The 51,018-nt window shown below is 67.3% G+C and carries 46 protein-coding genes; 22 read left to right on the top strand and 24 right to left on the bottom strand.

Going from position 1 to position 51,018, the window contains the following annotated elements; translation table 11 throughout:
* Window positions 1-226: 226 nt before the first annotated feature.
* The 6 genes from EKL94_RS14015 to EKL94_RS13990 all read right to left on the bottom strand — a co-directional run bounded on the left by EKL94_RS14015 (window position 227) and on the right by EKL94_RS13990 (window position 4,076).
* Entirely contained in the window at window positions 227-1,153 is a 927-nt protein-coding gene (locus EKL94_RS14015; protein ID WP_099553186.1) for a FecR family protein, read from the bottom strand.
* Window positions 1,150-1,659: an RNA polymerase sigma factor gene (locus EKL94_RS14010; RefSeq protein WP_126929540.1), complete on the bottom strand. Its 510-nt coding sequence runs from the start codon at window positions 1,657-1,659 to the stop codon at window positions 1,150-1,152. Before EKL94_RS14010 ends, EKL94_RS14015 begins: the two co-directional genes overlap by 4 nt.
* Before the next feature lie 124 nt (window positions 1,660-1,783).
* The gene (locus EKL94_RS14005; RefSeq protein WP_126929539.1) at window positions 1,784-2,290 is read right to left on the bottom strand and encodes a hypothetical protein; all 507 of its coding nucleotides are present in this window, start codon (window positions 2,288-2,290) and stop codon (window positions 1,784-1,786) included.
* A gap of 93 nt (window positions 2,291-2,383) precedes the next feature.
* Window positions 2,384-2,608, bottom strand: a complete 225-nt coding sequence (locus tag EKL94_RS14000) for a hypothetical protein (protein ID WP_005410058.1) — start codon at window positions 2,606-2,608, stop codon at window positions 2,384-2,386.
* Window positions 2,605-3,306: a glutamine amidotransferase gene (locus EKL94_RS13995; protein WP_126929538.1), complete on the bottom strand. Its 702-nt coding sequence runs from the start codon at window positions 3,304-3,306 to the stop codon at window positions 2,605-2,607. Before EKL94_RS13995 ends, EKL94_RS14000 begins: the two co-directional genes overlap by 4 nt.
* The gene (locus EKL94_RS13990; RefSeq protein WP_126929537.1) at window positions 3,303-4,076 is read right to left on the bottom strand and encodes a YggS family pyridoxal phosphate-dependent enzyme; all 774 of its coding nucleotides are present in this window, start codon (window positions 4,074-4,076) and stop codon (window positions 3,303-3,305) included. The genes EKL94_RS13995 and EKL94_RS13990 overlap by 4 nt, the downstream gene beginning before the upstream one ends.
* Before the next feature lie 76 nt (window positions 4,077-4,152).
* Here EKL94_RS13990 and ptsJ point away from each other — a divergent pair, with 76 nt between their 5' ends.
* Complete coding sequence (ptsJ, locus tag EKL94_RS13985) at window positions 4,153-5,439, top strand: MocR-like B6 salvage transcription factor PtsJ (RefSeq protein WP_126929536.1); 1,287 nt, start codon at window positions 4,153-4,155, stop codon at window positions 5,437-5,439.
* Between the two features lie 102 nt (window positions 5,440-5,541).
* On the opposite strand, the gene EKL94_RS13980 is transcribed toward ptsJ, so the two are convergent.
* From EKL94_RS13980 to EKL94_RS13950, 7 genes are all read right to left on the bottom strand, one after another.
* Window positions 5,542-6,048 (bottom strand): hypothetical protein, encoded by a 507-nt coding sequence (locus EKL94_RS13980; RefSeq protein ID WP_126929535.1) that lies wholly within the window; start codon window positions 6,046-6,048, stop codon window positions 5,542-5,544.
* 81 nt (window positions 6,049-6,129) lie between these two features.
* Window positions 6,130-9,240 carry an error-prone DNA polymerase gene (locus EKL94_RS13975; protein WP_126929534.1) on the bottom strand — a complete coding sequence of 1,037 codons (3,111 nt, stop codon included), beginning with the start codon at window positions 9,238-9,240 and terminating at the stop codon, window positions 6,130-6,132.
* Between the two features lie 6 nt (window positions 9,241-9,246).
* Window positions 9,247-10,656, bottom strand: coding sequence for a Y-family DNA polymerase (locus EKL94_RS13970; RefSeq protein WP_126929533.1), 1,410 nt, complete (start codon window positions 10,654-10,656; stop codon window positions 9,247-9,249).
* A gap of 9 nt (window positions 10,657-10,665) precedes the next feature.
* Window positions 10,666-11,280, bottom strand: a complete 615-nt coding sequence (imuA, locus tag EKL94_RS13965) for a translesion DNA synthesis-associated protein ImuA (protein WP_088436417.1) — start codon at window positions 11,278-11,280, stop codon at window positions 10,666-10,668.
* Window positions 11,281-11,632: 352 nt separating this feature from the next.
* Entirely contained in the window at window positions 11,633-12,640 is a 1,008-nt protein-coding gene (locus tag EKL94_RS13960; protein WP_005410050.1) for a cyclase family protein, read from the bottom strand.
* A 36-nt stretch (window positions 12,641-12,676) separates the two neighbouring features.
* Window positions 12,677-13,327, bottom strand: coding sequence for a DsbA family oxidoreductase (locus EKL94_RS13955; RefSeq protein WP_126929532.1), 651 nt, complete (start codon window positions 13,325-13,327; stop codon window positions 12,677-12,679).
* Between the two features lie 92 nt (window positions 13,328-13,419).
* Complete coding sequence (locus EKL94_RS13950; protein WP_221767986.1) at window positions 13,420-14,370, bottom strand: LysR family transcriptional regulator; 951 nt, start codon at window positions 14,368-14,370, stop codon at window positions 13,420-13,422.
* A 142-nt stretch (window positions 14,371-14,512) separates the two neighbouring features.
* Between EKL94_RS13950 and EKL94_RS13945 the strand changes: the two genes are divergently transcribed.
* Window positions 14,513-15,400, top strand: a complete 888-nt coding sequence (locus EKL94_RS13945; RefSeq protein ID WP_260473430.1) for a sterol desaturase family protein — start codon at window positions 14,513-14,515, stop codon at window positions 15,398-15,400.
* Window positions 15,401-15,409: 9 nt separating this feature from the next.
* On the opposite strand, the gene EKL94_RS13940 is transcribed toward EKL94_RS13945, so the two are convergent.
* Window positions 15,410-16,114: an AraC family transcriptional regulator gene (locus tag EKL94_RS13940; protein WP_126929529.1), complete on the bottom strand. Its 705-nt coding sequence runs from the start codon at window positions 16,112-16,114 to the stop codon at window positions 15,410-15,412.
* 290 nt (window positions 16,115-16,404) lie between these two features.
* Window positions 16,405-16,839, bottom strand: coding sequence for a VOC family protein (locus tag EKL94_RS13930; RefSeq protein WP_126929528.1), 435 nt, complete (start codon window positions 16,837-16,839; stop codon window positions 16,405-16,407).
* Window positions 16,840-17,176: 337 nt separating this feature from the next.
* On the opposite strand from EKL94_RS13930, the gene EKL94_RS13925 reads away from it, so the two are divergent.
* Window positions 17,177-19,972, top strand: a complete 2,796-nt coding sequence (locus EKL94_RS13925; protein ID WP_126929527.1) for a beta-glucosidase — start codon at window positions 17,177-17,179, stop codon at window positions 19,970-19,972.
* A 99-nt stretch (window positions 19,973-20,071) separates the two neighbouring features.
* Here the strand turns inward: EKL94_RS13925 and EKL94_RS13920 are convergent, their stop codons facing one another.
* Window positions 20,072-20,968, bottom strand: a complete 897-nt coding sequence (locus tag EKL94_RS13920) for a LysR family transcriptional regulator (protein ID WP_126929526.1) — start codon at window positions 20,966-20,968, stop codon at window positions 20,072-20,074.
* Window positions 20,969-21,073: 105 nt separating this feature from the next.
* On the opposite strand from EKL94_RS13920, the gene EKL94_RS13915 reads away from it, so the two are divergent.
* From EKL94_RS13915 to EKL94_RS13905, 3 genes are all read left to right on the top strand, one after another.
* Window positions 21,074-22,432, top strand: coding sequence for an MFS transporter (locus tag EKL94_RS13915; protein ID WP_126929525.1), 1,359 nt, complete (start codon window positions 21,074-21,076; stop codon window positions 22,430-22,432).
* The gene (locus tag EKL94_RS13910) at window positions 22,432-22,818 is read left to right on the top strand and encodes a DUF4440 domain-containing protein (RefSeq protein ID WP_126929524.1); all 387 of its coding nucleotides are present in this window, start codon (window positions 22,432-22,434) and stop codon (window positions 22,816-22,818) included. Before EKL94_RS13915 ends, EKL94_RS13910 begins: the two co-directional genes overlap by 1 nt.
* A 200-nt stretch (window positions 22,819-23,018) precedes the next feature.
* Window positions 23,019-24,929: a CocE/NonD family hydrolase gene (locus tag EKL94_RS13905; protein ID WP_121503538.1), complete on the top strand. Its 1,911-nt coding sequence runs from the start codon at window positions 23,019-23,021 to the stop codon at window positions 24,927-24,929.
* Window positions 24,930-25,304: 375 nt separating this feature from the next.
* Here EKL94_RS13905 and EKL94_RS13900 read toward each other — a convergent pair whose 3' ends face one another.
* Window positions 25,305-26,258, bottom strand: coding sequence for a helix-turn-helix transcriptional regulator (locus EKL94_RS13900; protein WP_126929523.1), 954 nt, complete (start codon window positions 26,256-26,258; stop codon window positions 25,305-25,307).
* Between the two features lie 447 nt (window positions 26,259-26,705).
* Here EKL94_RS13900 and EKL94_RS13895 point away from each other — a divergent pair, with 447 nt between their 5' ends.
* The 8 genes from EKL94_RS13895 (at window position 26,706) to EKL94_RS22435 (ending at window position 35,294) form a co-directional block, all read left to right on the top strand.
* A complete protein-coding gene (locus EKL94_RS13895) occupies window positions 26,706-27,464 on the top strand; it encodes an SDR family NAD(P)-dependent oxidoreductase (RefSeq protein WP_126929522.1) in 759 nt (252 codons plus the stop codon).
* 126 nt (window positions 27,465-27,590) lie between these two features.
* Window positions 27,591-28,043 carry an MgtC/SapB family protein gene (locus tag EKL94_RS13890; protein ID WP_005410036.1) on the top strand — a complete coding sequence of 151 codons (453 nt, stop codon included), beginning with the start codon at window positions 27,591-27,593 and terminating at the stop codon, window positions 28,041-28,043.
* A 224-nt stretch (window positions 28,044-28,267) separates the two neighbouring features.
* Window positions 28,268-29,926, top strand: coding sequence for an L-lactate permease (gene lldP / locus EKL94_RS13885; RefSeq protein WP_126929542.1), 1,659 nt, complete (start codon window positions 28,268-28,270; stop codon window positions 29,924-29,926).
* A gap of 53 nt (window positions 29,927-29,979) precedes the next feature.
* Window positions 29,980-30,744, top strand: a complete 765-nt coding sequence (lldR, locus tag EKL94_RS13880) for a transcriptional regulator LldR (protein WP_012480578.1) — start codon at window positions 29,980-29,982, stop codon at window positions 30,742-30,744.
* 4 nt (window positions 30,745-30,748) lie between these two features.
* Window positions 30,749-31,888, top strand: a complete 1,140-nt coding sequence (gene lldD, locus EKL94_RS13875; protein ID WP_126929521.1) for an FMN-dependent L-lactate dehydrogenase LldD — start codon at window positions 30,749-30,751, stop codon at window positions 31,886-31,888.
* Window positions 31,885-33,591 carry a D-lactate dehydrogenase gene (dld, locus tag EKL94_RS13870; protein WP_126929520.1) on the top strand — a complete coding sequence of 569 codons (1,707 nt, stop codon included), beginning with the start codon at window positions 31,885-31,887 and terminating at the stop codon, window positions 33,589-33,591. The genes lldD and dld overlap by 4 nt, the downstream gene beginning before the upstream one ends.
* A gap of 92 nt (window positions 33,592-33,683) precedes the next feature.
* Window positions 33,684-34,292 (top strand): SMI1/KNR4 family protein, encoded by a 609-nt coding sequence (locus EKL94_RS13865; protein WP_126929519.1) that lies wholly within the window; start codon window positions 33,684-33,686, stop codon window positions 34,290-34,292.
* Window positions 34,293-34,409: 117 nt separating this feature from the next.
* Complete coding sequence (locus EKL94_RS22435) at window positions 34,410-35,294, top strand: hypothetical protein (RefSeq protein WP_185830035.1); 885 nt, start codon at window positions 34,410-34,412, stop codon at window positions 35,292-35,294.
* A gap of 94 nt (window positions 35,295-35,388) precedes the next feature.
* Here the strand turns inward: EKL94_RS22435 and EKL94_RS13855 are convergent, their stop codons facing one another.
* A complete protein-coding gene (locus tag EKL94_RS13855; RefSeq protein WP_005413768.1) occupies window positions 35,389-35,685 on the bottom strand; it encodes a hypothetical protein in 297 nt (98 codons plus the stop codon).
* 171 nt (window positions 35,686-35,856) lie between these two features.
* On the opposite strand from EKL94_RS13855, the gene EKL94_RS13850 reads away from it, so the two are divergent.
* A complete protein-coding gene (locus EKL94_RS13850; protein WP_111150824.1) occupies window positions 35,857-36,513 on the top strand; it encodes a decarboxylase in 657 nt (218 codons plus the stop codon).
* A gap of 68 nt (window positions 36,514-36,581) precedes the next feature.
* A complete protein-coding gene (locus EKL94_RS13845) occupies window positions 36,582-37,361 on the top strand; it encodes a CDP-diacylglycerol diphosphatase (protein ID WP_126929518.1) in 780 nt (259 codons plus the stop codon).
* Here EKL94_RS13845 and EKL94_RS13840 read toward each other — a convergent pair.
* Window positions 37,358-37,957 (bottom strand): GNAT family N-acetyltransferase, encoded by a 600-nt coding sequence (locus EKL94_RS13840; RefSeq protein ID WP_126929517.1) that lies wholly within the window; start codon window positions 37,955-37,957, stop codon window positions 37,358-37,360. The two genes, EKL94_RS13845 and EKL94_RS13840, sit on opposite strands and share 4 nt — an antisense overlap.
* Before the next feature lie 218 nt (window positions 37,958-38,175).
* Here EKL94_RS13840 and EKL94_RS13835 point away from each other — a divergent pair, with 218 nt between their 5' ends.
* Both EKL94_RS13835 and EKL94_RS13830 read left to right on the top strand, forming a co-directional pair.
* Entirely contained in the window at window positions 38,176-40,902 is a 2,727-nt protein-coding gene (locus EKL94_RS13835; protein WP_126929516.1) for a TonB-dependent receptor plug domain-containing protein, read from the top strand.
* Window positions 40,903-41,012: 110 nt separating this feature from the next.
* Entirely contained in the window at window positions 41,013-41,654 is a 642-nt protein-coding gene (locus tag EKL94_RS13830) for a hypothetical protein (RefSeq protein WP_126929515.1), read from the top strand.
* A gap of 9 nt (window positions 41,655-41,663) precedes the next feature.
* Here EKL94_RS13830 and EKL94_RS13825 read toward each other — a convergent pair whose 3' ends face one another.
* Window positions 41,664-42,305 carry a hypothetical protein gene (locus tag EKL94_RS13825; RefSeq protein ID WP_126929514.1) on the bottom strand — a complete coding sequence of 214 codons (642 nt, stop codon included), beginning with the start codon at window positions 42,303-42,305 and terminating at the stop codon, window positions 41,664-41,666.
* Window positions 42,306-42,488: 183 nt separating this feature from the next.
* Between EKL94_RS13825 and EKL94_RS13820 the strand changes: the two genes are divergently transcribed.
* Window positions 42,489-43,649, top strand: a complete 1,161-nt coding sequence (locus EKL94_RS13820; protein ID WP_126929513.1) for an amidohydrolase family protein — start codon at window positions 42,489-42,491, stop codon at window positions 43,647-43,649.
* Window positions 43,650-43,726: 77 nt separating this feature from the next.
* On the opposite strand, the gene EKL94_RS13815 is transcribed toward EKL94_RS13820, so the two are convergent.
* The 3 genes from EKL94_RS13815 to EKL94_RS13805 all read right to left on the bottom strand — a co-directional run bounded on the left by EKL94_RS13815 (window position 43,727) and on the right by EKL94_RS13805 (window position 45,858).
* Window positions 43,727-44,164, bottom strand: coding sequence for a DUF3806 domain-containing protein (locus EKL94_RS13815; RefSeq protein ID WP_126929512.1), 438 nt, complete (start codon window positions 44,162-44,164; stop codon window positions 43,727-43,729).
* A gap of 176 nt (window positions 44,165-44,340) precedes the next feature.
* Window positions 44,341-44,814: a DUF3806 domain-containing protein gene (locus tag EKL94_RS13810; protein ID WP_126929511.1), complete on the bottom strand. Its 474-nt coding sequence runs from the start codon at window positions 44,812-44,814 to the stop codon at window positions 44,341-44,343.
* Window positions 44,815-44,976: 162 nt separating this feature from the next.
* Window positions 44,977-45,858, bottom strand: a complete 882-nt coding sequence (locus EKL94_RS13805) for a LysR substrate-binding domain-containing protein (protein WP_033833894.1) — start codon at window positions 45,856-45,858, stop codon at window positions 44,977-44,979.
* Window positions 45,859-45,980: 122 nt separating this feature from the next.
* On the opposite strand from EKL94_RS13805, the gene EKL94_RS13800 reads away from it, so the two are divergent.
* Together EKL94_RS13800 and EKL94_RS13795 are read left to right on the top strand one after the other, a co-directional pair.
* A complete protein-coding gene (locus tag EKL94_RS13800) occupies window positions 45,981-46,682 on the top strand; it encodes an ankyrin repeat domain-containing protein (RefSeq protein ID WP_057501978.1) in 702 nt (233 codons plus the stop codon).
* Window positions 46,683-46,733: 51 nt separating this feature from the next.
* Window positions 46,734-48,191 (top strand): amidohydrolase family protein, encoded by a 1,458-nt coding sequence (locus tag EKL94_RS13795; RefSeq protein WP_126929510.1) that lies wholly within the window; start codon window positions 46,734-46,736, stop codon window positions 48,189-48,191.
* An 89-nt stretch (window positions 48,192-48,280) separates the two neighbouring features.
* Here EKL94_RS13795 and EKL94_RS13790 read toward each other — a convergent pair whose 3' ends face one another.
* A complete protein-coding gene (locus EKL94_RS13790; protein ID WP_126929509.1) occupies window positions 48,281-49,210 on the bottom strand; it encodes a LysR family transcriptional regulator in 930 nt (309 codons plus the stop codon).
* Between the two features lie 93 nt (window positions 49,211-49,303).
* Here EKL94_RS13790 and EKL94_RS13785 point away from each other — a divergent pair, with 93 nt between their 5' ends.
* A complete protein-coding gene (locus EKL94_RS13785) occupies window positions 49,304-50,497 on the top strand; it encodes an MFS transporter (RefSeq protein WP_126929508.1) in 1,194 nt (397 codons plus the stop codon).
* The last annotated feature ends 521 nt before the right edge of the window (window positions 50,498-51,018 follow it).

The raw sequence follows: 51,018 nt of genomic DNA, 5'->3' as shown, positions 1-51,018 counted from the left end.
TCAGTACATGAGCGCACACACATCGTAGGTACATTGCACCACCTGCGGTCAGCCAGCCCGTCATCGCTTCCTGAGCTTGTTAGTTAACTCAGAATTTGTGTGTCCACTACGGAGCCGCATCACGGGTCATGAGGTCGGTCCGTGGGCTCGGAGAGTTGGAAACGAGACAGCCAGGGGCTGACGCAGAGCGTCGTCATCCTGGGTAGACGCAGCCGCAGGCCGGATGTCAGGGTCCATCACGCTGTTCCCTGCGTGGCGGCAGCCACACCTGTATGCCCGCGCCGAGGCGCAGCACGCGTACCTGCAACTGAGTGGCCAACTGGTCGCGGTTGCTGGCTGCGCCGTCGGCACTGCCAAGCAGGGTGACCGGCTGCTGGCGCAGCTGCTCGCCGACGACCCACGTGTGCCCGCCGTGCCAGCGGTCCAGGCCCTGCGTGACGTCGGCCAGCGGGGCCGACACCCAGTGCAGGCGCCGCTCGCGCCAGGCCAGTGTTCCGGGGGCGGCGGTTGTTGCATGGGCTGTTGCCTGCCCATCGAAGCGCAGCTGCTCGCCGTCGTCGGCCAGCATGCTGACGTTGCCGCTGTCCACGCGCACGCGATGCTCGGTAACGGTGACCACGCTGCTGTTGCCCTGCACGGCAAGATCGAATGCGGTCCCCAGTGCAGTGACGGTGCCCTGTGGGGTATGCACCTGGAAGGGCCGGTCGGCATCGGCAGCGACCTGGAACCAGGCCTGGCCGCGCTGCAGCTGGAGCTGGCGGCGCTGCCCATCGATGCGCACCTTCACTTCGCTGCCGGGTGACAGCAGGACATGCGAACCATCCGGAAGGGTTTCTTCGCGGATCTCGCCAGCGGCCGTACGCAGTACCTGCGCCACGGGCGGCGAGGCATGGCGGCTGTAGAGACCCAGCGCGCACAGCAACAGAACCGCAATGCCGGCTTCGCGCAGGCGACGGCGTTGCCTGCGCTGCTGTTGCCGCTGCAGGCTGGGCAGCGTCGCGCCTGCCTGCCACAGGTGCTGCAGATGCTGGTACTGCGCGGCATGGCGGGGGTCGGCCTGGTACCACTGGTCGAACGCGTTCTCGTCGCGGTCACCGTCGTGCCCGTCCAGCCACCAGCGTGCGGCTTCGCGCGCGATCGCGTCCTGGCTCATGCGCCGGGCACCTGCTGCAGGGCGACGAGGGCGCGCAGCAGATGGCCGTGCGCGGTCTGCCGGCTGATGCCGAGCTGGCGTCCGATCTCGGCCAGAGCCAATTGTTCAACCCGCGCCAGCAGGAACACCTGGCGCGAGCGCGGTGGCAGCGCGGCGATGATCGCGTCGAGGTGGCGCAGCTGTTCGGCGTCGAGCAGTCGCTGCTCGGGCAGTGGTGCAGGATCGGTGATGGCCTGCAACTGCGTGTCATCCAGTGCCTCTTCGCGACGGCGCTGGCGCTGCCGGTAGTGATCCGCGATCAGGTTGTGGGCGACGCGGTACAGATAGGCGCGGCCATTGCTCAGCAGGCCGCTGGCGGCGACTTTGACGACACGCAGCCAGGTTTCCTGGACGACGTCATCGGCGTCGCTGCGTTGCGGGAGTTTGCGGCGGACATGGGCGTGCAGCGGCCGGTAATGGGCCGCGCACAGCTGCGCGACATCCGTCGGTTCGACAGGCGTGGACACGGGGCGGGCGACAACTGGGAAAGGGAACAGCCCGCGGCGGCAAGGGCAGCGGCTGCACCTTACAGCAAAAGAGAATCATTTGCATCTATGGCGCGAGGCACAGCACGCATGGGCCACCGCGGCGTCAGCGCGGGCGATAGTCGCAGTGGATCTGCAGGGCTTCGGTGGGGTTGTGATGCAGCTCGAAGCCGCAGTGCTGCAGGCTGCGCTTCACCCGCGCGACCGCTTCGGCATGGTGGGCGACGCGACGATCCTGCCAGCGCGGTGGGGTGAACACGCCCAGGGGCAGCAGCCGCAGCCGCTTGCCGTGCAGTACCAGTGAAACATCGATATGACGGCCATCGATGTCGTGGCCGTTGGCACCGAAGATGGCATCGATTTCATCGCGGCGCTGTGGATAGCAGGTGCGGAATACTGCAATACCGAGCCATCGCACCGCGCGGCGGAAACCACCGAGGCGGCTGTGGCTGGGTTCGAAGCCACGGGTAAGCAGCAGGCGCAGCCCGGCAGGCAGCATTGCCTGCGCGTCGAGCAGGCGTTGCAGTACCTCTTCTTCCAGTTGGATGCGGGTGGAGGGCCAGCGCGGGGCGATGAGCAGTCCGTGGTGGTTGCCGCGTTGCAGGGTCAGCATGGTGGAAGATTGGCATGCTGGAATGCCGTCGGGTAGTGCCGGCCGCTGGCCGGCAGATCCGGATGCCGGCCAGCGGCCGGCACTACCATCGGGTCAGATGTCGCGGTACTGGATCTGCGAAGCCAGTACCCGCAGGCCATCGGCATTGCTGGACAGGATGCGCTCTTCGCCGACACCTTTCTGCCGTTTCAGCTGGAAGCCCTGATCGGCAGGCAGCTGTGCGGCGATGGCGTCCATGCGTTGCAGGGCATCGGGGCCGCTGCAGTCGAAGTGGCCCCAGTGGGCGCCATCGCGGTGGATCTGCAGTCGGTAGTTCATCGCGGTGTCTCCGGGAGGTCCTGCAGCCAATGGTCGAACATCGCGGTGGCGGCCGCAGCCAGTGGTGCGCCATAGCGACGCGCCTGCGCGCGCAGGTCGTTGGGATCGATGCCGGCCTGGGCCAGCTCCAGCGTGTGGCCGATCAGCCAGCGCTCGAACTGGCGGGCATCCAGTTCCGGGTGGCATTGCAGGGCCAGTGCGTGGCTGCCGATGGCGAACGCCTGGTGACGGCAGGCCGGCGTACTGGCCAGGCGGCGTGCACCGGCCGGAAGTTCGAACGCCTCACCATGCCAATGCAGTACCGGAATGCCCTGCAGGGACTGCAGCGGAGAACGCTGGCCTTCATCGGTCAGCAGCAGTGGCGCAAAGCCGATTTCCTTGCCACCACTGGGAGCGACACTGGCACCGAGTGCCCGCGCCATCAGCTGTGCACCCAGGCAGATGCCCAGGGTCGGCCGCTGCCGCTGCAGCCGGCGCTGCAGCAGGGCAATGCTGTCGTTGACGAAGGGATAGGTCCCTGTGTCATTGACACTGATGGGACCGCCCAGCACGATCAGCAGGTCGGCGGTTTCGCCGTCATCGAGCACATCGACGCCGGCCTGCAGCAGCTGCAGCTGCCAGCCTTGCGCCAACAGCAGTGGCTGCAGGGTGCCGAGGTCTTCAAAGCCAACGTGTTGCAGGACAACCGCGTGCTTCATGCCGGGGCTCCGCTGTTCGGCCAGTAGAAGCTGTCCGGGGTGGCGCGGGCGCCGAAAATGGCCTGGCCGACGCGGACCACGGTGGCACCTTCCTCGATGGCCACTTCGAAATCACCGGACATGCCCATCGACAGCTGCGACAGGTCCAGGCCGGGCGGGGCGGTGCGTTGCAGCTGGTCGCGCAGTTCGCGCAGGCGCACGAAGCAGGCGCGCACGCGCTCGACGTCGGGGGTGAAGATGGCCAGGGTCATCAGGCCGCGCACGCGCAGGCGATCGAACGCCGGCAGCTGCTGCACGAAGGCCTCGACCGCATCGGGTTCCAGCCCGTACTTGCTCGGTTCGGCCGAGGTGTTGACCTGCACGAACACATCCAGCGTGCGCTCTTCCAGTTGCAGGCGCTGCTGCAGGGCCTCGGCTACGCGCAGGCTGTCCAGTGCCTGGAACTCGCTGGCAAAGCGCGCCACGTAGCGCGCCTTGTTGGTCTGCAGATGACCGATCACCGACCAGTGCACGCCCAGGTCGGCCATCGTTTCGGCCTTGCGTTGTGCCTCCTGCACCTTGTTCTCGCCCAGTTCGTGGCAGCCTGCGGCCACCGCCATGCGGATGCGAGCGTCATCGACGGTCTTGCTGACCGGCAGCAGGCGCACGCTGGCCGGATCCCGGCCGACGCGGGCGCAGGCATCGGCGATGCGTTGGCGCACCGTGACCAGGTTGGCGGCGATCTGTTCAACGGACTGGGCGATGGGCCAGTCGGCAGCGGCAAGGGGCATGCGGGCACCTCCAATGCAGGGCGGCCAGGGTGGGATACACTGGCACAGGACAAGAGATATTTTGGCATAGGACAAAATGAAAATCACCGGGCACAGCGCCGAGTCGATCTTCGACAGCATCCGCGACGGCATCGGCAAGGGCCGCCTGCCGGCCGGCAGCGTGCTGCCGCCGGTGCGTGAACTGGCCGAGCAGCTGGGAGTGAACCGCAACACCGTGGCCGCTGCCTACAAGCGCCTGGATGCGGCGGGCCTGGCCAGCACGGCGGGTCGCCGCGGCACGGTGGTGCGTGGCCTGCCGCCGCCGCTGGCGCGCGAAGGCAGTACGCCCGGGCTGGCCCTGCAGGACCTTGCCGGTGGCAATCCGGATCCGCGCCTGCTGCCGAACCTGCGCCTGGCCCCGGCCGCACCACGGTTGTATGGCGTGGGTACGGTCGATCCGAGGTTGCAGGCGCTGGCGCGCGCCTCGCTGGATGCGGACTGCCCGGAGGGCTATGCGCTGGAGCTGACCCATGGCGCGGTCGATGGCATTGAACGCCTGCTGGCGGCGTGGCTGCTGCCGGGGGATCGCATCGCGGTGGAGGATCCGTGCTTCCTCGGCAGCCTCAATGTGCTCAACGCTGTGGGTCACGTGCCGTTGCCGGTGGCGGTGGATGCACATGGCATGCAGGTCGAGTCGCTGCGGCAGGCACTGGAGGCCGGCGCACGTGCGGTGTTGCTGACGCCGCGGGCGCACAACCCGACCGGGGCCAGTCTGGATGCGAAGCGGGCGCGGGCGTTGCGGCAGTTGCTGGCGGCCTACCCGCAGGTGGCAGTGTTGATCGACGATCACTATGCGCTGCTCTCGCAGCAGGGCTATCACTCGGTGCTGCCGCTGGATGGTCGTCGCTGGGCGCTGCTGCGCTCGTTGTCCAAACCGCTTGGCCCGGACCTGCGGCTGGCCTGGCTGGCCTGCGATGAAGAAACCGCGATGCGGTTGCGGCTGCGATTGGCGTCCGGCACCGGCTGGGTCAGCCACCTGCTGCAGGATGCGGCGACCTCGGTGCTGGCGTCGGCAATGCAGCGGGCTAAGATCGCCTCGGCAGGTGAGCGTTATCAGCAGCGCCTGCAGTCGCTGCAGGAGCTGCTGCGCGCGCGTGGCATGCTGACGCCGCTGCCGATGGAAGGATTGAACCTGTGGCTGCCGTTGCAGGCCGACAGCCATCCGCAGGTGCTGGCGCTGGCTTCGCGCGGGTGGCATGTGCGCGCTGGTGAAGTGTTCGCGGTGGCGGCGCCGGGGCATGGCCTGCGCATCACCTGCGCGGCGCTGGGGACGGCGCAGCTGCGGCAGCTGGCGGATGACCTGACGGCGGTGTGCGGTCTGTAGCGTCGAGCCATGCTCGACTTTGCTTCGTCTTTGTAGAACCGAGCCATGCTCGGCTGCTGTTGGTAGAGGCAGTCGAGCACGGCTCGACGCTACAGAAGCAGATCAGGGCGCGGCGTTGGCGCCGGGGCGCACGTAGTAGGACTGGCCGCTGTCATCGACGAACATCAGCTCCGGCTTGCCCTGCCAGGAGGTGAGCATGGCGCCGGTGTTGTTCTGGTGCTTGACCATCAGGCTGGCGCCGCGGTCCGGGTTGGCGACGACCTTGAATACTTCGGTGGTGCCGGTGGCATCGTCGAGGGTGAGCAGGGCTTCGCCACCACGGTCGCTGGTAGCGTAACCGCCGCGTTCGGTGCCATCCGGGCCGAGCAGGATCAGGCCGGACAGGGCGGTGGCACGCGGCCCCTGGGGGCGGCCCTGGCTGAGCGGATCGGGAACCGGTGCGCCGAGGATCACCCGCGGCTGGCCGCTTGCATCGTGGATGACCAGCCCGCGTGCCTCGATGATGCGTTGTGGCGATTGGCTGCGATGCAGGCTCCAGGCGGTCCAGCCGGAAACAAGCAGGGCGAGGGTCGAGACCACCAGGGTGGTCAGCAGCAGCGCGCGGGGCATCGGGTCGTCCTTCCTTGGATGTGCCGACGATAGCGGATGCGGACCGGCAATGGCCAGTTCGTTGTGTGACGTTGTGTATCGTCAGTGGAAATCGCGGCTGTGGCTGCGCAGTCCCTGCAGCAGTTCATCCAGGCAGTGCATGCGCTGCACGATGACGTGCTGCACGCCATCGACGCGTTCCAGGCGGCCATCGATCTGCATCAGCTGGGTATCGACCAGCACCCGGTGCTGGCGATCGGCCAGGTGCCGCCAGACCACGGCGTTGACCATGCCGGTCTCGTCTTCCAGGGTAAGGAAGGTGACGCCACTGGCGGTCTGCGGGCGCTGGCGCATGCGTACCAGGCCGGCGATGCGTACGCGTCGGCCATGGCCGTGGTCTGCCAGCTGTGCGGCATCCAGGCAACCGCGACTGCGCAGTTGCGCACGCAGGAACGAGATCGGGTGCCGGCCGAGGGTGGTGCCGGTGCTGCGGTAGTCGGCCTGCATGTCTTCCCAGGCGCTGGGCAGGGGCAACGGCACGCGGGCTTCGGCGGTGGCACGGGCCTGGTCGAACAGTGGCAGCCGGTTTTCCACACCGGAGATATCCCAGCGTGCACGATGGCGATGGCCGCTGAGCCCACGCAGTGCACCGGCATCGGCCAGCAGGCCCTGCTGGCGGCGGTCCAGTGCGGTGCGCTGGCACAGGTCGCCCACATCGTCGAACGGGCGCCGCGCACGTTCGCGCATGATGGCCTGCACGGCGGGCTCGTTGCAGCCATCGACCAGACGCAGGCCGAGCCGGATCGCGGCCGCGCCCTTGCTGAAATCCAGGGTGCAGTCCCAGTCACTGTGGCGCACGTCCACCGGCAGCACGCGGATGCCATGCCGGCGCGCGTCCTGAAGGAGCTGGTCGGGGCTGTAGAAGCCCAGTGGCTGGCTGTTGATCAGGCTGGCGGTGAACGCGGCCGGGTGATGGCACTTCAGCCAGCAGCTGGCATAGGTCAGCAGGGCGAAACTGGCAGCATGGCTTTCCGGGAAGCCGTAATCGCCGAATCCCTTGATCTGCTCGAACAGGTGCTCGCCGTATTCGCGGCTGAAGTTGTTTCTCAGCATGCCGGACAGCAGCTTCTCGCGGTGCGGCTCCAGGCCGCCACGGCGTTTCCACGCCGCCATCGAGCGGCGCAGGGCATCGGCCTGGCCCGGGGTGTAGCCGGCCGCTTCCACCGCCAACTGCATGACCTGTTCCTGGAACAGTGGCACGCCGAGGGTGCGCGCGAACACGCGCTTCAGCTGTGGCGGGTAGAGCGGGTTGTCCGGGTCGTTCAACGCGTCCGGTCCCTGTTCACGCAGGATCCGCCGCCGCTCAAGGTAAGGATGGACCATGTCACCCTGGATCGGTCCGGGGCGCACGATCGCGACTTCGATCACCAGGTCATAGAACTCGCGTGGCTGCAGGCGTGGCAGCATCGCCATCTGCGCGCGCGACTCGATCTGGAACACGCCGATGGTGTCGGCGGCGCAGATCATGTCGTAGGTCGGGGTGTCCTCGTCGGGGATCGCATCCATGCGCCCGCTGTGCAGGCCATGTTGCTGCAGCATTGCCAGGCACTTGCGGATGGCGGTGAGCATGCCCAGCGCCAGGCAGTCGACCTTCATCAGGCCGGTGGCATCCAGATCGTCCTTGTCCCATTGGATGACGGTGCGATCGGCCATCGCCGCGTTTTCCACCGGCACCAGGGTCGACAGCGGGTGCTCGGAAATCACGAAGCCGCCCGGGTGCTGCGACAGGTGGCGCGGGAAGTCGATCAGCTCGGCGGTCAACGCCAGCAGCCGCCGCATCAGCGGTGTTTCCGGATCGAAGCCGCGCTCGCGCAGTGTCTCTGGCAGTGGTACGTGGCCGCCCCAGTGGTCCATTGCCGCGCCCAGTTCGTTGACCTGGTCCATCGGCAGGCCGAGTGCACGGGCCACATCGCGGATCGCGCTGCGGCCGCGGTAGCTGATTGCCACCGCAGTCAGTGCGGCGCGTTCGCGGCCATAGCGCTTGAACACGTACTGCAGCACTTCCTCGCGGCGCTCGTGTTCGAAGTCGATGTCGATATCCGGTGGTTCGTCGCGCTCGGCGGAGATGAAGCGCTCGAACAGCAGGTTGCTGCGCGCCGGGTCGATCTCGGTCACGCCCAGCACGAAGCACACCGCGGAATTGGCCGCCGAGCCACGGCCCTGGCAGAGGATGTCCTGGCTGCGTGCGAAGCGCACGATGTCCTGCACGGTGAGGAAGTAGGAGGCGTAGTTCTTCTGCCTGATCAACGCCAGTTCGTGCTCGATCTGCGTGCGTTGCGCTGGTTCGATGCCGCCTTTCCAGCGCCACGGGATGCCGCGCTCGACCAGCACGCGCAGCCAGCTGTCCGGATCGTGGCCCTCCGGCACCAGCTCGCGCGGATAGGTGTACTGCAGCTGCTCCAGGGTGAAGTGGCAGCGCTCGGCGATGCGCAGGGTCTCGGCCAGCAGGGCCGGCGGATAGAGCTGGGCCAGCGCGGTACGCGGGCGCAGGTGGCGCTCACCGTTGGGGAACAGGCGCCAGCCGGCTTCGGCCACGCTGCAGCGGTGGCGGATCGCAGTCAGCGTGTCCTGCAGGGCGCGGCGGCGTCGCACGTGCATGTGCACATCGCCACTGGCGACCAGCGGCAGGCGGTGGCGTTCGCCGAAGGCCTGCAGCTGCTGCAGGCGGCGTACGTCGTCGTGTTCGTGGTGCAGTTCCACTGCCAGCCACAGCCGATCATCGAAGCCGGCGCGCAGCAGTTCCAGGTCGGTGGCGGCCGGTTGCCGGTCCAGCCACAGGCACAGCAGGCCGTCGGGCAGGCCGAGCAGGTCCTCGCGCAGGCAGCGGTACTCGCCCTTGGCCGCGCGCCGCCGGCAGGTGGTGATCAACTGGCAGAGCCCTGCATAGGCGGCCTGGTCGGTGCACAGCAGGGCCAGCTTGGGTCCGTCCTCGATCTGGAATTCGGCGCCGACGATCAGCGCCACGCCATGCGTCTTCGCCGCCTGCCAGGCACGCACGATGCCGGCCAGCGAGCATTCGTCGGTGATCGCCAACGCGCGATAGCCTTGGCCGGCGGCGCGCGCGAACAACTCTTCGGCGATCGAAGCACCGCGCTGGAAACTGAAGGCCGACAGGCAGTGCAGTTCGGCGTAGCCGGGCAGTTCGCTGTGCATGGCGGCTCAGCCGAACCAGCCGTGCAGCATCCACGGCGCCTGCGGATCGTTGCGCTCGCGGAAAGCCCAGCCGCGCTGGCCGTGTGTGGTTTCCACCACGTAGTAGTCGCGGCGCGCGTCGGCCTGGTCCCACCAGCCCGATTCGATCCGCTCCGGTCCAGTGACGATGCGCAGCCGCGGATCACGCAGCGGTTGCGGGGTGTCCAGCAACCAGCCGGGGCGCAGCGGCCAGTACGACGGAGGCTTGGCCGGCGGCTGGGTGCCACTGGCGCGTTCGGGGCGATGGTCGGCCTGCACCGCCAGCGGCTGCACGGCGTGATCGCCCAGCCGCGCGCGCAGGCGCTCGCGCAGCTGGTTCCAGGGCATCGCCTGCGCCGGCCGGGTATCGAACAGGTCACGCGCGGCGGGCACGAACGGTGGCAGCTGCTCGGCCTGCAGGCGCAGTGCACGGCTGCCAGCCGGCAGGGCGAACGCTTCCATGCGGTTGCGTGCGATCTCGAACAGCAGCGCGGGATCGCGCTCGGGCGCCAGCAGGCCGATGGTCAGCACGCTGGCCGGCAGCAGGTCGTGCTCGAAATGCAGGTCGAAACGCTGCACGCCACCATCGCGCGAACACAGGAACGCGGCCAGGTCCAGCAGCAGGCGACGCAGCGGGAACAACAGGGCCTGGCTGGATTCGATCTCGTACTCGAATTCGATGCGTGCATCGAAACGGTCCGGTGGCTGGTAGTAGCGCAGTGGCGCGGTGGGTAGCCCACGCAGCGCATCCAGCTGCTGCAGTACCTCCGGTGCGAAGCGCCGGGCCAGGCTGTCGCGAGGGAGTTCGAGCACCGCACCCAGCGTGCGCAGGCCGGAACGGCCGAGCACGGTCACCGCGTCGCTGGGCAGGCCACAGCGTGGCAACGGCAGCTGCGCCAGTGCCGCTGGCAGCTGCTGCGCATCGATGCCAAGGCCGTCGTGGACGTTGGCCAGCACGCGCGCGGCATGCGCGGTGGGCGCGGCCACCAGGCGATGGCGGAAACCGAGCTCATGCAGTTCGTTGCGCAGGCGCTTTTCGATCGTCAGCCAGTCGCCGAACAGGGCGCGGCTGGCACCGATTTCCATGACCAGCGCGTGCGGAAAATCGAGGCTGACCTGCGAACTGTAGGCGTAGGCCCAGCTGGCCAGCAGCTGCCGGGTCTGCTGTTCGGCGTTCGGGTCGTAGTCGTGCAGGTGCAGGTCCTGCACCAGTACCTGCGCAGCCGACAGCAGCATGCCCGGGCGCAGCCCCGCTGCGCGTGCCGACGGGCTGACCGCACGCAGTACGCGACGCTGTGCTGGCCCCTGCAGCAGCACCAGTGGCCGCTGCGGATCCGGCTGCAGGCGCAGCACGCTGTCCAGCGCCAGCTGAGGCAACAACAGGCAGGCCCAGTGCATGGCGCGGCCTCAGTGGGCGATGGCCAGCGGCAACGGCTGCGCCGGCGGCAGGCCGCCACGGCACTTCAGCACCCGCACCTGGCCGTGGTCGAGCTGCAGGCGCAGGCTGGCCGGGGAGGGATTGCGCGCCGCCTGCGCCTCGCGGAACACGAAGCCCAGGCACTGGCCGCTGTCGGCGGCCACCTGCAGGCGGCGCAGGGCGCGGTCGTCGGCCTGGTGTGGCCAGCACAGCACTGCGGCACAGGCCGCAGAACGAAGGCATTGTTCGGTGGCCCACAGCGCCTGCTTCGGCGCGGCGTGGATGATCTGCAGCTGGGCCAGGTCCAGCCCGGCTGCTGCCCAGGCCGGGGCATGCGGGCGATAGGGCGGGGCGACCAGCACGATCGGGCGGTCGCGCAGGCTCAGCTTGGCCAGCGCCGGCCAGACCAGTGCCAGCTCACCCACCCCGGGCGCCGCCTGCAGTACCTCGCACAGCCCGCTGGCCGGCCAGCCACCGCCGGGCAGGCGCGCGTCCAATGCCGGGTGGCCGCTGGCCAGGTGGTCGCTGGCCGGCCCCTGACGGGCCGGGCCGCGCCACAGCTGGCGCCCGTCCAGCAGCCGGTCGAGGGCGACGACGGCACCCATCAGCCGGTCCTCCTGGGGAGGCGCCGGGCGAGCTGGAAACGGCAGGAATGGGCGGAAACAGCGGGCATGGCGCGAGTATCGACGGGCCGGTATCAGGGGCTGAGACCGGACATGCTACTCGCCTTGTGAGTAGAATTACTAATGAAATCGGAGGGTCGGGTTTCAGGTTGCTGAAGGGGTAAAGCATCCACGCATGGCGTGGATCTACTGAAGAGAGCCCCGGCAAATCCATGCCGCAGCCTGGTAGATCCACGCCATGCGTGGATAGCGGTAAAGCGCGGTGCCGACCAAGGTCGGCACCCACCCGGCATGGGACGGAGTGCCGACCAAGGTCGGCACCCACAGGCCCCGGTTAGGGGCGGACCGGCAACGCCACCGGGCGCAGCGGCGCGGCATCGCCACCGCGGATCTTCAGCGGGCCGCCGATGAAGGCGAACTCGTAGACCTTGTCGCGGGCCAGTTCGTCCAGCGCCACCAGCTCGATGATCGGCGCGCCCTGCTGGGCCAGCAGGTAGGTGTGCAGCGGCACGTAGTCGTCGGACACCTCCGAGGGGAAGGTCTCGAAGCTGAGGTTGTCGGCGCCGACGATCATCGCGCCGCTGTCTTCAACCAGGAAGCGCGCCGCGTCCAGGCCCATGCCCGGCGGGTTGGCCATGTAGGCCTTGGGCTGTTCGAACAGGCGCATGCGGCCGGTGCGGATCAGCACCACGTCGCCCTGCTGCAGTTTCACCTTCTGGCGTGCCAGCGCATCCTTCAGGTCCTGGCGGGTGACGCGGTAGCTGTCCGGCAGCATGTCCACGCCCTTGGCGGCGGCCACGTCGATCAGCACGCCACGCGCGATCAGCGGCGGGAACTTCTCGATGCCGGTGACATTCCAGCCACGATCGCCGAGGTGCTTGTCGGCCTCGAAGCCGTTCCAGATCTTTCCATGGATGCCGAAGTGGTTCAGCGCATCGATGTGGGTGCCGGTGTGGCTGTACATCGAGAACGCGGTGCCGGTGTAGCTTCGGGTGAGGTTCATGGTTTCACCCACGCCCATCGGATCATCCATCACCGTGCCGCGCGGGGTGTGGGTCATCCAGAACTGGTAGTGCGGGTCGCCGGCATCCTGCCAGCTGGGCATGCCGACGTAGTATTCGGTGGCCAGGTCATAGGCCTTGCCGCCGCTGACCCGCGACAGGATCGCCGCACGCGAGGCCTCGGTGATCAGGTTGAGGCGGCCGATCTCGTCCTTCGGCCCCCAGGGGCTGGTGCCGACCTGCTGGCCGGAGGGAACGCGTTCGTGCGCGGACACGGTGGTGGAAGCGGCGGTGCCGGCCAGCAGCAGGGCCAGCGCGGTGGCCAGGGTACGTGGGGTCATGGGGAATCTCCTTGCAGGGTGGGGGGATGGTGCGGCTCAGGCCGCGACCAGGTGCGCCAGGGCCTGGCGCAGGTGTGGCAGCGGCAGGGTCTGCAGGCGCAGGCCGTTGCCGCCGATCACGGTGGGAATGGAACGGATGCCGAGGGCAGCGGCTTCGGCACGATCGGCCTGCACGCGCTGGCGTACTGCGTCGCTGCGCATGTGGTCAGCGAAGGCGCCACGCGGGTGGCCCAGTGATTCGGCGATATCCAGCAGTACTTCGGCGTCGCCGATGTTGCGGTGCTGGTGCAGGTGCGCCCACTGCACGGCATCGAACATCGCGCCATGGGCGTCGTTGCCACCGAGCATGCCGGCGGCCTGGCAGGCCAGTGCGCCGAGCCAGCCGGACGGATACTCGAAGTCCTGTGCGCGCATGCCTTCGATATCGATGCGCGCGGTGTCTTCATGCGCGGCGCAGTCGGTCCAGTGGCGCAGGATGATCGCCTTGGCGCGCTCCATCGAGCCGAACACCTCGACCATCTGCGCGCGCGAGTCCTGCAGCACGAAGCTGCGGTGGCGCACCTGGATGCCGAGTTCGGTCGAGACATGCTGCAGGCGCGGGGCCAGCACGAAGCACCAGCCGCAGACCACGTCGTGGAAGAAATCGACCACCGGCGCTGCGGTGGCGGGGGAAGGAACGGAAGACATCTGCCTGCCATCGGTGAGAGGGGAGGCGGCAGATTAGGCAGCGCGGCGTGGCCGAAACAGCACGCCGCGGGCAGCTCAGTTTTCGCTGGCGGTTACGAATCCAAGCCAGCGCAGCCGGGCAGCTCGGCGTGCAGGAAATCGATGAAGGCACGCACCTTGGGCTGCAGGTGGCGCGACGTGGGGTAGACCGCATGCACGAAGCGTGGCGGATAGCGGTGGTCGGGCAGCACCTGCTGCAGTTCGCTACGGGCCAGCGCCGGTGCGGCCAGGAACGAGGGCAGGGCGCCGATGCCCATGCCGGCCACCAGCAGGTCGCGCAGCAGCAGGCTGTTGTTGACGGTGACGCGCGCTGGCAGGGTGATCGTCACCTGGCCATCGGGGCCGAGCAGCGGCCAGCTGCCGGGCGAGTCGGACAGGCTGTAGGCCAGCACGCTGTGCGCCTGCAGATCGTCCACCGCCTGCGGTGCCGGATGCTGCCGCAGGTAGGACGGGGCCGCGCACAGCACCTGCTGCAGCGACGCCAGCCGACGCGCCACCAGGCGTGAATCATCCAGTTCGGCACGCAGCCGCAGTGACACATCGAACCCCTCACCGACTGCATCGAGCAGGCGGTCTTCCATCACCAGATCCAACGACAGCTGCGGATGCTGCTGCAGGAAGCGTGGCAGCAGCGGCGACAGCGTGCTCAGCGCGAACGACTGCGGCGCGTTCACGCGCAGGCGCCCGGCCACGTCGCCGCGCTGTTCGGCGATGCCGCGTTCCAGCGTCTCCAGTTCGTCGAGCAGGCGGCAGCATTCGCGGTAATAGGCGTGGCCGGTCTCGGTCAGGCTCATGCGCCGCGTGGTCCGCTGCAGCAGTACCACGCCCAGATGCGCTTCCAGTGTGCGCAGCTGCTTGCTCAGGCCGGCGGGCGACATGCCCAGGTCTTCGGCAGCGCGGGCCAGCCCGCCGCGTTCGACGATGCGGCGGAAGGCACGCATCAGGTTGAAGGAATCCATGCCGGCCCCGGGTGCGATGAGGGCGCCATTGTAGATCCACGCCATGCGCGGATGTGGGAAACGCGGCGCCGACCAAGGTCGGCGTCTACCAGGTGCGCGCGGGTTGCGCCGTTTGTTCAAGCCAGCACCCCATGCGCGGCGCCAGCATGCAGGCCCCTCACTTCCCGGGTTGCCCATGAAGCACTGGATGCTCCGCCTGTATGCCCCGCTGTTCCTGCTGGGCTTCGTTGCCGCCGCCGTCGTATGGGTCGGCCACTGCCACGGTGATCCGTTGTGGCTGCTGGCCTTGCTGGCCTTGCTGGCGGCCGCCATCGCGGTCTCGTTCGCCGCCGAGCGTGCCTGGCCGTACGATCCCGCGTTCAACCACGACCACGGCGACAGCCTGCGTGACACCCTGCATGCACTGGTCAACGAAAGCCTGAACCTGCTGTCGATCGCGGCGGTGCCGCTGCTGGCGGCAATCATTCCGTGGCAGTTGTGGCCGGTGCAGTGGTCATTCGCGCTGCAGGTGCTGCTGGCCATCGTCTGCGCCGATCTCGGCATCACCCTGGTGCACTACGCCAGCCATCGCATCGGCTGGTTGTGGCGGCTGCATGCGGTACATCACAGCGTCACCCGCATGTACGGTTTCAACGGCCTGATGAAACATCCGTTGCACCAGGCGGCCGAAGCAGTGGGCGGCGTACTGCCGCTGCTGCTGCTGGGCCTGCCGATGCCGGTGGCTGCGGTGCTGGCCTTCGCCATTGCCATCCAGCTGCTGCTGCAGCACTCCAACGTGGACATGCGTCCCGGCGTGCTGGGCCGGGTGATGGCCTGGGCGCCGCTGCACCGCTTCCACCACATGCGTTACGGCACCGCCGGCGACGTCAACTTCGGCCTGTTCCTGACCGTTTGGGATCACCTGCTGGGGACCGCCTTCGATGCGCCGGGCTATCGGCTGCAGCAACGCGACCTCGGTATTGGCAGCCAACCGGACTATCCGCGCGATTATCCGGGCCAGCTGCTGGCGCCGTTCCGCGAACTGCCGCATGGTGAGGTGCCGGAGCTGCCGGAAGGCCTGCGCAGGCGCGAATGATCGAACATGTCAGGCCGCGTGCAGCTGCAGGCCCTGCAGCTGCGCGGCACCGATGCCGAACATGCGGCGCAGGCTGCGCGACAGATGAGCCAGATCGGCGAATCCAGCGGCATGCGCACTGTCGGTCAGGCTGTGCCCGCGCAGATGATGCATGAGCGCGTTGCGCAGCCGTTGCCACAGCACCCAGCCGCGCAGGGTCACCGCCAGCTCGGACTGGAAACGCCGGTGCAGCTGGCTGGTCGACAGATGCGCCGCCTCGGCGATGTCGGCGGCCGGCACCGGGCCGGGCAGGTGCTGGGCGATACGGGCCAACGCCGCCTGCACGCGGCGATCCAGCGGCTGCGGGCGGCTCAGCCGTGGCAGCCAGTCGTGCAGTTCCCGCACGTTGCCCGGCAGCACGTGCAGGTGCTGCTGGATCTGTGCGGGATCGGCATGCGCCGGCTCGAGGAATACCGTGCAACCCGCTTCCGGCGCCGACAGGATCGCGTGCGTCTGGAAGGAGGGCAGCCACAGCCGCTGGCCCTGCTGCCGTACGCCATCGATCTCGACGTGCCAGGGCGTACCGTCGCTCAACAGCAGTTGATGGGCGTAGTGCGCATGCGAGGCGCTGTCACCGGCATGGCCGTGAAGCACGGCGGCGTGCGCATCCAGCAGCAACGTGCCATTCCAGGGCAGGGCGGGGGAGGACATGGAGGGATTGTAGATCCACGCCATGCGTGGATGAATCTCCATCGAAATCGATTAATTCGACGATTGATCGAAGATCATCCATGCATGGCGTGGATCTACTGCAGATTGCGGCGAATTGTCGAAGGCGGGGTGGGTCCGGTTGCGGGGGCGTGAGCGCCATGGATGGCGCGACCGAGCCTCCAGGGACGGATTCACAGCGTCCCCCGCAACCGGACCCACCCCGCCATCCCACAGGAAGCCCGCTTTTGCTTCGGCTGTTGCTTCTGAGGTTGCCGGCCAGCGGCCGGCACTACCACGGGGGGCCGGGCGCACCCTCACCGCCCGTGCGGATCCGGCCGGTGATGCACGTACTCGACCACCGTGCCATCGGGATGCACCGCGTTGAACGCCGCCCCGGTCGGTACCACCTGCAACGGGAAGATGATCTCGGCGCCAGCCGCGATCAGTTTGTCGTGATAAGGCCGAACGTCATCGACCAGCAGTGTCCCCGTGGTCGAAGTGAACGGCGCCAGCGCCGCCTCGCTGCCCTCGATCAACAGGAACGCCCCGACCATCGCCAGACGCAGCCCGGCCTCCGGAAACGGGAACCCCGCATCGGCCACCACGCCCTGCAGCTGCTCGTAGAACGCCACGCTGCGCTCCAGCTCACCGGGGGCCACGAACACCCGGATCAGCACGCGCGGCGCGCGCTGGCTGGACGTATCGCAGCGGTCACGCCAGAGATGGTCGAAGTCGCGGTGGACGGTCATGGGCTCGGTTCGTGGCCAGGGATCTCCATTATCGGCAGCCCCGCGCGGCGCACTGATGACCGCCGGTGATGGCCTGATAACCGCTGGCCGGGTTGCCCCTGTGACTTAGGTCCTGTTGACAGGTGTGAACGCCCTCGCACAATCTTCACATGATTGGGCCGCCCTGCGCGGCCCGGACAGGCAGGTTGTCACGCCGGGAGGAGGGTCCCAGGCGCAGACCGGCCCGTCCTTCGGCCTGCGGGACGTTGCCTGGCAACCCCTGCGCGGCATGAACGCTGCACCCTTCGGCGGCACTTTCCCTGGACCGATTGCCTTGGCAACGGAATTACGCCTGCCGATGAAAACGTTTACAAAGCCGCTTGCACTGTCCCTGGCCCTGTCTGCCGCACTGGCCGCCCCGGCCTGGGCCGACCCCGCTGCGTTCACTGTGCTGACCCTGGAACAGGCCCCGACCGCCGAGGCGATGCCGGCCCTGGCCGCCCAGCTGAAGGCCCTGCAGGTGGACGCGGTGAGCGTGCGCCAGGTGCAGCGCGGCATCGGCCAGGTCGATCCGCTGCAGGTGCTGGCCGATGGCCTGGGCTACGAGTACCGCTTCATTGCTGCCGGCAAGGACGATGGCCAGAGCCAGCGCGGCCAGGCCGTGCTGACCCGGCTGCCGATCGCCGCTGAATCCGGCCCCGATCAGCCGGGCCTGAACTACCTGCGCCTGGACGACGGCCGCCACACCGTGGCGGTCTATACCGATGCCGGTGCAGGTGCCGCGCAGCTGCCGGCGCTGGTCACCCGTTCGCGGCTGGGTGCACCGGCGGTGCTGCTCGGCGCGGTGGCCGGTGAATCGGCCAAGGCCGCAGGCTTCGATCCGGCGCGTGTCGCGCTGGAAGCGGATGCCAGCTATTTCAGCGACGGCTTCCAGGCCGCCAGCAGTGCGCCGTTCAAGGTGGAAGGCAGCACGCTGCGCGCCACCTTGCTGACCCTGGCCTATGCCGCCGACAAGCACGGCGACGCGCCGTGGATGGACACCACCCTCAACGCCGATGCACGCGCTGCGCTGCTGCTGAAGGCGATGACCGAGGATGAGAAGTTCCAGATGCTGCACAGCTACTTCGGGCTGGGCAAGGACGGTGGCCCGTTGCCGGAAGGCGCGGTCGGTTCGGCCGGTTTCGTGCCGGGCGTGGCGCGGCTGGGCATTCCGTCGCAGCAGTCGGCCGATGCCGGCGTCGGCGTGACCAATCCGGGTGGCATCCGCCCGGGCGATTTCGCCACGGCGATGCCATCGGGTCCGTCCACCGCCTCCAGCTGGAACCGCAAAGTCGCCTTTGCCGGTGGCGCGACAATGGGCCGCGAGGCGTGGCAGCAGCGCTTCAACATCCTGCTGTCGGGCAGCGTCAACCTGCAGCGCGACCCGCGCAACGGCCGCAACTTCGAATATGCCGGTGAAGATCCGCTGCTGGCCGGCTCGATGGTTGGCGCGCTGATCCAGGGCGTGCAGAGCCAGCACGTGATCTCCTCGATGAAGCACTTCGCGCTGAACGACATGGAGACCCGCCGCAACTTCCACGACGTGCGCATCGGCGAACAGGCCATGCACGAGTCGGACCTGCTGGCCTTCGAGATCGCGCTGGAAGCCGGCCGCCCGGGCGTGGCGATGTGCTCGTACAACAAGATCAACGGCACCTACGGCTGCGAGAACGGCTACCTGATGAACCAGGTGCTGAAGCAGGAATGGAAGTTCCCCGGTTTCGTGATGTCCGACTGGGGTGGCGTGCACAGTGGCTCGAAGGCGGCGCTGGCCGGCCTCGATCAGCAGTCGGCCGGTGAAGTGTTCGACGCGGCGGTGTTCTTCGACGAACCGCTGCGCCTGGCCGTGCATGGCGGCGTGGTGCCGCAGGCGCGCCTGAACGACATGGTGGCGCGCATCCTGCGCACGATGTTCCTGCATGGCAATTTCGACAACCCGCCGCAACACCAGAAGGTCGATGCCGAGGCCGGCTTCGCCGTTGCCCAGCGCACGGTGGAAGAGGGCAGCGTGCTGCTGCGCAATGAAGGCAACCTGCTGCCGCTGGCCGACAGCGTGAAGCGCATCGTCATCATCGGCGGCCATGCCGACAAGGGCGTGATCGGTGGTGGTGGTTCGTCGATGGTGGGCGTGACCGCCAAGGGCACCAACGCGGTGCCGGGCGTGATGCCGACCACCTGGCCGGGCCCGGTGATCTTCCACCCGTCCTCGCCGCTGGAATCGCTGCGCGCCGCGCGCCCGGACGTGACCATCGAGTACGTGGACGGTACCAACGCCGCCGCTGCGGCCAAGGCAGCAGCGCAGGCCGACGTGGCCATCGTGTTCGCCACCCAGTGGGCCGCCGAATCGGTGGACCTGCCAGACATGCAGCTGCCGGACAACCAGGACGCACTGATTTCGGCGGTGGCCAAGGCCAACCCGAAGACGGTGCTGGTGCTGGAAACCAACGGCCCGGTGCGCACACCGTGGCTGGCGCAGGTGCCGGCGATGCTGCAGGCCTGGTACCCGGGCATCCGCGGTGGCGAAGGCATTGCCGCACTGCTGACCGGCAAGGTCAATCCGTCCGGCCGCCTGCCGGTGACCTGGGTGGTGGACGAATCGCAGCTGCCGCGCCCGCACATCGACGGCCTCGGCTCCAAGCCGGCCAAGCCGTTCGGTGATGTGTTCGATTTCGATATCGAAGGCGCCAACGTCGGCTACAAGTGGATGGCGGCCAAGGGTCTGACCCCGACCTTCGCCTTCGGCCACGGCCTGTCCTACACCTCGTTCACCTATGAGAACCTGAAGGTGAGCGTGGAGGGCTCGCGCCTGGTCGCCAGCGTCGACATCCGCAATACCGGCAAGCGCGCCGGTGCCGACGTGGCCCAGCTGTACCTGAAGCTGCCGGCCGGCAGCACCACGCCGATCCGCCTGATCGGCTATGACAAGGTGAACCTGCAGCCGGGCGAACAGCGTCGCATCCGCATCGAAGCCGAGCCGAAGACGCTGGCCCACTACGATGCACAGGCGCGCCAGTGGAAGATCGACGGTGGCACCTACCAGGTCCAGCTGTCGCGCAGTGCGGCCGAACCGCTGCAGAGCGTGGACGTGCAGCTGGTGGAGCAGGTGCTGCGCTGATGCCTGAAGACACGGCCCGCACAGGGCCGTGTCTGAAAAAGGGGACGGAGGGGATTAAGTCGTTTATGCATAAACGACTTAATCCCCTCCGTCCCCTTTTTATGTGGCGAACCGGTCGCGCAGGAAATCAATCAGCTGCCGTACCTTTGGTGAGGGCTGCGTGCTGTGCGGGTAGACCGCGTACACGCTCTGCTGCGGGAAGCGGTGCTGGCGCAGTACCGGTCGCAGCCGACCCTGGGCCAGATCGTCCTCGATCAGCCAACGTGGCAGCACGGTGACCCCGGCGCCGGCCAAGGCGAAGGTGCGCAGGCTGCTGGCGCCGTCGACGCGGACCACGGCATTGCCCGGATTGGTGGCGAACAGCGCGTCGCTGCCATCGGGGGCAACCACCGGTACATCGGCCAGGCGCGGGTAGCCGAGGCGGGGCAGGGCGCCCAGCTGCACCGGGTCATCGGCTGCATCCGCGGAGGGCAGCCGGGCCAGCAACGAGGGCGCGGCCACCGCGCACAGCGGATGCCGTTCCAGTTCGCTGGCATGCAGCCCTGAATCTGGCAGGCGGCCGAGGCGGATCGCCAGATCGAAGCGTTCGGGAATCAGGTCGGCCGGTGCCGGTGAGGTCGACAGGTGCAGCTGCAGGGCCGGGTGCCGCGCACGGAACGCCTCCAACGCAGGAATCAAGCGTAGCTGGGCGTACTCCGGCGTGGTGGTCAGGCGCAGCACGCCCTGCAGCTGGTGCTGGTCGCGTCGCGCGGCATCGATGGCTGCCTGTGCGGCGTCCAGCGCCTGCACGCAGTGCTGCAGGAACTGTTCGCCGGCCTCGGTCAGGGCCAGGTGGCGGGTACTGCGCAACAGCAGGGTCACGCCCAGCTCCTGCTCCAGCCGCTTCAGGTTGAAGCTGACCACCGCGCGGCTGAGGCCGAGACGATCGGCGGCAGCGGTCAGGCTGCCGGCCTCGACCACGGCACGGAAGATATCGAAGCGATCGAGGCTGACCATGGCAGTTCATTGTCAAAGCAGATTTGACAGTGTTGCAGTTGCTGTCGTGTTTTTCCAACAAGGCCCGTACGGCATGCTGGCCGCTTCCCTGCTGGAGCGCCGCCGATGCCGTCCCCCCGCCTGCGCCATGAGGCGATCTTCCTGCTGGTGTTCGCCCTGGATCTGGTCAACATGTTCATCGCTACGGTGGCCTATCCGGCATTGGCAGCGGAAATGCACGCTGACATCAGCACCCTGGCCTGGGTCGGCACCGCCTACATGCTGGGCCTGAGCGTGGTGATTCCGCTGGCCCCCTGGCTGGCCGTGCGCTGCGGCGAACGTCGCCTGCTGCTGGTGGCGTTACTGTTGTTCGCGGTTGCCGCTGCGCTGGCCGGCACCGCACCGGGGATCGGCTGGCTGCTGGGCTGGCGCCTGCTGCAGGGGCTGGCCGGTGGCCTGCTGATTCCGGTGGCACAGGCGGCGGCTTACCGTCAGTGCACGCCCGAGCAGCGTGGCGCGCTGACCCGGCGCATCCTGCTGGTGGCGCTGCTGGTGCCGGCACTGGCGCCAACATTGGGCGGGCTGCTGGTGCAGTGGTTGTCCTGGCGCGGGGTGCTCTGGGCCAGCCTGCCGCTGGTGGTGGTGGCGATTGGACTGGTGCTGGCGTGGATGCCGGCCGATGGCGCGCGCAGTGCGCCACGCCTGCAGGCCTATGCGCTGTCCACCGCGATGCTGGCGCTGGGCGCGCTGCTGCTGGCGCTGACCTGGCTGGGCGAGTCCGGACACCGCAGCGCAGGTGCCGTATTGCTGCTGGTCGCGCTGCTGCTGGCGGCGGCCCACCTGCGGCACGCACGTCGGCAGGCGCAGCCACTGCTGCGCTGGTCGCTGCTGTCCCATCGCGGGCTGCGGCTGGCGATGCTGATCTATCTGGCCGTACCCGGTGTATTCATCGGCAGCCAGCTGGTCAGTACCCTGCAACTGCACCAGGCCGGTTACAGCGCCGCACGCATTGGTGCGCTGATGCTGCCGTGGGCGCTGGCCTCGGCCATTGCGATCACGGCCAGCAAGCGCCTGCTGGCTCGCTTCGGTCCGGCCACGGTACTGCGTACGGGCATGCTTCTGCAGGCCAGCGGCCTGCTGTTGATGGCGCTGTTGCCGCAGCCGGCCTTCACCTTGGCCGCGCTGTTGTTCGCGCTGATGGGCGCCGGCGGCAGCCTGTGCAGCAGCACGGCGCAGACGCTGGCTTTCCACGGCGTGGAGGGTGAAGTGCTGGGCGATGCCAGTGCCCTCTGGAACCTCAATCGCCAGCTCAGTTTCTGCCTTGGCACTGCCGCCATTGCGCTGCTGCTGGCGCTAGCCATGCAATGGTTGCCGGCAAACGCTACCCGCGTGGCGCTGGGGTTGGCCGCTGTACTGACCCTGTTGCCGATGGCGTTGCTGCGTCGGCCGCAGAGGATCACCCTTTCGCAACCGGAGAACACTTGATGGCTACCACCGCAGAACATGAAATCCACCACCTGCATGACAAACTACAGGCCTGGTTCCGGGCCGAGGTGGGTGCGGATGCGCTGGATGATCTGATGGCGCATTTCTGCGCGGACTTCAGCATGGTCGGCATCGCCGGGCGCCGGTTGGATCGGCCGGCTGTGCAGGCGCTGTTCGAGGGCGGCCATGGCGCGCGTCCGGGGCTGCTGATTTCCATCAAGGCCGTGCAGGCGGTCCAGGCGCCGTCACCGCTGGCGGTACTGCGCTATCGCGAAGGGCATTCGGTCGATGGCGGCCAGCCCACATGGCGCGAATCGTTGGCCGTGCTGCGGCAGGAAGATGGCCGTTGGGGCTGGCTGGCGCTGCATGAAGTGCCAGTGGCCTGACCGGCAACCGCGTAACGCGCCCCAGGGTCATGAAGTTGCCGGCCAGCGGCCGGCACTACTGGTCGTCGGCGAGCGCAGCGGCACCGGGGGCACATGTGCCATCAGTCCTGCCTGCATCCGCCGCAGAATGCAAAGCGCGCACACACCTCACGGCTCAAGGCAGGAGTAGGCTTGAGGCTTTCCTGCCGGGAGGGGTCTCCATGCGTGTGCGTGCCGTTGCTGTAGCCATCGCCCTTTGCCTGTCCAGCACCGTGCTGGCCGCCGAAACCCCGCCGATGACCCCGGACATCAGCGGCAAGCCCTTCGTTGCCCCCGATGTCGGTCGTGACTACGACAAGCGCGTGGTGATGGTGCCGATGCGTGATGGCACCAAGCTGTATACGGTGATCGTGGTGCCCAAGGGCGCGCGCAATGCGCCGATCCTGCTGACCCGTACGCCTTACGACGCAGCCGGCCGCGCCAGCCGCAGTGATTCGCCGCGCATGCGCGACCTGCTGCCGCAGGGCGACGAGGTGTTTGTCGATGGCGGTTACATCCGCGTATTCCAGGACATCCGCGGCAAGTACGGCTCCGAAGGCGATTACGTGATGACCCGGCCGCTGCGCGGGCCGTTGAACAACACCAAGGTGGACCACTCCACCGACGCCTGGGACACCATCGACTGGCTGGTGAAGAACGTGCCGGAGAGCAATGGCAAGGTCGGCATGCTCGGCTCGTCGTACGAGGGCTTCACCGTGGTGATGGCGCTGACCGACCCGCACCCGGCGCTGAAGGTGGCCGCGCCGCAGAGCCCGATGGTCGATGGCTGGATGGGTGACGACTGGCTCAACTACGGTGCGTTCCGCCAGGTCAATTTCAACTACTTCGCGATGCAGACCGAGAAGCGTGGCAAGGGCACGCCGCTGCCCAGCCTCGGCTACGATGACTACAGCACCTTCCTGCGCATCGGTTCGGCTGGCGACTACGCGCGTTTCACCGGCGTGGACCAGCTGACCTGGTGGAAGAAACTGGTCGAGCACCCGGCCTATGACGGCTTCTGGCAGGGCCAGGCGCTGGACGCGGTGATGGCGAAGACTCCATTGAAGGTGCCGACCATGTGGCTGCAGGGCCTGTGGGACCAGGAGGACATGTGGGGTGCCAACCACGCCTACCAGGCAATGGAAGGGCGCGACAGCGGCAACAACCGCAACTACCTGGTGATGGGACCGTGGCGGCACAGCCAGGTGAACTACAGCGGTAGCGAGCTGGGCGCGCTGAAGTTCGATGGCGATACCGCGCTGCAGTTCCGCCGTGATGTGCTCAAGCCGTTCTTTGACCAGTACCTGGTGGACGGTGCGCCAAAGGCGGATACGCCGCCGGTGCTGATCTACAACACCGGCGAGAACCACTGGGATCGCCTGAAGGGCTGGCCACGCAGCTGCGACAAGGGCTGTGCTGCCAGCAGCAAGCCGCTGTACCTGCGTGCCGGCGGCAAGCTGGCGTTCCAGGCACCGGCGGCGGGCGAGGGCGACTTCGAGGAATACGTGTCCGACCCGGCCAAGCCGGTGCCGTTCGTGCCGCGTCCGGTGCGTTTCGGTGACCGCGACATGTGGACCACCTGGCTGGTCAAGGATCAGCGCTTCGTTGATGGCCGCCCGGACGTGCTGACCTTCATCACCGAACCGCTGACCGCGCCGCTGCGCATCGGCGGCGCGCCGGTGGTGCACCTGCAGGCCTCGACAAGCGGTACTGACAGCGACTGGGTGGTGAAGCTGATCGACGTGTATCCGGACCAGGAAGCGTCGACGCCGGAGATGGGTGGCTACGAGCTGCCGGTGTCGTTGGCGATCTTCCGCGGCCGCTACCGCGAGAGCTTCAGCGATCCGAAGCCGCTGGCGGCGAATCAGGTGCTGCCGTACCGCTTCGACCTGCCCAACGCCAACCACACCTTCCAGAAGGGGCACCGGGTGATGGTGCAGGTGCAGTCCAGCCTGTTCCCGCTGTACGACCGCAACCCGCAGACCTACGTGCCCAACGTCTACCTGGCCAAGCCAGGCGATTACCAGAAGGCCACGCAGCGGGTCTGGCATAGCGCGGCGCAGGCGAGCTACATCGATCTGCCGGTGTATTGAGGTTGGTGAGGTACGCCGGGTGCGCGATGCCCGGCGGCTGCGGTAGTGCCGGCCGCTGGCCGGCAACTGCAATGGCGCAGGAGCGTGTCGACCAAGGTCGACACCTACCAGAGCGGAGCCATGGCAGGTCGATTCAGGCGGGTGTGGTAGTGCCGGCCGCTGGCCGGCATCCGCGATGGCGCGAGAGCGTGTCGACCAAGGTCGACACCTACCAGGGCTGGGCCATGGCACGTCGATTCTAGCGGGTGTGGTAGTGCCGGCCGCTGGCCGGCATCCGCGATGGCGCGAGAGCGTGTCGACCAAGGTCGACACCTACCAAGGCTGGGCCATGGCATGCCGATCGACCAAGATCGACACCTGTCAGGGCACAGGCCTTCAGCCCACCTTCGAGGGGCCCGTGCGCCAGCGGCTGGGTACCAGGCCGAAGCGCTTGCGGAATGCCGCGGCGAAGTTGCTGGGGTGGCGGTAGCCGCTGGCGGCGGCCGCCTGCTCAACCGTCCAGCCGTCTTCGCGCAGGCCCTGTTCGGCATGGCGCATGCGCTGTTCGTGCAGGTAGTCGAATACCGAGCAGCCGTACTGCTGGGCGAAATGGCGGCGCAGCGAGCTCGGGCTCATGCAGGCCAGCTGGGCCAGTTCGATCAGACTGTGGGCGTGGCTGGGGTCGTCATGCAGGTAGGCACGCACGCGCTCCAGGCGCTCGCGCTGGCCGGCCCGCAGCGTTCGTACATGGTCGGTCTGCAGATCCTCGGCCTTCAGGCCAACGGCCAGCAGCTGCAGTGCGACGCCTTCGCGCCACAACGCGTCGATGCCGTCCTCCCATGGGCTGTCGAACAGCTGGCCCAGCACCGGCAGCAGGGTATGCGGAATGGCCCAGTGGCGGCACTCCAGGTGGGTGTTGAGCGCGGTCTCCAGCTGCGGCAGATGGAACAGGTCCGGATCGATCTGGCCGGGCACCATCACACTGACGCCGCGCATGTGCGTTTCGCCAGGATGCGCACCGGTCATCTCGACCTGCTCGCGGTGGTGCGCGGTCATCGCCGTGCCAGCACGCAGGGTGAACCCCCCACGTCGCGGAACGCGCACATCGACCTGGCCCTGCAGCATCACGCGGATGGCCAGGCCGGGACTCTGCTGGGCAGTCGCCACATAAGGAAAGCGATTATGGACGTCGGAGGCGATCAGGCTCATGCCGCCGCGCAGGAACTGCTCGTTGACCTCGCCATGGCCGGCCCACTGGTCGTCGCGCAGGTGTTCCGGGTCGGCGCGGTAATCGAAGCCATGGCGGTGGCCGAAGCGGCGGTAATCAGCAAAAGTGAAGTATCGGGACATCGCTCGGCACGTGCTTTGGAGGTGGACGCTGGCATTACCTCGCCCACGCGCTCTGCAACGAAGGTGCAGATCCGGTCGTTACCCGCGCAGGCCTGCTGGGAAGCAGTGGCGTGGGCACTCTGGATGGCTGGGGAAACGCCAGGTTGAATGGAATGTGTCGAAGAAACTGGAAACGTTTCCCATTGTCGCCTCGATTCGCGCGCTTTTGATTTCAATATGGTCAAAACGATTGATGATTACGGCCAAAGTGAAAATGCCGTCGAACATACGCCGGCGTTTTGCATGCATATCCGTACGCAATTCCATACATCAACTTGAGTTGAGGTTTCATGGCTGGAACGATCGCTCATGGACGCGATGTCAGCCAGGCCATCACGGGCGCGCGCGTAGGGTGGGGCGGTTGGCTGTTGCAGGCCACTTCGATACCCCCACTGATGGAGAACACAGATGATTGACTACCAGCTCACCGGCAAGACCGCGATCGTGACCGGCGGCGTGTCCGGTATCGGCCTGGCCGTGGCGCAGACCCTGGCGGCGTCCGGTGCGCGGATCTCGGTCTGGGACCTGAAGCAGGATGCGGTCGATGCCACCGTGGCGCAGTTGCGCGGTGCGGGCGCACAGGCCATTGGCATCGCGCTGGACGTCACCGACGCTGCTGCGGTGGAGGCGGCAGTGCAGCGCACGATCAAGGAACTCGATGGCCTGCATGTGGCGGTCAACAATGCCGGTATCGGCGGGCCGGCCGCCAGCAGCGGTGACTATCCGATCGATGGCTGGCAGCGCGTGATCGACGTCAACCTCACCAGCGTGTTCCTGTGCCAGCGGGCGCAGATCCAGGCGATGCGAGCCGCTGGAACCGGCGGCAGCATCATCAACATGGCCTCGATCCTGGGCCAGGTGGGCTATGCCGGATCCACTGCGTACGTGGCGGCCAAGCACGGCGTGGTCGGGCTGACCCAGACCGCCGCCTGGGAGCATGCGGCCGACGGCATCCGTGTCAACGCGGTCGGCCCGGGCTTCATCAGTACACCGCTGCTGGAGAAGATGGACCCGAAGGTGCGCGCCACGCTGGAAGGTCGCCACGCGTTGAAGCGGCTGGGCACGGCCGAGGAAGTGGCGGCGCTGGTGGCCTGGCTGGCCAGCGACGATGCCTCGTTCGCGACCGGCGCGTACTACGCCATCGATGGTGGCTATCTGGCGCAGTGAGCGAATGCGGTCAGTAGATCCACGCCATGCGTGGATGAAAGCGTGCGGTGAAGAAGGCGTGCCATTGCCTTCACCCCCGTCCCACGATCGCCACGCGACGCTCCGGGAAACTCCCGGAGCTATCCCATGGAACTCACCCAGGATGTCTCGATCCTGCTGCGCGTGGCCGCAGCCATGTTGTTCGGCGGCGTGCTCGGCGTCGAGCGCGAGATGGGCAAACACGCTGCCGGCCTGCGCACGCACATGCTGATCGCGGGGGCTGCGGCGTTGATCGTTGGCCTCGGCGATTCGGTGGCCGAACATTTCCAGCAGGAGCGCTACCGCGACCTGCTGCAGGTCGATCCGGTGCGCCTGATCGAAGCGGTGGTGGCCTGTGTCGGCTTTGTTGCCGCCGGCACCATCCTGCGCGGGTCACGCGAGGACCAGGTCAGCGGATTGACCACCGCAAGCTCGCTGATCATGGCGGCGGCCATTGGCATCGCCGTGGGCATCGGTAAATACGTGATTGCGATCGGCGTCAGCGTGCTGTGCGTGCTGGTGCTGGCGGTGATGCGGCGGTTGGAGAAGCGGATTTCGTAGGGGATCTCGAATTGCCGGCCAGCGGCCGGCACTACCATGGCGATCTTAATGGTCAGACCAATATGGCGCCTAGCCCTATGGTCTAATAGGCTCTTCGCCGGAGTGGCGGTTAAATCCGCTGCGAGTGGTCTGATCGAAATCATTATTGGTACGACCAATGATCGGCAGCCATGGCGATCCACCGCCTGCGGTGGGGCACCTTCCGCATCCAGTCGAGAGTCTTCATGCAGCCCTGGCAACACCTGTACGACCCCGCCGGCAACCTGTGGTTGTCCAGCCTGATCGCGCTGCTGCCGATCGCGTTCTTCTTCATTGCCCTGGCCGTGCTGCGCATGAAGGGCTGGCTGGCCGGCACGATCACCGTGGCCATCGCGCTTGGCGTGGCCCTGTTGTTCTACCGCATGCCGTTGAGCCAGGCGCTGGGTGCGGCCGGCTTCGGCTTCGTCTACGGCCTGTGGCCGATCGCCTGGATCATCATCGGCGCGGTGTTCCTCTACAAGGTCTCGGTCAAGACCGGTCAGTTCGACATCATCCGCGCTTCGATCCTGTCGGTGACCGAAGACCAGCGCCTGCAGATGCTGATGGTCGGCTTCGCCTTCGGTGCCTTCCTGGAGGGCGCGGCCGGTTTCGGTGCGCCGGTGGCGATCACCGCGGCACTGCTGGTCGGGCTGGGCTTCAAGCCGCTGTATGCCGCCGGCCTGTGCCTGATCGTCAACACCGCGCCGGTGGCGTTCGGTGCAATGGGCATTCCGATCATCGTGGCCGGGCAGGTCACCGGCCTGGATGCATTCGAGATCGGCCAGATGGCGGGCCGCCAGCTGCCGTTCCTGACCATCATCGTGCTGTTCTGGATCATGGCGATCATGGATGGCTGGCGCGGCATCAAGGAAACCTGGCCGGCAGTGCTGGTTGCGGGTGGCTCGTTCGCCATCGCGCAATACCTGACCTCCAATTTCATCGGCCCGGAACTGCCGGACATCACCGCCTCGCTGGCGTCGCTGGTCTGCCTGACCCTGTTCCTGCGCCGCTGGAAGCCGGTACGGATCTTCCGCTTCGATACCGAAACCAGCGCCGAGGCGGCCGCACAGGCACTGGAGGCGCCGCGCTACAGCGTCGGCCAGATCGCCAAGGCGTGGTCGCCGTTCCTGATCCTTACCGCGATGGTCACGCTGTGGAGCATCAAGCCGTTCAAGTCGCTGTTCGCGGCGGGCGGCCCGCTGGAAAGCTGGGTGCTGAAGATCCCGGTGCCGGGCCTGGACCAGATGGTGCAGAAGATGCCACCGATCGTGGACGCGCCGCTCAGCTACGAGGCGGTCTACAAGTTCGACTGGTTCTCGGCCACCGGCACCTCGATCATCCTCGCGGCGGTGATTGCGATCATCGCGCTGCGCATGCCGGCCCGGTCGGCGCTGCAGACCTTCGGCGAAACCGTGCGTGAGCTGCGCATGCCGATCTACTCGATCGGCATGGTGCTCGCCTTTGCCTTCATCGCCAACTATTCGGGTCTGTCGGCAACGCTGGCGCTGGCATTGGCGCACACCGGCGACGCGTTCCCGTTCTTCTCGCCGTTCCTGGGCTGGCTGGGCGTGTTCCTGACCGGTTCGGATACCTCGTCCAATGCACTGTTCTCGGCGCTGCAGGCGACCACCGCACAGCAGATCGGCGTGTCCGACGTGCTGCTGGTGGCGGCCAACACCACCGGCGGTGTCACCGGCAAGATGATCTCGCCGCAGTCGATCGCCATTGCCTGTGCGGCGGTTGGCCTGGCCGGCAAGGAATCGGACCTGTTCCGCTTCACGGTCAAGCACAGCCTGATCTTCACCACCATGGTCGGCCTGATCACCCTGGCCCAGGCTTACTGGCTGACCTGGATGATTCCCTGAGCCATGCCGCGCGGCCTGACCCTCTGTTACGCGCTTCGGGCCACAATGGCGCCATGAGCACGCAACGTATTTCGGACAAGGTGGCCGCACAGCTGCGCGGCCTGGTGCAGGAACAGCGGCTGCAGCCGGGTGACCGGTTGCCGGCCGAGCGCACCCTGGCGGTGCAGCTGGGGGTCTCGCGCACGGCGTTGCGCGAAGCCATCGCGCAGCTGGCCAGCCAGGGCCTGCTGACCGCGCGGGTTGGTGGCGGTACCTACGTGGCCGAACCTGCGGCACGCGCGCGGCAGGCGCTGGATGAACCGCTGGCGCCGTATCTGCCGCTGTTCCAGGGCGACCCGGAGTATCGCTTCGACGTGCTGGAGATCCGTCATGCGCTGGAAGGTGCCACTGCCTGGCATGCAGCGTTGCGTGCCACCGACGAGGACCGCACGCGCATCGCGCAGGCCTTCCAGACCATGATGGACGCGCACGGCAAGGACGACCCCACCGGTGAAGCGGAGGCTGACGCGGCCTTCCATCTGTCCATCGCCGAGGCCTCGCACAACCTGGTCCTTCTGCAGGTGATGCGCGGCCTGTTCGAACTGCTGCAGACCAACATCTCGCAGAGCCGCGAAAAGCTCTACACCTCGGCAAGGACCTTCTCGCCGTTGTCCGACCAGCACCGCGAGATGATGGACGCGGTGCTGGCCGGCGACCCCGAACGCGCGCGCGCCGCCGCGCATGCCCACCTCGAGTTCGTGCACACCACGCTGCGCACCCTCGATGACAACGAAGCCCGGCGTGCGCGGGCCTCGCGTCTACCTTCCCCACACGGTTGACCCCATGATCATCTCCGCCTCCACCGATTACCGTGCCGCAGCGCAACGCCGGCTGCCGCCGTTCCTGTTCCACTACATCGATGGCGGCGCGTATGCCGAGCACACGCTGAAGCGCAACGTTTCCGACCTGTCCGACATCGCGCTGCGCCAGCGCATCCTGCGCAACATGTCCGACCTGAGCCTGGAAACCGAGCTGTTCGGCGAAAAACTGGCGATGCCGGTGGCGCTGGCGCCGGTCGGCCTGACCGGCATGTACGCCCGGCGCGGTGAAGTACAGGCGGCGCGCGCGGCCGACAGCCGCGGCATCCCGTTCACGCTGTCAACCGTATCGGTGTGCCCGATCGAGGAAGTGGCACCGGCCATCCAGCGGCCGATGTGGTTCCAGCTGTATGTGCTGCGCGACCGTGGCTTCATGCGCAACGCGCTGGAGCGGGCGCAGGCCGCGGGCGTGACCACGCTGGTGTTCACCGTTGACATGCCGGTGCCGGGCGCGCGCTACCGCGATGCACACTCCGGCATGAGCGGCCCGAATGCCTCGCTGCGCCGTATCGGCCAGGCCATCACCCATCCGCACTGGGCGTGGGACGTGGGCCTGCTCGGCCGTCCGCATGATCTGGGCAACATCTCCACCTACCGTGGCAACCCGACCGGGCTGGAGGATTACATCGGCTGGCTGGGCAGCAACTTCGATCCCTCCATTTCCTGGAAGGACCTGGAGTGGATCCGCGAATTCTGGAAGGGCCCGATGGTGATCAAGGGCATCCTCGACCCGGATGACGCGCGTGATGCGGTCAAGTTCGGCGCCGATGGCATCGTGGTCTCCAACCACGGTGGCCGCCAGCTGGATGGCGTGCTGTCCACCGCGCGCGCACTGCCGGCGATTGCCGATGCGGTACAGGGCGACCTGAAGATTCTCGCCGATTCGGGCATCCGTACCGGCCTGGACGTGGTGCGCATGCTGGCGCTGGGTGCCGACACCGTGCTGCTGGGGCGCGCCTTCGTCTATGCACTGGCCGCGCAGGGCGAGGCCGGCGTGGCCAACCTGCTGGACCTGATCGCCAAGGAAATGCGCGTGGCGATGACATTGACCGGCGCGCGTCGCATCGCTGACATCGGCCGCGATTCGCTGGTCAGCCTGCCATGAGTGGCCACGATGCCGTGCTGGCACAGTTTCGCGACGCAGTCGGCAGCCGCAATGTACTGACCGGCGACAAGGCCACGCGCCGCTTCCGCCGTGGCTACCGATTCGGCGACGGTCCGGTGCTGGCGGTGGTGCGCCCGGGCACCTTGCTGGAACTGTGGCACGTGCTGCAGGCGGCGGTGCGGGGTGGAGCGGCGATCATCCTGCAGGCGGCCAATACCGGCCTGACCGGCGGCTCGACCCCGGATGGCAACGACTACGGGCGGCCGATCGTGCTGGTCAGCACGCTGCGCCTGACCGGCATCCAGCTGTTGAACGAAGGCCGCCAGGTGCTGTGCCTGCCCGGCGCCACGCTCGACCGACTGGAGCAGACGCTGGCACCGCTGGGCCGCGAACCGCATTCGGTGATCGGCTCGTCCTGCATCGGCGCCTCGGTGCTGGGCGGCATCTGCAACAACTCCGGCGGCGCGCTGGTGCGCCGTGGCCCGGCCTACACCGAGCTGGCGCTGTATGCGCAGGTCGATGCGCAGGGCCAGCTGCAGCTGGTCAACCATCTGGGCATTGCGCTGGGTGATACGCCCGAGCAGATCCTGCAGCGCCTGCAGGCCGGCGACTATGCTGCTGGCGACGTGGGTGACGGCGATGGCCGCGCCGCCTCCGATCCACGCTACGCCGAGGAAGTGCGCAGGGTCGATGCCGATACCCCGGCGCGTTTCAACGCCGACCCCAGCCGCCACTTCGAAGCTGCCGGTTCGGCCGGCAAGCTGGCGGTGTTCGCGGTGCGCCTGGACACCTTCGAAAAGGAGGCCGCCGAAGTCTTCTACATCGGCAGCAACCGCACCGACAGCCTCACCGCGATCCGGCGCCAGCTGCTGACCGGCTTCGAGCGCCTGCCGATTGCCGGTGAGTACATCCACCGCGATGCCTATGACATCGGCGAGCGCTACGGCAAGGACAGCTTCCTGCTGATCGACCGCCTCGGCACTTCCCGTGTGCCCGCGGCGTTCGCACTGAAGAGCCGCGTCGATGGCTGGTTCGAGCGTCTGGGCCTGCGCGGGGTGACCGACCGGGTGATGCAGGTGCTGACCGGCCTGCTGCCCTCGCACCTGCCCAAGCGCATGGGTGAATTCCGCCAGCGCTACGAGCATCACCTGTTGCTGAAGGTCTCTGCCCAGGACGCTGCGGAAACCGAGGCCTGGTTGCGCGGCTTCTTCGCCGGGCACGAAGGCGGCTTTTTCCACTGCACGGCGGAGGAGGGGCGCAAGGCCTTCCTGCATCGCTTCGCCGTGGCCGGTGCCGCGGTGCGCTACCGCGAAGTGCATCGCGAGCAGGTGCAGGACATCGTGGCGTTGGACATCGCCCTGCGCCGTGATGATGCGGATTGGTTCGAGCAGTTGCCGGCCGATATCGACGGCCGCCTGCTGCACAAGCTGTATTACGGGCACTTCCTGTGCCACGTGTTCCACCAGGACTACATCGCGCGCAAGGGCGAAGACCCGATGGCGATCGAGCACGCGATGTGGGCGCTGCTGGACCAGCGGGGCGCCGAGTATCCGGCCGAGCACAACGTCGGCCACCTGTACCCGGCCAAGCCGGCGCTGGCCGGGTTCTACAGGCAGCTGGACCCGAGCAATACATTCAATCCGGGCATCGGCCAGACGTCAAAAGCCAAGGGCTGGGGGGGCTGCGACTGTAGTGGGCACTAGCGGCGCACTCTCCGAAAATTCGGAGTTCTTGCATTCCTCACTGATCGGGTTGGCACTAGGCTGAGGTCTTGGCCGAGACGGATACAGAACCAATGCAGAGTGCAGATCAGATATGGGCGTCCATCAAAGCGTCGCTTGATGAGAAGAATTGTCTGGATGAAGTGCAGTTGCGGCCAGGAGCCTCCGAAAGCGAGTTGGTTGAACTGGAGGCTCAGCTTGGAGTCGCTTTGCCAGATCTGCTAAGGCAGTTGCTGATGATTCACGACGGGCAGGATGGGGTCGGGCTTCTGTTCGGCAGTCAGATGCTCTCTTCCAAGGAGATCAGGCGGCAGTGGCACGGTTGGCGTGAGATCGAGGCCGACGGCATGAACGAGGACTGCGCGGAGTTCATGAAGTCGAGTCCCGCGGGGGTGGTGAAGCCGATGTATACCAATGCGCGTTGGATACCGCTGACTCACGATGGTGGCGGCAATCACATGGGACTGGATTTCGATCCCGACATTGGCGGTGCTGGAGGACAGATGATTGCCTTTGGTGCGGATGAAGACACCAAGTACCTTCTCGCTCCCACTTTCGCTGAGTTCGCTGAAAAGGCTGTGGAGTGGATCAGTCCGGCAAGCTGGAATGGTGAGAATCTCGAGTCGCCAACTGATGACGGCTTCGCTCCTCCGGCCATTCTCCGGACTGCTGGCGGGGCGTAGTTGGGAGCGCCGTTCTGACAGGTAATGTATCGGCTGGGTTCCGATTGGCTGGGCCGGTCGCGATCATCCTGTTATTCCTGCGCTACCATCTGGATTCCACGAGCAGGAATCTCCTCCATGCCCATCATCGTTGCCCGCACGATCGTGTGCGTCGCACTGCTGGCAACCCCGCTGCAGGTGCTGGCCCAGTCCGCGATCCTGCCGCAGCAGCGCGATGCCGCCGGCAACGTGATGGAGCCGCTGGGGCAGGTGCTGATCGCGAGTGAGACTGGACTGTCGGGGCTTTATGACTGCACACGGGACGGCGACTGGTGCGTGCGCGTGCAGCCGGTCGCCGAGGATGGTGACCGGCCGACCGTGCTGGAAGTGCTTGAGAAGGCACCGGGCCAGGGCAAGCCGCACACCTACCACGTCAGCATCGACGTGCCGCAGGAAAGCGAGCTGTCGCTGTGGCCCTGGATCGTGCGGCTGGCCCCTGGCGTGGGCAGCGATGAACCAGTGACCGATCCGCAGCAGCGCGCCCGCCAGAATGTGCTGGTGGGTGGCATCGTCAAGTTCAGCGCCATGTACTCCGGTGGAGGTGCCGACGCGTCCACGCTGCAGCTGGCACGCGTACGCCACCTGCAGGACGACATCCAGGTGGACGACGACGTGCTGACCGTGCCGTGGCTGGGCAATGCGATGATCCGCGCCTGTTTCAGCGAACAGGACATCAAGCAGCGCGCAGGTGCCTGCCACGACGAATACGGCTTCTCGGCGAAGCTGGCGCTGGATACGGTTGCCGAGGGCATGCCGGTGCTGCGTTACCAGACCGTGGCGACCCGGTTCCCGGCCGGTGTTTCGCGCTTCGAGGATTCGCTGGCCAGAGGGCCGCTGAAGAAGCAGGATCTGCGCACCGAACAGGACCTGGCGTGTACCTACACGCGGCTGTTCCGCTTCGGGGCGGGGATGTTCCACCCGGACCAGGCACTGCCGGACTGTGCCGGCTATACCGAACCCTGAATTGTAGAGTCGAGCGATGCTCGACGGGTCTTCGGATGGGCGGCGCGAAAAGCCAGTCGAGCATGGCTCGACTCTACAAGAGCGGTGGTGGCGCTTACTCGCAGCGGGTGGACGTGATGATGTTGTCCTTGTCCACGAACACGCGCAGGCGGTCCTGGCGGATGTCCTTGGTGGTGATGGTGCTGGGACCGATCGGGTTGACCAGGCCGGCACCGCTCTCGCGGGACAGGCGGCGGATGTTGGGCTCATTGGCCGGCTGGCCGATCGCCCAGCCCAGCTGGCTGGCGTCGCAGCGGCCGCTGCCTTTGACTTCCGGGCCAGGGGTGCTGACACAGGCCGACAGCAGCAGGGCAGAGGCCGGCAGCAACAGGGACAGACGGAATGCAGACATGCGAGCGCTCCTGCGCAGGGGAAGATGGCGGGAACGATAGCACCGAGCGTGCGAAAGGCGTCAGCGCCCCGGTCATTGCCGGCACAGCGTGGTCATTGCATAGTGGGAGGAATGGCTGGCAGTACGCCAGCGGGCAGGCCGGGCCTTTCCGGCGCAGGTGTTGGATACGGTATGACGGCAGGCAGTTTCCGCGGCAAGGACAAGACGATGACGGCGCTGGTGTTGTCGTTGCTGGGCGTGGCGTTTGCCGCCTCCGCTGCCGATCCGGAACCCGCGCCGGTCGAAACCCCGGTATTCGGCGCCTGGCGCAACCTGCAGACCGAATCCGGCTACGCGCCGGCCCAGCGTAACCTGGCCTTCGCCATGCTGCCGCAGGCGGCCACCCGCGGCGACCGTTTCGCCATCCTCGACCGTGAGGGCAAGCGGGCGGTGTGCTGCCTGCAGGTGGCCAGTCCCTCGCTGGGCGTGGCCGCGCTGCGCGAGCAGTACCACCTGCCGCAGGCCTGGGTGACCGACCTGAGCAATGGCCGCAGCCCCGCACGTCCCTATGTGCCGCACGTCTATGCGATGCAGCGGGTGGACGAGCTGGCCGACTACAGCTTCGCCGATGTTCCTGGCGCGTACAGCGACCTGGGCGGGCTGCTGATTCCGGAAGGCGCCGCGCTGGAGGCCGACGGCAGCGCCGTGCGCCTCGGGGACACCCGCTACCCGCTGCATTTCCAGCGCCAGCCGCACGCCGATGACGATGGCGCGCTGGACCGCTACAGCCTGCAGGCCGGCGAGGGCGCCGCCCCGATCGTGGTTGAAGTGCCGTTCGGCACCTACTGATTGCCGCATTGCACTGGCTAGAATGCAGCGCGGCGCTGTCTGCCGTGCCTGCTCCGTGAGTCGTTGCCGTGTCCTTGCGCCCCTTCCTGCTGTCGTCCCTGCTGCTGTTGTCCGCCTGTGCCAGCGCGCCGCCGCCGCCGCCGGCCCATTCCGATGCATTGTGGCGATTGATCGAGCGTGACTGCCGGGGCGCCGAAGGTCCACGCGGCGACTGCCTGCGCGTGGAGACGGCCACAGACCGCCGCGATGTACTGGTCAAGGACGCGCACGGCGACTACCAGTTCCTGCTGATGCCGCTGGACAAGGTCAGCGGTATCGAGAACCGCAGCCTGTACCAGCGCGGTGCACCGAACTACTTCGCTGCGGCCTGGCAGGCGCGCAGCCACACCGAACAGGCCTTGCGGCAACCGCTGCCGCGCAACGTCGCGAGCCTGGCATTGAACTCGCCGCACGGCCGTTCGCAGCACCAGCTGCATATCCATGTGGATTGCCTGCGTGCCGACGTGCTGCAGGCGCTGGACACGCATGCTGCGGCCCTCGGCAGCCGCTGGGCACCGTTGCCGGTGCTGCTGCGCGGCCATCAGTACCAGGCCCGCCTGCTGCCGGGCGCGGAACTGACCGCCAATCCGCTCAATCTGCTGGCCTATGACCTCGCTGGCGTGGACGACGTGGGCCAGTGGAGCCTGGTCGTGGCCGGCCGGGACGCCGTGCAGGGCGGCCCGGGCTTCATTCTGCTGGCGACCCGTGTGGACGCCGGCACCGGCAACGAGGCCAGCGCCGAAGAGCTGCAGGACCATGCCTGCTCGGTGTTGACCGGCGCAGGCGACTCGCTGGAGCGGGTCCGCTAACCCTGGGGCTGCTGGCGGCTGCGCCAGACCGGTGCGGTCAGCGCCAGCAGCTGGCGATCCTGCCAGCCATCCAGATCCAGATGATGGTCGCGCAGCAGGCCTTCGTGCTCGAAGCCGAAGGCGTGCAGCGCAGTGGCGAACGGGTCACTGCAGTCCGGTGGCAGCATCACGAACAGGCGGTGCACGCCCACATCCTCAAACAGGAATGGGCACAGCGCGCGCAGCGCTGCATCCACGTGCGGGTGCCAATGCTGCAGCGACAGCAGCTCGGCGCAGCGCGTATGCAGGGACTGCAGGCGGACATGCAGCTGGTCCAGGACAGTGCCGTGCTCGTCATCGAATACACCCAGCAGCAGCTGGTCGTTGTCCTGCTCCAGCCGCGAGCGATGCATGTGGGCAAGGAAGCGGGCTTCTTCGTCGATACCGGCCGGATGGCGGCGGCCGCGTCGGCGGCGGTCATCGAACAGGCGCCAGCGCGGCAGGTCGGTACGCTGGAACGGGCGCAGGGTGACCGGTGCGGCCTGCAGCTGCAGCAGGTGACGGCGCAGCACCGGGCGCAACGGGGGGAGGAGGGAGGTGGGATACGGGGTCATCATCCCCGGCACGATGGCCGTGCCCGCAGCGCCACACCATTCAAAACATTGCAAAAGTGTGGCGAATGGCACTGCGGGTCTGATTCGGTTCAGGCATAAGGCCATCAGGCCTGGTCATTTCCGCTGAAACCCCCCATTCAGGATACTTTCGTTACGGGATCGTTATGTGGCGCTCAGGCCGCTGCCCCGTACCACCACCCGCCCAACTCCCCAGGAAGCCCATGTCCGCCTCCCACAAGGCGCTGCGCCCGCGTCCGCTGGTGCTCGCACTGTCGTCCCTGATGCTGGTCTCGCTGCCGGCCTTCGCGCAGGAAAGCGCACCCACCACATTGCAGGAAGTGAAGGTCACCGGCTCGCGTATTCCGCGTGCCAGTGTCGAGGGGCCCTCGCCGGTGACGGTGATCAGCCGCGAGCAGATCGATGCGCAGGGCTACCGCAATGCCTTCGATGCGCTGAGCGCGCTGACCGAGAACACCGGCAACGTGCAGGGCGAGGACTTCGGCAACACCTTCACCCCGGCCGCCAACACCATCAACCTGCGCGGGCTGGGCCCGAACCGCACGCTGGTGCTGGTCAACGGCCGCCGCCAGGCCGACTACCCGCTGGCCTACGAGGGCTCGGTGAACGTGGTCAACCTGGCCAACATCCCCAGCGCGCTGATCGAGCGCATCGAGGTCCTGGCGGCCGGTGCGTCGGCGGTGTACGGCTCCGACGCCATCGCCGGTGTGGTCAACATCATCCTCAAGGACCGCTTTGAGGGTGTGGACGTGAACGTGCGCGCCGGCGGCACCCAGCAGGGTGGTGGCGACAACCAGCGCGCGCAGGTGGTTGGTGGCAGTTCCGGCGAGCGCTGGGACGCGCTGTTCGGCTTCGAGTTCGATGTGCGCAAGGCGATCCACGCGCGCCAGCGCGACTTCATGGACTCGCTCGATGATGACCCGGCCGGCAAGGCGCCGCAGGCGACCGCGATCGCCTATCGCCGCAATGCTGCCACCGGCCGCAACATCGATCCGGGCGTCAACGGCTGCGACGGGGCGTCTGACATCTATGGCGGCAGCGTGTTCCGCGCCCACAACCCGCGCCAGGGCTGGTACTGCGGCAGCAACGAGGCCGCAGCCAGCTACTGGACCGTGCAGACCCAGAAGCGCAACCTCAATGGCTATGGCCTGCTGACCTTCCACGTCAACGAGACCACCGACCTGTTCGCCGATGTCGCCGTGGGCAGCGCGCGCATCTACAACAACACGCGTGCGCCGACCTGGACCTCGGCGCGCAATTACTTCTACAACCAGACCACCGGCGACCTGGAAAGCTGGTACCGCCGCTTCGCGCCGGAGGAAATCGGCGGCCTGCCGCGCAATGCCAACCGCTTCCTGGAAAACTCGTGGTCGTTCAACGTCGGTGCACGTGGCCAGATCGGCGACAGTGGCTGGGACTATGAGGCGGTCTACAGCCGCTCGCGTTACGAGAACCGCACCCGCCGCCCGGTGCTGCTGGCCGGCATCAACGAATACCTGCTCGGCCCGAAGCTGGGCGTACGCAATGGCGTGGAGGTCTACGCGCCCGACCCGGCACGCCTGTTCAAACCGTTGACCCCGAACGAATACGAGGGCCTGTCCGACTACCAGGAAAGCCGCAATGCGGCATGGCTGCAGACCTTCAGCGCCAGCGTCAATGGCCGCCTGTTCGCATTGCCTGGCGGCGATGCGGCGTTGGCAGCAGTGGTTGAGGCCGGCAGCCAGGGCTATCGCAACCGACCGGACCCGCGCCTGGGCAGTGGCGAGTTCTGGAACACCAGTGCAGGCGTCGGTGCCGGTGGCGAGCGTGACCGCTACGCCGCAGGTGTGGAGCTGCAGCTGCCGCTGCTGCAGTCGCTGACCACCACGCTGGCCGGCCGTTACGATCAGTACCGTGCGGGTGGCGAGCACATCGGCAAGGCGACCTGGAGCTTCGGCGTCGAGTTCCGTCCGATCGAGAGCCTGCTGATCCGCGGTACGGCGGCGACCAGTTTCCGGGCACCGGACATGAACTACGTGTTCGCCACCGAAACCCGCGGCTACAACCCGGGCATGACCGACTACTGGCGCTGCCGCACGGCGGGCCAGTCGTACGACAACTGCGACTACAACGGCCTGTCGATCGATTACAGCAACCGCGCCAATGCACAGCTGCAGCCGGAGTCGGCCAAGTCGTATGGCTTCGGCGTGGTCTGGTCGCCGCTGTCCGGCCTGGATTTCAGCGCCGACTACTACGACATCCGCATCGACAACGAGGTGACCAGCCTCGATACCAGCCGCATCCTGCGTGACGAGGCCGATTGCCGCCTGGGCCGCACGCTGGGCGGCGAAGCGCGCGATATCGGTTCGCCGCTGTGCCAGGACGCGCTGTCGCGGGTGATCCGCAACCCGTCCAATGCAACCGTGCAGCCGGACCAGGTGACCCGTGTGCTGATCAATCCGATCAACGCCGCCTCTGAATCGGTTCGCGGGCTGGACCTGAAGGGCAACTGGCGCTTCGATGCCGGCCGCTATGGCCGCTTCACCACGCGCCTGGCCTATACCGTGGTGCTGGAGCACAAGTACCGGCAGTTCTCCGATGATCCGGAGCGCGACATCCGCAATTCGCTGGATGACTACCAGTGGCGCAGCAAGGCCAACGGCAGCATCACCTGGAACCAGGGTGACTGGACCACCACGCTGTACGGCAACCGCTTCGGTTCGCTGCCGAAGACTGATGGCAGTGGCCGCATCGCGCCGTACATGACGTACAACGCCAGCGTGTTCCGCCAGTTCGGCGAGAACCTGTCGGTGGGCGTGATCGTCAACAACCTGCGTGACAGCCGCCCGCCAGCGGACAAGAACGGTGGCGGCTGGCCGTTCTACCCGGTCGGCAACTACGACCCGTATGGCCGTCAGTACTGGGTGCAGCTGGACTACCGGTTCCGCTGATCCGGCAGGCGAACGAAAGGCCCGGCAATGCCGGGCTTTTCTTTGTGCAGTGCATCCGTGCTGCCGTCGCGCACGTGGCATGCTGTGGCGATACATGGAGGAGGATGCGCATGGATGTCAGGATGTGGAGTGTGATTGCCGTACTGGCCGTTGCCGGTTGCAGCAGCGAGCAGGCGGCCAGCGTGGACGAGGCTGCGGACGCGACCGGTGCCGCGCCCGTGCCGTCCCAGCCCAACGCAACGGCCGATGCGGGCTCAACGCACGGGCAAACGGCATCGATGCGGGTGACGGCCAAGCAGGGGCCTGCGGATGCGGAGGGTCACTTCCTCGAGGGCGAGCGCATGCTGTTGACTGAAGGCGCACTGTCGGCGGAAAAGAGCGACGTGATACTTGGCTCGGACAAGGCCTTTGCGCAGGCGATCAGCCAGTTCGAGCGGGATGCGGTGGGCCACCCGGAAGTGCAGGACCTGACCCGGCTTTACAGGACGGCCGCGACCCGGCTCATCGGCAGCGACGGCACGCTGGTGTCTTTTGCCTGTGGCTACAGCCTGTGTGTCGGCGAGATACGAAGCCGTACCGACGAGGATTTCAGTGCCTGGTCCGAGGCGATCGGTATGGACAAGGGTGCCCCGGTCTACAGCCTGGCCACTGCGCCGATGACGTGGGGCAGGGATCAGCATGGTGGGCGCTTCGTATTCTCGGTGGACCCGGCATCCAACAGCATTACCGCGCAGTGGGGCCCTGACCGGTGACACATGCAGCTAGGGCAGCGCCTGTTGCAGGTACGACTCGATGACGTAGCTGAAAGGCTGCTGCTGGCGGTCGCGAAGCAGGGCCCGAACTTCCAGGATGACGCCCTGGTCGCCTTCACCGCGTGGCGGCCAGAAGGTCTGATCGGCCAGCGTCTGGCGCTTGAAGCCGAGCGGGCCGACCACCCGGCCGAAGGGTTCATCGGTGGTATCGAGCACCTGGTTCATGGCCGGACTGAGATGGCCGGGCAGGTACCAGTTATCGGCTTCTGACAGCACGCGGCTGCCACAGGCCAACTGCACGCGGCGGTAGCGCAGGGGCGTGCCCGGTTCTGCGGCCAGCGCCTGCAGCACTTCGGTCGGGGCCGGTTTGTCGGTACCGCGCACGCGCACGGCGCGGACCCGGGCCTGCTCAGCCAGGCCATGTTCGGCGCACCAGGCTTCGAGCGTGGCGGTGGCGCTCTGGCCGGCCAGCACGCGCTGATGCAGCATTTCCACCAGGGCGGCCGAGGCGATGCGTTGCTGGCCCGGTGGCGCCTGCGGCGGGGTGCTGGCCCCTGCATCGGTGGCGGACAGGCTGGCAATCGGCGCGGCGGCAAGCAGGGAGGCGGCCTGCCAGCGGCGGAGACGATCGTGGCGGTCGGACGGGCCCATGCGGCATCACTGCGGAAACAGGCGCCCATGTTACCCGTTCAGGGGTGTGCACGGCGTGGCTGCGACCGGTTGTCGCAGGGGTAATCATCGTTATGGTGAATGTGTGCTATCCAGATATTTCGTTGGCCGATGGCTGTGCTGGGGCGCACGATGGCGCCATTCTTGGCATTCCGGGAGTTCCCGATGACCCTTCAGTTCGTCCATGGCGGTGTCGACCGCGACGGTGCGCCACTGCATTTCCATATCCGTGATGGCCGCATCAGCGGGCTCAATGGCGAGGCCGCGCCGGCAGAAGGGACGGAATGCGTCGATCTGCAGGGCTTCGCGGTGCTGCCCGGGCTGGTGGACGGCCACATTCACCTCGACAAGAGCTTCGTCGGCGACCATTGGCACCCGCACCAGCCGGTGAACAGCCTGCGTGAGCGGCTGGCGGTGGAGAAGGCGGCGGTGGCGGGTGCGGCACCGATGGTGGACCGTGCCGAGGCGCTGATCCGCCAGTGCAGTGCGTTCGGTACGGTGGCGATGCGCTGCCATGTCGATATCGACGCCAGCACCGGTCTCGGCCATCTCGAAGCGGTGCGCGAGGCGGCGCTGCGCTGCGCCGACATCATGCGGATCCAGCTGGTGGCGTTTCCGCAGGCCGGGGTGATGTCCTGTCCCGGCACCGCCGCCGTACTGGAGCAGGCGCTGGCTGCGGGCGTGGAGGTGCTCGGCGGCATCGACCCGACCACGCTCGATGGTGATGCCGAAGGCCAGCTGGCACTGCTGTTCGGCCTGGCCGAGCGCTACGGCGTGCAGCTGGACATCCATCTGCACGAGCCCGGCGAAACCGGCCTGGCCCAGCTGCTGCGGATCGCCGCGCGGACGCGGGCCGCCGGCCTGCAGGGGCGGGTTGCGGTCAGCCATGCCTATGCGCTGGGCGACGTGCCGCTGGCACGCGCACTGCAGGTGGGCGAGGCGTTGGCCACGGCGGGTGTGGCGATCATGAGCAACGCGCCGGGGGATCATCCGTTCCCGCCGCTGCGCGCGCTGCATGATGCCGGTGTGCGCATGTTCGCGGGCAACGACAACATCCGCGACTGCTGGTGGCCGTATGGCAATGGCGATCTGCTGCAGCGGGCGATGCTGCTGGGCTACCGTTCCGGCTTCTACACCGATGCCGACCTGATGCTGGCACTGGACATGGTCACCACCCAAGCCGCGCAGGCGATCGGCCTGCCGCAGCATGGTATTGCCGAAGGCCAGCCAGCCACTTTCGTGGCGGTGCGTGCCGACCACGGCCCGGCTGCCGTGGCCGGGGTACCGGTGGAGCGCCGGGTGGTGGTCGACGGCCGCTGGCTGTAGATCCACGTCATGCGTGGATGGCACCATGGCGTGGTCTAATTCATCCACGCATGGCGTGGATCTACCCCGATGAGCCGTCAGGCGTAATCGTCGGCGCGGGTGGCGACGAATTCCTCAAGCCACGCAAGCAGGTGGGCAATGTCGATGATCTCGCCCTGCTCGACGCGCTTGAGCAGCAGCGTGCTGGCGCCGATCTGCAGGCTGCTGTCGGCATAGCGCAGCACCGCGTCGATGCCCCAGGCATCGGTGACCTGCATCCAGGCCAGGCCTGGCACGCGCTGGGCCAGGGTGTCACCGAACGCCACGCCCAGCGCTTCCCAGCCATCGCAGTCGTCACGATCGATCAGCTCGGCATCGACCACGCGCTGCAGGGTGGTGGCCGTCAGCGGCCACTGCACCGGCAACGTCGGGAAGCCGGCGGCCACGCGCGCGGCGATCAGCGAACGCTGGTGCTGCAGATGCGTCTGCAGGGCAGCGGGCAGGGGATCGAAGCGGGTGGGGATTTCGTCGGACATGGCAAGGCGCCGTGGAGCACGGAAATAACAGGCACTGTAGCCGGCGATGTAGTGCCTCGGCGCGGCAGGTCTGATCAGATATCGATGATCAATGCGCGAACTCTGATTGCTCCTGCAGGTGCAGCATCAAGGTCCGCATACGTCATTCTGCGCGGCTTAATTGTCCGCTCATGGGCTCAGCTGGGCTTGAGCGCTTGCTGGATGATGAGCTCCTCGAGGGCCTCAAGCAGATGATTGATCTCGATGACCTCGCCTTCTTCGACGCGCTTGATCAACATGGTGACGGCGCTGACAATGCTATTGGCCTCTCCATAGCGGAGAACCGCATCGACGCCCCAGGCATCGGTTACCTGGGTCCAGGCAAGTTCCGGTACACGCTGTGCCAGACAGTCACCGAATGCAACCCCCAGTGCTTCCCAGCCGTCACAATCATCGTGATCGATCAGTTCTGCATCGACTACGCGTTGCAGCGTGCTCGGCAGCAGCGGCCATTGAACAGGCACGGTGGGGAACGCAGACGCGACAAGGGCAGCAACCTGTGCACGCTGATGCTGCATGTGCGCGATGAGTGCAGGTGGCAGCGGATCGAACCGGATGTCGGCTTCGTCCTTCGGAGCAGGGGTCAAAGTAACCTGGTACGTGCTGGTCATAGGCGGGGTAATCCGGAGAAGGGCGTTCACCACCCTATCGTCCAGGCCTTGGGTACGCCATCAGTGGGCCTTTTGCGACAAGCGTGTATTTGCTGGCGCACCAGCGCCCTTTTCGATGCCGGAGGGTCGTTTCTATCCACGCATGGCGTGGATCTACTGTGGTCAGTCCGGTTCGCGTTGCACCTGGCGCCACAGCTCGCTGGCCAGCGCGCGCACGGCATCGTCGGCGTCGGCACGATGCAGCAGGCCGATTTCGTAGTTGTCGATCACCGGCAGCTCACGCTCGCCATCGATGATGCGGTGCTCGCGGCTGACCGCGCGGCGTGGCAGCAGGCTGATGCCGATGCCATCGGCCACCGCGCCCTGGATGCCGCTCAGCGACGAACTGGTGAAGGCGATGCGCCAGCGCAGGCCCAGCGCTTCCACGGCATGGATCATCTCGTCGCGGTACAACCCGCGCGGCGGGAAGGTGACCAACGGCAGCGGGTCCTGCTGCAGGCAGCTGCTGCGCAGGCTGTCGATCCAGTGCATCGGCTCGCGCCGGCAATGCACCGCCTGGCGGCTGTTGCGGCGCTGCTTGACCAGCACCAGGTCCAGCTCGCCGTGATCGAAGCCCTGCGCCAGGTCGCGGCTGAGGCCGCTGCTGATCTCCAGCTTCACCTGCGGGTGGCGACGGCTGAAGGCGGCCAGCATGCGCGTGGTCTGCGCGTTGACGAAGTCCTCGGGCACGCCGATACGGACCGCGGTCTCCACCGTCGCACCGGCCAGCGCCTGGGCCATTTCCTCGTTCAGGTCGAGCATGCGCCGTGCGTAGCCGAGCAGGGTGTGGCCGGCGTCGGTGGGGTGCACGTCGCGGTGGCCGCGTTCGAGCAGGCGATGCCCGGCCAGTTCCTCCAGCCGGCGTACCTTCTGGCTGACCGTGGACTGGGTCGAATGCAGGCGCGTGGCCGCCGTAGTGAAGCTGCCGCAGTCGGCGACCATCACCAGCGCCCGCAGCAGGTCCAGTTCGAACAGGGTTCTATTCGATTTGGCACTGTCTTGCATTTGAACATTTCACTTCTGGATACCCAGGCCGACTTCTACCATGCAGGGCAGGGGCCGGCAATGCCCGGCTGTTGCTACCGTCGCACGGCGTTCCGTGGCGACGGACATGAGGAGACACTGTCATGCGCGTCCATCATTCCCCTGGCTGGCCTGCGCCGTTGGCGCGCGTGCTGCTGTTGTGCCTGCTGGCCATGGTCACCCCGGCCTGCACCGCAACGTCCAAAGCCGACGTCGATGGCCGCCTGCGTGATGCCGCCAGCCGCGGCGACGCCGATGCGGTGCGACAGGCGATCGAGGATGGGGCCACGCTGGAGGCGCGCGATGGCCAGGGCCGTACCGCGCTGCTGCTGGCCACGCACGGCAACAACGTGGATGCCGCGCGTGAGCTGATCGAAGCCGGCGCCGACGTCAATGCCAAGGATGCGTTGCAGGACAGCGCCTACCTGTATGCCGGTGCGCGCGGCCTGGACGAGATCCTGGCGATGACCCTGGCGCATGGCGCCGATCTGCGCAGCACCAACCGCTATGGCGGCACCGCGCTGATTCCGGCCGCCGAGCGCGGCCACGTCGCCACCGTGCGCACGCTGCTGCGGGCCGGTGTGGCGGTGGACCATGTCAACCGGCTGCACTGGACCGCGCTGCTGGAAGCGATCCTGCTCGGCGATGGCGGTGCGCGTCACGTGCAGATCGTGCAGCTGCTGCTGGAGGCCGGCGCCGACCCGGAGCTGGCCGACGGCGACGGCGTGACGCCGCTGGCGCACGCGCGCCAGCGCGGCTATACCGGAATTGAAACCCTGCTGCGCCAGCACGGCGCGGTGCGCTGAATGCAAACCTCTTCCACCCGCACGCTGGGCGTGCCCACCAGGATGCTGTCCATGTTCCGTTCCCGTCCTTTGTCCCTTGCCATCCTCATTGCGGTAGCACCGCTGTCGGCGTCTGCCGCCGAGCGCGCCGACCTGCTGATCCGCAATGCCACCGTGGTCGATGTCGAGCACGCCAGCACCCTGGCCGGGCAGAGCGTGGTGATCCGTGGCGAGGACATCGTCGCCGTCGGCCCGGACGCACAGCTGCGCAGCCAGTGGAGTGCGGCCCGCCAGATCGATGCCAAGGGCAAGTACCTGATCCCGGGCCTGTGGGACATGCACGTGCACTTCGGTGGTGGCCCGGCGCTGATCGAAGAGAACAAGGCACTGCTGCCGCTGTACATCGCGCACGGCATCACCACCGTGCGCGACTGTTCCGGCGATCTGCCCGAGCAGGTACTGCAGTGGCGTGGCGAGATCGCCAAGGGCACCCTGTTCGGCCCACGCGTGCTCAGTTCGGGCGCGAAGATCGAAGGCATCAAGCCGGTCTGGAAGGGCACGATCGAAGTGGGCAGCGAGGCCGACGCCGACAAGGCGATCGCCCGCCTGCAGCACGACAAGGTTGATTTCGTGAAGATCACCGACAGCACGCTGAAGCCGGAGCTGTTCCTGTACTCGGCCAGTGCTGCGCGCAAGGCCGGCTTCAAGGCCTCGGGCCACATTCCGATGGCGCTGACCGTGGAGCAGGCGGTCGATGCCGGCCTGGCCTCGATCGAGCATCTGGACTACGCATTCAAGGCGGGCAGCAAGGACGAGGCGCAGATTGCCGCCGACTTCGGTGCCGGCCGCATCGACCGTGCCGAAGCCAACCGCCGTCTCGACGCCAGCTTCGACCGTGACACTGCGATGCACGTCTACCGTGATTTCGCCAAGCGCGGCGTATTCGTGACCCCGACCCTCAACGGTGGCCGCATCCTCGACTTCCTTGACCAGGATGACCACGCCAACGACCCTTACCTGGCCTACATCGGCCCGGGCCTGCGTGCGACCTACCAGTGGCGCGTGGACCGCGCGGCGAAGGCCACGCCGGCGCAGATCGAAGCGCGCCACACGCAGTACCACCAGGTGGCCGCAGTGCTGCCGATGCTGCAGGAGGCCGGCGTGACGATCATCGCCGGTACCGATGCGGGCTTCCTCAACTCGTTCAACTTCCCGGGCATCGCCCTGCACCAGGAGCTGCAGCTGTTCGTGAAGGAGGGCCTGAGCGCACCGCAGGCGCTGTCGGCCGCAACCCGTTCCGGCCCGGCCTGGTTCGGCCAGATGGACCGCTACGGTGGTGTCACGCAGGGCAAGGCGGCCGATCTGGTGCTGCTGACCGCCAACCCGCTGCAGGACATTGCCGCCACGGAAAAAATCGACAGCGTGATCCTGCGCGGCAACGTGTATGACCGCGCCGCGCTGGACAAGATGCTGGCCGACACCAAGGCCAAGGTTGCGGCGTGGAATGCCGAGGCGGCGAAAGCTGACTGATTGCGGGGTTGGACGGAATCCACGCATGGCGTGGATCTACCCGTACCCCCAGTAGATCCACGCCATGCGTGGATGATGCGGCCGATGACCTAACGCGGCGCCGGCCGCATTCCATGCAATTGCGGTAGCGCGGCCTTCATCGCATCGATGAAGGCGCGCAGCCGTGGGGGCTGCTGACGTGCGGCGGGAAACACCACGTGTACCGGCAGTGCCGGCGCCTGCCAGTCCGGCAGCAGCTGCACCAGCCGACCTTGTGCGAGATCGTCGGCCACCAGCCAGGCCGAGACCACCGCTGCACCCAGCCCCGCACATGCGGCCTGTTGCACCACGAACAGGTTGTCGCTGAGCAGGCGCGGGCTGATCGAAAGGGTATGCGCGCGCCCCTGTGCATCATGCAGCAGCAGGCGTTCGCGGTAATAGGTGACCAGTGAGATCCACGGCAGTGCCTGCGCCTGTTCCGGTGTGCTGATCGCGGTGGCCTGCACCAGTGAGGGCGCTGCCACGACGATGCGTGGCACTTCGGCAAGCGGCAATGCGACCATGCGCGGTTCGTCGACCGGTCCCACCCGCACCGCGCAGTCGATGCCTTCTGCGATGAAGTCCGGGCGCCGATCTTCCAGGATCCACTCCAGGCTCAGCTGCGGGTGCTGGGCGAGGAACGCGAGCATGGTCGGCAGCAGCTGTGCCTGGCCGAACGCGTGCGGCACCATCACCCGCAGGCGTCCGCGCAGTGTTTCCGGTTCGCCGTGCAGTTCGGCCTGCAGCGACTCCCATTCGTCGACCACGCGTTGCGCATGGCGCTGGCAGCGCAGGCCGTCTTCGGTCAGCTGCAGGCCGTGGGTAGAGCGCTGCAGCAGGCGCAGGCCGAGCTGCCGCTCCAGGGCCTGAAGGCGGCGGCTGACCGTCGGCTGGGTGGTGCCCAGCTGCACGGCAGCAGCGGACAGGCTGCCGGCATCGACGATGCGCAGGAAGGTGCGCAGCAGATCCAGGCGATCCGCACCGATAGCGAGGTCATTCATGCGTAATGCGTATGAAGGATATGTAATGAAGCCTACTACAGACGTTTGGCGAATACCGGCAGGATACGCCCACTTCCTCCACCGGACTCGCCGATGTCTACCCCCTCGCTGTCTGTCGCCGCCGCACCCGCGACCGCACCTTCCACCCCGCTGGTGCTGGCAATGGCGGCCGGCGCCGGCTTCTCGGTCGCCTCGCTCTACTACAGCCAGCCGATGCTGGGCCTGATCGCCCAGGACCTCGGCGCAGGCGAGCGCGCCGTCGGCCTGGTACCGACCTTGACCCAGCTGGGGTATGCACTGGGCATCCTGCTGCTGGCGCCGTTGGGCGACCGCTTCGACCGCCGCAACCTGATCCTGTTGAAGTCCGCGTTGCTGGCACTGGCACTGGGCGCCGCAGCGATGGCCGGGCACCTGCCGGGCCTGCTGATGGCCAGCCTGCTGGTCGGGCTGATGGCCACGCTGGCACAGGACATCGTGCCGGCCGCTGCGGTGCTGGCGCCGGATGCTCAGCGCGGCCAGATCGTCGGCCGGGTAATGACCGGGCTGCTGCTCGGCATCCTGCTGTCGCGCGTGGTCAGTGGCGTAGTGGCCGAGGCGTGGGGCTGGCGTACCCAGTTCGTACTGGCCGCGGTATCGGTGGCGGCGATGGGTGCGGTGATGGCGCGTGCGCTGCCGCGTTTTGCACCGACCAGCACGCTGCGCTATCCGGCATTGTTGGGTTCGTTGCTGGCGTTGTGGCGCGAGCAGCCGCAGCTGCGCCGTGCGGTCGCCAGCCAGTCGTTGCTGGCAGTCGGCTTCAGCGCGTTCTGGTCGACGCTGGCGCTGATGCTGCATGCCCGCCTGGGCCTGGGCAGTGCGGCGGCGGGTGCGTTCGGTATTGCGGGTGCGGCCGGTGCGCTGGCTGCTCCGTTCGCCGGCCGATTCGCTGATCGCTTGGGTTGCCATGCAGTGGCGCGGCTGGCGATCGCGGTGGCGCTGCTGGGCTTCGGCCTGCTGCTGGCCGAAGCCTGGTTGCCGGCCGCCGCATTGCTGCCGCTGCTGGTGGTGAGTGCGCTGCTGTTCGATTTCGGCTTCCAGTCGGCGCTGGTGGCGCACCAGACGCTGGTCTACGGCCTGGTGCCACCAGCGCGCAGCAGGCTCAATGCGCTGCTGTTCACGGGCATGTTCATCGGCATGGCCGCCGGTGGTGCGCTGGGCAGCCTGGCGCTGGCGCAGTGGGGGTGGCACGGTGTGGCCTGGCTGGCGGTGGTGTGTGCGGGCGGCAGCCTGCTGCTGCGTTTGAAGTAGGGGGGTGTTTGGCAGGGCTTGCAGCCCTGCACCTGCTGGAAGCCGGAGCCACATCAACATCAACAGCGTGGATTCCGTGGGGTGGTGGGGCGGTGCCGGAGTGCGGGGACGCCGCAAGTACGTCCTTGTAGGCTTGGCAGCCGCATCCATGCGGCTGACACCCCGCACTCCGACACCGCCCCACCTCTGAAAGATTCCGGTGGCTGTTGGTAGGTGTCGACCTTGGTCGACACGGTAGATCCACGCCATGCGTGGATGCTCTTCGTTCAATTCTCGAAATATTCGATTTCGATAGAGATTCATCCACGCATGGCGTGGATCTACAGAAAGCAATGCCCGACAGATCGCAGGAACCTGTCGAAGGCGGGGTGGGTCCGGTTGCCGGGGCGTGAGTCGCATGGGCCCGAGGCATGCCTCGGGCGGGTTGGGCAGGACGCCCAACCCCGGTCTTGCCGTGTGCGCAGGACTGCGCACACGAGCAAGCGGCGACCGAGCTTACATGGGTGAGGGCGCTTTGCTTG

Source organism: Stenotrophomonas maltophilia (assembly GCF_003970865.1).
GTDB lineage: Bacteria > Pseudomonadota > Gammaproteobacteria > Xanthomonadales > Xanthomonadaceae > Stenotrophomonas > Stenotrophomonas maltophilia_AR.
This window is presented reverse-complemented; position numbering and strand designations above follow the sequence as displayed.

What these genes read in the sequence shown, in the direction of transcription:
- EKL94_RS14015 (WP_099553186.1), bottom strand. Translation starts at nt 1,153, where the DNA reads ATGAGCCAGGACGCGATCGCGCGCGAAGCCGCACGCTGGTGGCTGGAC.
- EKL94_RS14005 (WP_126929539.1), bottom strand. Translation starts at nt 2,290, where the DNA reads ATGCTGACCCTGCAACGCGGCAACCACCACGGACTGCTCATCGCCCCG.
- EKL94_RS14000 (WP_005410058.1), bottom strand. Translation starts at nt 2,608, where the DNA reads ATGAACTACCGACTGCAGATCCACCGCGATGGCGCCCACTGGGGCCAC.
- EKL94_RS13995 (WP_126929538.1), bottom strand. Translation starts at nt 3,306, where the DNA reads ATGAAGCACGCGGTTGTCCTGCAACACGTTGGCTTTGAAGACCTCGGC.
- EKL94_RS13990 (WP_126929537.1), bottom strand. Translation starts at nt 4,076, where the DNA reads ATGCCCCTTGCCGCTGCCGACTGGCCCATCGCCCAGTCCGTTGAACAG.
- ptsJ (WP_126929536.1), top strand. Translation starts at nt 4,153, where the DNA reads ATGAAAATCACCGGGCACAGCGCCGAGTCGATCTTCGACAGCATCCGC.
- EKL94_RS13980 (WP_126929535.1), bottom strand. Translation starts at nt 6,048, where the DNA reads ATGCCCCGCGCGCTGCTGCTGACCACCCTGGTGGTCTCGACCCTCGCC.
- EKL94_RS13975 (WP_126929534.1), bottom strand. Translation starts at nt 9,240, where the DNA reads ATGCACAGCGAACTGCCCGGCTACGCCGAACTGCACTGCCTGTCGGCC.
- EKL94_RS13970 (WP_126929533.1), bottom strand. Translation starts at nt 10,656, where the DNA reads ATGCACTGGGCCTGCCTGTTGTTGCCTCAGCTGGCGCTGGACAGCGTG.
- imuA (WP_088436417.1), bottom strand. Translation starts at nt 11,280, where the DNA reads ATGGGTGCCGTCGTCGCCCTCGACCGGCTGCTGGACGGGCGCCAGCTG.
- EKL94_RS13960 (WP_005410050.1), bottom strand. Translation starts at nt 12,640, where the DNA reads ATGACCCCACGTACCCTGGCCACCGCGCTGGCCCTGCTGCTGGCCGGC.
- EKL94_RS13955 (WP_126929532.1), bottom strand. Translation starts at nt 13,327, where the DNA reads ATGTCTTCCGTTCCTTCCCCCGCCACCGCAGCGCCGGTGGTCGATTTC.
- EKL94_RS13950 (WP_221767986.1), bottom strand. Translation starts at nt 14,370, where the DNA reads ATGGCGTGGATCTACAATGGCGCCCTCATCGCACCCGGGGCCGGCATG.
- EKL94_RS13945 (WP_260473430.1), top strand. Translation starts at nt 14,513, where the DNA reads ATGCTCCGCCTGTATGCCCCGCTGTTCCTGCTGGGCTTCGTTGCCGCC.
- EKL94_RS13940 (WP_126929529.1), bottom strand. Translation starts at nt 16,114, where the DNA reads ATGGCGTGGATCTACAATCCCTCCATGTCCTCCCCCGCCCTGCCCTGG.
- EKL94_RS13930 (WP_126929528.1), bottom strand. Translation starts at nt 16,839, where the DNA reads ATGACCGTCCACCGCGACTTCGACCATCTCTGGCGTGACCGCTGCGAT.
- EKL94_RS13925 (WP_126929527.1), top strand. Translation starts at nt 17,177, where the DNA reads ATGAAAACGTTTACAAAGCCGCTTGCACTGTCCCTGGCCCTGTCTGCC.
- EKL94_RS13920 (WP_126929526.1), bottom strand. Translation starts at nt 20,968, where the DNA reads ATGGTCAGCCTCGATCGCTTCGATATCTTCCGTGCCGTGGTCGAGGCC.
- EKL94_RS13915 (WP_126929525.1), top strand. Translation starts at nt 21,074, where the DNA reads ATGCCGTCCCCCCGCCTGCGCCATGAGGCGATCTTCCTGCTGGTGTTC.
- EKL94_RS13910 (WP_126929524.1), top strand. Translation starts at nt 22,432, where the DNA reads ATGGCTACCACCGCAGAACATGAAATCCACCACCTGCATGACAAACTA.
- EKL94_RS13905 (WP_121503538.1), top strand. Translation starts at nt 23,019, where the DNA reads ATGCGTGTGCGTGCCGTTGCTGTAGCCATCGCCCTTTGCCTGTCCAGC.
- EKL94_RS13900 (WP_126929523.1), bottom strand. Translation starts at nt 26,258, where the DNA reads ATGTCCCGATACTTCACTTTTGCTGATTACCGCCGCTTCGGCCACCGC.
- EKL94_RS13895 (WP_126929522.1), top strand. Translation starts at nt 26,706, where the DNA reads ATGATTGACTACCAGCTCACCGGCAAGACCGCGATCGTGACCGGCGGC.
- EKL94_RS13890 (WP_005410036.1), top strand. Translation starts at nt 27,591, where the DNA reads ATGGAACTCACCCAGGATGTCTCGATCCTGCTGCGCGTGGCCGCAGCC.
- lldP (WP_126929542.1), top strand. Translation starts at nt 28,268, where the DNA reads ATGCAGCCCTGGCAACACCTGTACGACCCCGCCGGCAACCTGTGGTTG.
- lldR (WP_012480578.1), top strand. Translation starts at nt 29,980, where the DNA reads ATGAGCACGCAACGTATTTCGGACAAGGTGGCCGCACAGCTGCGCGGC.
- lldD (WP_126929521.1), top strand. Translation starts at nt 30,749, where the DNA reads ATGATCATCTCCGCCTCCACCGATTACCGTGCCGCAGCGCAACGCCGG.
- dld (WP_126929520.1), top strand. Translation starts at nt 31,885, where the DNA reads ATGAGTGGCCACGATGCCGTGCTGGCACAGTTTCGCGACGCAGTCGGC.
- EKL94_RS13865 (WP_126929519.1), top strand. Translation starts at nt 33,684, where the DNA reads ATGCAGAGTGCAGATCAGATATGGGCGTCCATCAAAGCGTCGCTTGAT.
- EKL94_RS22435 (WP_185830035.1), top strand. Translation starts at nt 34,410, where the DNA reads ATGCCCATCATCGTTGCCCGCACGATCGTGTGCGTCGCACTGCTGGCA.
- EKL94_RS13855 (WP_005413768.1), bottom strand. Translation starts at nt 35,685, where the DNA reads ATGTCTGCATTCCGTCTGTCCCTGTTGCTGCCGGCCTCTGCCCTGCTG.
- EKL94_RS13850 (WP_111150824.1), top strand. Translation starts at nt 35,857, where the DNA reads ATGACGGCAGGCAGTTTCCGCGGCAAGGACAAGACGATGACGGCGCTG.
- EKL94_RS13840 (WP_126929517.1), bottom strand. Translation starts at nt 37,957, where the DNA reads ATGATGACCCCGTATCCCACCTCCCTCCTCCCCCCGTTGCGCCCGGTG.
- EKL94_RS13835 (WP_126929516.1), top strand. Translation starts at nt 38,176, where the DNA reads ATGTCCGCCTCCCACAAGGCGCTGCGCCCGCGTCCGCTGGTGCTCGCA.
- EKL94_RS13830 (WP_126929515.1), top strand. Translation starts at nt 41,013, where the DNA reads ATGGATGTCAGGATGTGGAGTGTGATTGCCGTACTGGCCGTTGCCGGT.
- EKL94_RS13825 (WP_126929514.1), bottom strand. Translation starts at nt 42,305, where the DNA reads ATGGGCCCGTCCGACCGCCACGATCGTCTCCGCCGCTGGCAGGCCGCC.
- EKL94_RS13820 (WP_126929513.1), top strand. Translation starts at nt 42,489, where the DNA reads ATGACCCTTCAGTTCGTCCATGGCGGTGTCGACCGCGACGGTGCGCCA.
- EKL94_RS13815 (WP_126929512.1), bottom strand. Translation starts at nt 44,164, where the DNA reads ATGTCCGACGAAATCCCCACCCGCTTCGATCCCCTGCCCGCTGCCCTG.
- EKL94_RS13810 (WP_126929511.1), bottom strand. Translation starts at nt 44,814, where the DNA reads ATGACCAGCACGTACCAGGTTACTTTGACCCCTGCTCCGAAGGACGAA.
- EKL94_RS13805 (WP_033833894.1), bottom strand. Translation starts at nt 45,858, where the DNA reads ATGCAAGACAGTGCCAAATCGAATAGAACCCTGTTCGAACTGGACCTG.
- EKL94_RS13800 (WP_057501978.1), top strand. Translation starts at nt 45,981, where the DNA reads ATGCGCGTCCATCATTCCCCTGGCTGGCCTGCGCCGTTGGCGCGCGTG.
- EKL94_RS13795 (WP_126929510.1), top strand. Translation starts at nt 46,734, where the DNA reads ATGTTCCGTTCCCGTCCTTTGTCCCTTGCCATCCTCATTGCGGTAGCA.
- EKL94_RS13790 (WP_126929509.1), bottom strand. Translation starts at nt 49,210, where the DNA reads ATGAATGACCTCGCTATCGGTGCGGATCGCCTGGATCTGCTGCGCACC.
- EKL94_RS13785 (WP_126929508.1), top strand. Translation starts at nt 49,304, where the DNA reads ATGTCTACCCCCTCGCTGTCTGTCGCCGCCGCACCCGCGACCGCACCT.